Origin of the sequence: Streptomyces sp. (assembly GCF_035645055.1) — a bacterium.
Classification (GTDB): domain Bacteria; phylum Actinomycetota; class Actinomycetes; order Streptomycetales; family Streptomycetaceae; genus Streptomyces.
The window spans coordinates 1-56,009 of the sequence record NZ_DASQNH010000012.1 but is presented as its reverse complement, the minus strand read 5'-3'; the positions used below and the strand labels follow the sequence as shown (position 1 = coordinate 56,009).

53 protein-coding genes, 4 tRNA genes and 1 pseudogene (1 of these 58 running past the window's edge) are annotated in these 56,009 nt (G+C 71.4%); 39 read left to right on the top strand and 19 right to left on the bottom strand.

What is annotated here, in order from left to right; genetic code table 11:
- The 3 genes from VE614_RS03335 to VE614_RS03325 all read left to right on the top strand — a co-directional run.
- On the top strand, positions 1-933 hold the 3' portion of the coding sequence (locus VE614_RS03335; protein ID WP_324931638.1) for a DUF2092 domain-containing protein. It extends 297 nt beyond the left edge of the window; only the last 933 of its 1,230 coding nucleotides appear in the window; its start codon lies beyond the left edge, outside the window; the stop codon is at positions 931-933.
- A gap of 65 nt (positions 934-998) precedes the next feature.
- Positions 999-1,973: an ABC transporter ATP-binding protein gene (locus VE614_RS03330; RefSeq protein ID WP_324931635.1), complete on the top strand. Its 975-nt coding sequence runs from the start codon at positions 999-1,001 to the stop codon at positions 1,971-1,973.
- Positions 1,960-2,844, top strand: coding sequence for an ABC transporter permease (locus VE614_RS03325; protein ID WP_324931632.1), 885 nt, complete (start codon positions 1,960-1,962; stop codon positions 2,842-2,844). The genes VE614_RS03330 and VE614_RS03325 overlap by 14 nt, the downstream gene beginning before the upstream one ends.
- Positions 2,845-2,847: 3 nt before the next feature.
- On the opposite strand, the gene VE614_RS03320 is transcribed toward VE614_RS03325, so the two are convergent.
- Positions 2,848-3,426: a flavodoxin family protein gene (locus VE614_RS03320; RefSeq protein WP_324931629.1), complete on the bottom strand. Its 579-nt coding sequence runs from the start codon at positions 3,424-3,426 to the stop codon at positions 2,848-2,850.
- 340 nt (positions 3,427-3,766) lie between these two features.
- On the bottom strand, positions 3,767-4,237 hold the full coding sequence (locus VE614_RS03315) for a hypothetical protein (protein ID WP_324931625.1): 471 nt from the start codon (positions 4,235-4,237) through the stop codon (positions 3,767-3,769).
- Positions 4,238-4,416: 179 nt separating this feature from the next.
- On the opposite strand from VE614_RS03315, the gene VE614_RS03310 reads away from it, so the two are divergent.
- Positions 4,417-5,679 (top strand): tetratricopeptide repeat protein, encoded by a 1,263-nt coding sequence (locus tag VE614_RS03310; RefSeq protein ID WP_324931622.1) that lies wholly within the window; start codon positions 4,417-4,419, stop codon positions 5,677-5,679.
- Positions 5,680-5,698: 19 nt separating this feature from the next.
- Here VE614_RS03310 and VE614_RS03305 read toward each other — a convergent pair whose 3' ends face one another.
- From VE614_RS03305 to VE614_RS03280, 6 genes are all read right to left on the bottom strand, one after another.
- Positions 5,699-6,175: a VOC family protein gene (locus tag VE614_RS03305; protein ID WP_324931619.1), complete on the bottom strand. Its 477-nt coding sequence runs from the start codon at positions 6,173-6,175 to the stop codon at positions 5,699-5,701.
- A 54-nt stretch (positions 6,176-6,229) separates the two neighbouring features.
- Positions 6,230-8,503 (bottom strand): hypothetical protein, encoded by a 2,274-nt coding sequence (locus VE614_RS03300; RefSeq protein WP_324931616.1) that lies wholly within the window; start codon positions 8,501-8,503, stop codon positions 6,230-6,232.
- 182 nt (positions 8,504-8,685) lie between these two features.
- On the bottom strand, positions 8,686-9,378 hold the full coding sequence (locus VE614_RS03295; protein ID WP_324931613.1) for a DUF3800 domain-containing protein: 693 nt from the start codon (positions 9,376-9,378) through the stop codon (positions 8,686-8,688).
- A 352-nt stretch (positions 9,379-9,730) separates the two neighbouring features.
- Positions 9,731-10,171, bottom strand: coding sequence for a winged helix-turn-helix transcriptional regulator (locus VE614_RS03290; protein WP_414719496.1), 441 nt, complete (start codon positions 10,169-10,171; stop codon positions 9,731-9,733).
- Positions 10,172-10,266: 95 nt separating this feature from the next.
- Positions 10,267-11,319 (bottom strand): EamA family transporter RarD, encoded by a 1,053-nt coding sequence (gene rarD, locus VE614_RS03285; RefSeq protein ID WP_414719495.1) that lies wholly within the window; start codon positions 11,317-11,319, stop codon positions 10,267-10,269.
- 91 nt (positions 11,320-11,410) lie between these two features.
- Positions 11,411-12,265: an NAD(P)H-binding protein gene (locus VE614_RS03280; RefSeq protein WP_324931604.1), complete on the bottom strand. Its 855-nt coding sequence runs from the start codon at positions 12,263-12,265 to the stop codon at positions 11,411-11,413.
- 101 nt (positions 12,266-12,366) lie between these two features.
- Here VE614_RS03280 and VE614_RS03275 point away from each other — a divergent pair, with 101 nt between their 5' ends.
- Positions 12,367-12,738: a helix-turn-helix domain-containing protein gene (locus VE614_RS03275; protein WP_324931601.1), complete on the top strand. Its 372-nt coding sequence runs from the start codon at positions 12,367-12,369 to the stop codon at positions 12,736-12,738.
- Between the two features lie 72 nt (positions 12,739-12,810).
- Here the strand turns inward: VE614_RS03275 and VE614_RS03270 are convergent, their stop codons facing one another.
- The 5 genes from VE614_RS03270 to VE614_RS03250 form a co-directional block, all read right to left on the bottom strand.
- Positions 12,811-13,860, bottom strand: coding sequence for a 2-oxoacid:ferredoxin oxidoreductase subunit beta (locus VE614_RS03270; protein ID WP_324931597.1), 1,050 nt, complete (start codon positions 13,858-13,860; stop codon positions 12,811-12,813).
- Positions 13,853-15,781, bottom strand: a complete 1,929-nt coding sequence (locus VE614_RS03265) for a 2-oxoacid:acceptor oxidoreductase subunit alpha (protein WP_324931594.1) — start codon at positions 15,779-15,781, stop codon at positions 13,853-13,855. Before VE614_RS03265 ends, VE614_RS03270 begins: the two co-directional genes overlap by 8 nt.
- Positions 15,782-15,972: 191 nt before the next feature.
- Complete coding sequence (locus tag VE614_RS03260) at positions 15,973-16,644, bottom strand: response regulator transcription factor (RefSeq protein WP_324931692.1); 672 nt, start codon at positions 16,642-16,644, stop codon at positions 15,973-15,975.
- Between the two features lie 149 nt (positions 16,645-16,793).
- Positions 16,794-18,131 (bottom strand): sensor histidine kinase, encoded by a 1,338-nt coding sequence (locus VE614_RS03255; protein WP_324931592.1) that lies wholly within the window; start codon positions 18,129-18,131, stop codon positions 16,794-16,796.
- A gap of 209 nt (positions 18,132-18,340) precedes the next feature.
- Complete coding sequence (locus tag VE614_RS03250) at positions 18,341-19,564, bottom strand: sensor histidine kinase (RefSeq protein WP_324931589.1); 1,224 nt, start codon at positions 19,562-19,564, stop codon at positions 18,341-18,343.
- A 292-nt stretch (positions 19,565-19,856) separates the two neighbouring features.
- On the opposite strand from VE614_RS03250, the gene VE614_RS03245 reads away from it, so the two are divergent.
- From VE614_RS03245 to VE614_RS03190, 12 genes are all read left to right on the top strand, one after another.
- Positions 19,857-20,264 (top strand): NADH-quinone oxidoreductase subunit A, encoded by a 408-nt coding sequence (locus VE614_RS03245; protein WP_324931586.1) that lies wholly within the window; start codon positions 19,857-19,859, stop codon positions 20,262-20,264.
- The gene (locus VE614_RS03240) at positions 20,255-20,848 is read left to right on the top strand and encodes an NADH-quinone oxidoreductase subunit B family protein (RefSeq protein WP_324931583.1); all 594 of its coding nucleotides are present in this window, start codon (positions 20,255-20,257) and stop codon (positions 20,846-20,848) included. The genes VE614_RS03245 and VE614_RS03240 overlap by 10 nt, the downstream gene beginning before the upstream one ends.
- Positions 20,848-22,098: an NADH-quinone oxidoreductase subunit C gene (locus VE614_RS03235; RefSeq protein WP_324931580.1), complete on the top strand. Its 1,251-nt coding sequence runs from the start codon at positions 20,848-20,850 to the stop codon at positions 22,096-22,098. The genes VE614_RS03240 and VE614_RS03235 overlap by 1 nt, the downstream gene beginning before the upstream one ends.
- Positions 22,095-23,063 (top strand): complex I subunit 1 family protein, encoded by a 969-nt coding sequence (locus VE614_RS03230; RefSeq protein WP_324931577.1) that lies wholly within the window; start codon positions 22,095-22,097, stop codon positions 23,061-23,063. The genes VE614_RS03235 and VE614_RS03230 overlap by 4 nt, the downstream gene beginning before the upstream one ends.
- Before the next feature lie 2 nt (positions 23,064-23,065).
- On the top strand, positions 23,066-23,716 hold the full coding sequence (locus tag VE614_RS03225; RefSeq protein WP_324931575.1) for a 4Fe-4S binding protein: 651 nt from the start codon (positions 23,066-23,068) through the stop codon (positions 23,714-23,716).
- Positions 23,713-24,396 carry an NADH-quinone oxidoreductase subunit J gene (locus tag VE614_RS03220; protein ID WP_324931572.1) on the top strand — a complete coding sequence of 228 codons (684 nt, stop codon included), beginning with the start codon at positions 23,713-23,715 and terminating at the stop codon, positions 24,394-24,396. The genes VE614_RS03225 and VE614_RS03220 overlap by 4 nt, the downstream gene beginning before the upstream one ends.
- Positions 24,396-24,788 carry an NADH-quinone oxidoreductase subunit NuoK gene (gene nuoK, locus VE614_RS03215; RefSeq protein WP_324931569.1) on the top strand — a complete coding sequence of 131 codons (393 nt, stop codon included), beginning with the start codon at positions 24,396-24,398 and terminating at the stop codon, positions 24,786-24,788. The genes VE614_RS03220 and nuoK overlap by 1 nt, the downstream gene beginning before the upstream one ends.
- Positions 24,785-26,779, top strand: coding sequence for an NADH-quinone oxidoreductase subunit L (locus VE614_RS03210; RefSeq protein ID WP_324931567.1), 1,995 nt, complete (start codon positions 24,785-24,787; stop codon positions 26,777-26,779). Before nuoK ends, VE614_RS03210 begins: the two co-directional genes overlap by 4 nt.
- Before the next feature lie 6 nt (positions 26,780-26,785).
- Positions 26,786-28,360: an NADH-quinone oxidoreductase subunit M gene (locus VE614_RS03205; protein ID WP_324931565.1), complete on the top strand. Its 1,575-nt coding sequence runs from the start codon at positions 26,786-26,788 to the stop codon at positions 28,358-28,360.
- Positions 28,357-29,880, top strand: coding sequence for an NADH-quinone oxidoreductase subunit N (locus VE614_RS03200; protein WP_324931562.1), 1,524 nt, complete (start codon positions 28,357-28,359; stop codon positions 29,878-29,880). Before VE614_RS03205 ends, VE614_RS03200 begins: the two co-directional genes overlap by 4 nt.
- A 200-nt stretch (positions 29,881-30,080) precedes the next feature.
- Positions 30,081-30,944, top strand: coding sequence for a zinc metalloprotease HtpX (gene htpX / locus VE614_RS03195; RefSeq protein WP_324931559.1), 864 nt, complete (start codon positions 30,081-30,083; stop codon positions 30,942-30,944).
- Entirely contained in the window at positions 30,941-31,339 is a 399-nt protein-coding gene (locus VE614_RS03190) for a YccF domain-containing protein (RefSeq protein ID WP_324931557.1), read from the top strand. Before htpX ends, VE614_RS03190 begins: the two co-directional genes overlap by 4 nt.
- Before the next feature lie 7 nt (positions 31,340-31,346).
- Here the strand turns inward: VE614_RS03190 and VE614_RS03185 are convergent, their stop codons facing one another.
- Entirely contained in the window at positions 31,347-32,594 is a 1,248-nt protein-coding gene (locus VE614_RS03185) for an APC family permease (RefSeq protein WP_324931555.1), read from the bottom strand.
- A 95-nt stretch (positions 32,595-32,689) separates the two neighbouring features.
- Entirely contained in the window at positions 32,690-33,178 is a 489-nt protein-coding gene (locus tag VE614_RS03180; RefSeq protein ID WP_324931552.1) for a YajQ family cyclic di-GMP-binding protein, read from the bottom strand.
- A gap of 222 nt (positions 33,179-33,400) precedes the next feature.
- On the opposite strand from VE614_RS03180, the gene VE614_RS03175 reads away from it, so the two are divergent.
- Both VE614_RS03175 and VE614_RS03170 read left to right on the top strand, forming a co-directional pair.
- Positions 33,401-33,482, top strand: a tRNA-Tyr gene (locus VE614_RS03175).
- A gap of 76 nt (positions 33,483-33,558) precedes the next feature.
- Positions 33,559-33,771, top strand: coding sequence for a hypothetical protein (locus VE614_RS03170; RefSeq protein WP_324931549.1), 213 nt, complete (start codon positions 33,559-33,561; stop codon positions 33,769-33,771).
- Between the two features lie 22 nt (positions 33,772-33,793).
- Here VE614_RS03170 and VE614_RS03165 read toward each other — a convergent pair whose 3' ends face one another.
- On the bottom strand, positions 33,794-34,450 hold the full coding sequence (locus tag VE614_RS03165) for an SDR family oxidoreductase (protein WP_324931547.1): 657 nt from the start codon (positions 34,448-34,450) through the stop codon (positions 33,794-33,796).
- Positions 34,451-34,905: 455 nt separating this feature from the next.
- Complete coding sequence (locus VE614_RS03160) at positions 34,906-36,165, bottom strand: amidohydrolase family protein (RefSeq protein WP_324931544.1); 1,260 nt, start codon at positions 36,163-36,165, stop codon at positions 34,906-34,908.
- A gap of 236 nt (positions 36,166-36,401) precedes the next feature.
- On the opposite strand from VE614_RS03160, the gene VE614_RS03155 reads away from it, so the two are divergent.
- The 8 genes from VE614_RS03155 (at position 36,402) to VE614_RS03120 (ending at position 41,254) form a co-directional block, all read left to right on the top strand.
- Positions 36,402-36,474: transfer RNA gene (locus VE614_RS03155), tRNA-Thr, on the top strand.
- A 46-nt stretch (positions 36,475-36,520) separates the two neighbouring features.
- A tRNA-Met gene (locus tag VE614_RS03150) sits at positions 36,521-36,593 on the top strand.
- 88 nt (positions 36,594-36,681) lie between these two features.
- Positions 36,682-36,846: a 50S ribosomal protein L33 gene (rpmG, locus tag VE614_RS03145; RefSeq protein ID WP_003948671.1), complete on the top strand. Its 165-nt coding sequence runs from the start codon at positions 36,682-36,684 to the stop codon at positions 36,844-36,846.
- Positions 36,847-36,984: 138 nt separating this feature from the next.
- Positions 36,985-37,437, top strand: coding sequence for a MaoC family dehydratase N-terminal domain-containing protein (locus tag VE614_RS03140; protein WP_324931541.1), 453 nt, complete (start codon positions 36,985-36,987; stop codon positions 37,435-37,437).
- A gap of 5 nt (positions 37,438-37,442) precedes the next feature.
- The gene (locus tag VE614_RS03135; protein WP_324931689.1) at positions 37,443-37,871 is read left to right on the top strand and encodes a MaoC family dehydratase; all 429 of its coding nucleotides are present in this window, start codon (positions 37,443-37,445) and stop codon (positions 37,869-37,871) included.
- A gap of 107 nt (positions 37,872-37,978) precedes the next feature.
- Entirely contained in the window at positions 37,979-38,545 is a 567-nt protein-coding gene (locus VE614_RS03130) for a TetR/AcrR family transcriptional regulator (RefSeq protein ID WP_324931539.1), read from the top strand.
- 95 nt (positions 38,546-38,640) lie between these two features.
- A complete protein-coding gene (locus VE614_RS03125) occupies positions 38,641-40,083 on the top strand; it encodes an MFS transporter (RefSeq protein WP_324931537.1) in 1,443 nt (480 codons plus the stop codon).
- A 115-nt stretch (positions 40,084-40,198) separates the two neighbouring features.
- Positions 40,199-41,254: a UDP-N-acetylmuramate dehydrogenase gene (locus VE614_RS03120; RefSeq protein ID WP_324931535.1), complete on the top strand. Its 1,056-nt coding sequence runs from the start codon at positions 40,199-40,201 to the stop codon at positions 41,252-41,254.
- Positions 41,255-41,266: 12 nt separating this feature from the next.
- Here the strand turns inward: VE614_RS03120 and VE614_RS03115 are convergent, their stop codons facing one another.
- Positions 41,267-42,304, bottom strand: a complete 1,038-nt coding sequence (locus VE614_RS03115) for an adenosine deaminase (RefSeq protein WP_324931532.1) — start codon at positions 42,302-42,304, stop codon at positions 41,267-41,269.
- Positions 42,305-42,424: 120 nt separating this feature from the next.
- Positions 42,425-43,651, bottom strand: a complete 1,227-nt coding sequence (locus VE614_RS03110) for a pyridoxal phosphate-dependent aminotransferase (protein WP_324931530.1) — start codon at positions 43,649-43,651, stop codon at positions 42,425-42,427.
- Between the two features lie 281 nt (positions 43,652-43,932).
- Here VE614_RS03110 and VE614_RS03105 point away from each other — a divergent pair.
- The 12 genes and pseudogenes from VE614_RS03105 to VE614_RS03050 form a co-directional block, all read left to right on the top strand.
- Positions 43,933-44,005 (top strand) — tRNA-Trp (locus VE614_RS03105).
- A 104-nt stretch (positions 44,006-44,109) separates the two neighbouring features.
- The gene (gene secE, locus VE614_RS03100; protein ID WP_324931528.1) at positions 44,110-44,394 is read left to right on the top strand and encodes a preprotein translocase subunit SecE; all 285 of its coding nucleotides are present in this window, start codon (positions 44,110-44,112) and stop codon (positions 44,392-44,394) included.
- 77 nt (positions 44,395-44,471) lie between these two features.
- Positions 44,472-45,335, top strand: coding sequence for a transcription termination/antitermination protein NusG (gene nusG / locus VE614_RS03095; protein WP_324931525.1), 864 nt, complete (start codon positions 44,472-44,474; stop codon positions 45,333-45,335).
- Between the two features lie 29 nt (positions 45,336-45,364).
- Complete coding sequence (locus VE614_RS03090; protein ID WP_324931522.1) at positions 45,365-45,817, top strand: DUF3592 domain-containing protein; 453 nt, start codon at positions 45,365-45,367, stop codon at positions 45,815-45,817.
- Between the two features lie 132 nt (positions 45,818-45,949).
- On the top strand, positions 45,950-46,384 hold the full coding sequence (rplK, locus tag VE614_RS03085) for a 50S ribosomal protein L11 (protein ID WP_043503290.1): 435 nt from the start codon (positions 45,950-45,952) through the stop codon (positions 46,382-46,384).
- Positions 46,385-46,467: 83 nt separating this feature from the next.
- Positions 46,468-47,193: a 50S ribosomal protein L1 gene (rplA, locus tag VE614_RS03080; RefSeq protein ID WP_324931517.1), complete on the top strand. Its 726-nt coding sequence runs from the start codon at positions 46,468-46,470 to the stop codon at positions 47,191-47,193.
- 128 nt (positions 47,194-47,321) lie between these two features.
- On the top strand, positions 47,322-48,164 hold the full coding sequence (locus VE614_RS03075; RefSeq protein WP_324931514.1) for a hypothetical protein: 843 nt from the start codon (positions 47,322-47,324) through the stop codon (positions 48,162-48,164).
- Between the two features lie 99 nt (positions 48,165-48,263).
- The gene (locus VE614_RS03070) at positions 48,264-49,097 is read left to right on the top strand and encodes a DUF1396 domain-containing protein (protein WP_324931511.1); all 834 of its coding nucleotides are present in this window, start codon (positions 48,264-48,266) and stop codon (positions 49,095-49,097) included.
- A gap of 306 nt (positions 49,098-49,403) precedes the next feature.
- On the top strand, positions 49,404-49,934 hold the full coding sequence (gene rplJ, locus VE614_RS03065; protein ID WP_324931508.1) for a 50S ribosomal protein L10: 531 nt from the start codon (positions 49,404-49,406) through the stop codon (positions 49,932-49,934).
- A 119-nt stretch (positions 49,935-50,053) separates the two neighbouring features.
- Positions 50,054-50,443, top strand: coding sequence for a 50S ribosomal protein L7/L12 (gene rplL, locus VE614_RS03060; protein ID WP_324931506.1), 390 nt, complete (start codon positions 50,054-50,056; stop codon positions 50,441-50,443).
- Positions 50,444-50,998: 555 nt separating this feature from the next.
- The gene (rpoB, locus tag VE614_RS03055) at positions 50,999-54,481 is read left to right on the top strand and encodes a DNA-directed RNA polymerase subunit beta (protein WP_324931502.1); all 3,483 of its coding nucleotides are present in this window, start codon (positions 50,999-51,001) and stop codon (positions 54,479-54,481) included.
- A gap of 94 nt (positions 54,482-54,575) precedes the next feature.
- Positions 54,576-56,009 (top strand): annotated as a pseudogene (locus tag VE614_RS03050) (DNA-directed RNA polymerase subunit beta'); the annotation flags it as partial.

Here is a 56,009-nt window from a genome sequence, read left to right as displayed (position 1 = left end):
GGAGACGGCTCCGCCGCCGACCCCTCCGCCAAGCTCACCGAACTGGCGACCGGTACCCACACCCTGCGCGTCGCGGCCGACGGCCCCGACCGGCAGAAGCTGTCGGTGCTGGAGGACGCCGCCGAGTACAGCCTCATCCACAACGGCAAGGACGTCTGGGGCTACGACAGCGCCTCCAACGAGGTCTTCCACGGCACCGCGGGCGACGCCGGGCAGCACAGCGCGGAACCCCCCGCCACGCCCAAGGACTTCGCCGACCAGGCCCTGAAGGCGGTCGGCGACACCACGTCCGTCACCGTCGACGGAACCGCGCAGGTCGCCGGGCGGGACGCCTACAAGCTGCTCATCGAGCCCAGGCAGTCCGGGTCCACGGTCGGCGCGATCAGCATCGCGGTGGACGCGAAGACCGGCCTGCCGCTGAAGTTCACCCTCACCCCGGCGAGCGGCGGCGCCGCCGTCGTCGACGCGGGCTTCACCAAGATCAGCTACGCCAAGCCCGCCGCCGCCACGTTCGACTTCACCCCGCCCAAGGGCGCCAGGGTCACCGAGGAGAGCGAGAGCCAGGCCGGGCGGCAGGTCACTCCCCAGGAGGAAGAAGACCTGGCCAAGGGCCTCGAAGAGGGCTTCGGGAAGGACACCGGGGGCCCCGGGGGCTCCGAGGGGATGAAGGTGATCGGCGAGGGGTGGACCTCCGTCGCCGTGCTCGACACCGGCGGCGCGGGCATCCCCGGCGGCCTCCCCAGCGGCGACGCGGCCGGCGGCGACCTGGGCGGCTTCCTCGACTCCCTCGGCGACCGGGTGAAGGGCGACTTCGGCTCCGGCACGGTCTTCAAGACCCGCCTGATCAACGCCCTGATCACCGACGACGGCACGGTGTACGCCGGTGCCGTCACCAAGGAGGCGCTGGTGAAGGCCGCCGAGTCGGAGCGATAGGACCGGGACGGAGGCCGGCACCGGCACCGGCACCACGGAGCAGTTCGGCCTGAGTGAGGGAGTCCATGAGCGAACCGCCCGCCACGGCACCGGACGGGGACGGCGCGGGTGACGACGTCATCGTCACCCGCGCCCTCACCAAGCGCTACCGCGGCGGACAGCTCGCCGTCGACGCCCTGGACCTGACCGTCCCCGCGGGCAGTGTCTTCGGCTTCCTCGGCCCGAACGGATCGGGCAAGACCACCACGATCCGCATGCTGATGGGCCTGATCGAGCCGACCTCCGGTACGGCGCGGGTGCTCGGCAGGCCCATGCCCGGGGCCGCCCGCGCCGTACTGCCGCAGACCGGCGCCCTCATCGAGGGCCCGGCCCTGTACGGCTTCCTCTCCGGCCGCGACAACCTGCTGCGGTACGACGCCGCCGACCCCACCGCCGACCCGCGCACCCGGCGGACCCGGGTCGCCGCGGCGCTCGACCGGGTGGGGCTCACCGCGGCGGCCGGCAAGAAGGCCAAGGCGTACTCCCTGGGGATGAAGCAGCGCCTCGGCCTCGCCGCCGCCCTGCTCCAGCCCCGCAAGCTCCTCGTCCTCGACGAGCCGACCAACGGCCTCGACCCGCAGGGCATGCGGGAGATCCGCACCCTGGTGCGGGAACTGGCCGACGACGGCACCACCGTCTTCGTCTCCTCCCACCTGCTCGACGAGATCGAACAGGTCTGCACTCATGCCGCGGTCATGGCCAAGGGACGGCTGATCACCCAGGGCACGGTCACGGACCTCGCGGCCGGGCTGCGCGGCCGGCTGGTCGTGACCACCCCGGACACCGGGGACGCGGCCCGGGTGCTGAAGGAGAAAGGCGTCGCCGACGTCGTCGTGGCGGAGGAACGGGTCAGCGGGGAGGCCCCCGAGGGGGAACTCGCCGACCTCACCGCCGCGTTGGTGAAGGCAGGGGTCCGGGTGCGCGGCTTCGGCGTCGAGCGGGCCTCGCTGGAGGACGCGTTCATGGCGCTCACGGGGGAGGGGTTCGATGTCGCGGGCTGAGACCGGCACGCCGGTCGTGCGCACACCGAGTCACCTGTGGTCCCTCGGTCTCTTGGGCAGCGAGCTGGTCACCACCTTCCGGCGCTGGCGCACCCTCGCCCTGCTGGGCGTCCTGGCCGCGGTGCCCGTGCTGGTCGGGATCGCCGTGAAGATCGAGACCGGCGACGGCTCCCCGGCCGGCGGCGGGGGCGGCGGCGCGGGTCCGGCCTTCATCGCCCAGGTCACCAACAACGGCCTGTTCCTGGTCTTCACCGCGCTCGCCGCGACCCTGCCGTTCTTCCTGCCGATGGCGGTGGGCGTGGTGGCGGGCGACGCGATCGCCGGCGAGGCGAACGCGGGCACCCTGCGCTATCTGCTGGTCGCCCCGGCCGGCCGGACCCGGCTGCTGCTCACCAAGTACGCCACCACCATGGTGTTCTGCCTGGCCGCCACCCTGGTGGTCGCCCTGTCGGCGCTGGCGGTCGGGGCGCTGCTCTTCCCGCTCGGCGACCTCACCACCATCTCCGGCACCCGGATCGGCTTCACCGAGGGACTGGGCCGCGCGCTGCTGATCGCGCTCGCCGTCGCCGCCTCACTGACCGGCATCGCGGCGCTCGGGCTGTTCGTCTCGACGCTGACCAACAGCGGCATCGCCGCCATGGCGACGACCGTAGGCCTGCTCATCACGGTGCAGATCCTCGACCAGATACCCCAGCTGGACGCTCTGCACCCGTACCTCTTCTCCCACTACTGGCTGTCCTTCGCCGACCTGATGCGCGAGCCGGTCCTCTGGGACGACCTGAGACGGAACCTCGGCCTCCAGGCCCTGTACGCGGCCGTCTTCGGCTCCGCGGCGTGGGCGCGGTTCACGGCGAAGGACATCAACGCCTGAGCGTCACTCCCCGGACGGGAAGCGGGCGAGCGGGGCCTCCTGCGCGAAGAAGGTCTTGGCGCGGGCCAGCGCCTCGGTGTCGTGCAGCACGTCGCCCGGCCTGCTGCCGTTGCCGAGCAGCACACCGCCGAAGCGCATCCCCATGTACGCCGCCGAGTGGTTGAGCGTGCCGATCAGCGGACCGGCGACCACGGCCTCGGTGGCGAGGGCGGTGACGCCCCACAGGGCGCGCCCGGCCATCGCCGCCCGGAAGTCGACGCCCGGCGTGCGCAGCCAGGCCGACCAGTGGTCCAGATAGCGCTTGGTCGGCGTGGTCACCGAGTACCAGTACAGCGGTGAGGCGATCACCAGGTCCGTCGCGGCGAGGGTGGCCTCGCGCAGCAGGACGGCGTTCTCGTGCTCGGGCTGGGCGGCGTCGGTACCGTGCCGCCGGTCCTCGAAGTCCGGCAGCGGGTGCTCGGCGAGGCTGATCCAGCGCTGCTCGACGTCCTCGGGCAGCTGCTCGGCGGCCCGGCGGGCCAGCAGTTCGGTGTTGCCGTCACGGCGACTGCTGCCGAGCAGGAAAAGGAAGCGACGGGACAAGATTCCCCCTGGGATCCGCGGTGTACGACGACGAGCCGGTGCCCGGCATCCTATGCAGCCGCATGCAACAGCCGTTCATTCCACCACTCCCCGTCCCTGGCAGCCCTGCCGCGGGGGCCGCCCGTAACTCGGCCCCGGTGGTCGCTCGGCGGCCTTGCCGCAGTGGCCGCCTGGATCCCGCCATGATGGTGGCCTGGAGCCCGCCGTGGTGGTCGTCCGGCGAGCCGGTCTCGGTGGTCGCCCGGGCCCGCCCGCCGCAGCGGAGGCCCGGAACCCGCCGCTGTGCCGCCGGACGGCCCCGCCTCCGCGGCCGCCCCTGCCGGCTGCCGCGGCTCCGGTCTCAGCGGCCCGCCCCCGTCAGCCGCGCCAGCGCTTCCGTCCCCCGCGGCGGCCCCCCACCCAGGTCGCCCAGCCGCCAGTCGGAGACCCACGGCACCCGGTACACCCCGACGGCCGCCTCCACCTCCCCGATCCGCCGCGCGAGCGGACGCGGTAACCGGCCCGGCGCGTCCGCGACGAGCACGGCGCCCGCCAGACCCAGTCCTCGCGGTACCTCGCCGTCCCGGAAGTCCGCCAGGGCCCGGGCGACCGCGTCCAGGCCCGCCGCGTGCGTACGGCCCACCAGCAGCACCGCCGGCGGATCGGCGGGACCCGGCCAGTCACGTCCGCAGTCCTGACCGCCGTACACCGCCGCCAGGGTCGACACCCCCGACCCGCCGTGCGCGCCGACCCACGAGAAACGGCGGGGCGGCTCGCTCGCCACCGGCCCGCGGATCCAGATCTCCGGTCCCCGCTGCCCGCCCGTCCGCATGCCTGCTCCCTCCCTCGCCTCCCTCGATCCTGCCCTGCCGCCGAGGGCGTACGGTGACCGGGGGCCGGGCCTTGGGACGAGGCTGTGACACCCCGGTGACCGGAGAACCGAGGCGCAGCGGAGAGACTCGGCGATAGGGTCTGCCACCATCTTGCGGACGCGTTCAAGTGAGGGAACCGATGTCTCGACTCAGCCGCGAGAAGCAGCCGGAACCGCAGCGCCACGGCGCGTCTCCGGCGACGCCGATCGACGTCCGTGTCTTCGCCGGGGGCGGAAGCGGTCCGGGTTCCGGCGCGGTGACGGTCGGGGGGACACCGCTCGCCCCCGCGCCCGGCGAGGAACCGCAGCAGTGCGTCCTGAACCACCTCCACCGCATGGCCCTCGCCACCGGCCGCTCCGTCCTCGCCACGATTCGCGACGAGCGCATCGGCTACGTCGTCCCGCTCCGGGTCGATCCGGACGGCTCCAGCCACTTCACCGCCAACCCGTCCCCCACGGCTGTCCCCGCCGACGCCCCCACCGGCGACCCCGCCGCGGGCCGCACCGCCGAGCCCACCCCGGACGGCGCCACCCGGATCCTGCGGATCCCGCGCGGCACGGAGCCACAGGAGCGCCCCGCTCACGCCGCTCCCCACCCCCGGGACACGCACGAGCCGACACCGGACTCCGCGCCCACCTTCCGCCTGCGCGCCGTGCCCGAGCCGATCCCCCAGCCGCAGCCGATCCCGCAACCGCAGCCGATCACCGAGCCCCGGCCGATCCCGCAACCCCCGCACACCCCGGGCACGGTCATGCCGCCCACGGGCGCGTTCGGCCCGCCGCCGGTCATGGACGGCACGGCCCGGGTCACCGACGGCCCGGCGCAGTTCAAGGAGTCCGACCCCGACCCCAAGCCCACCCCGCCCCGTGGCTTCGACGCCGTGGCCGAAGCGGTGCTCGGCGATGACGTCCCCGAGCCCGCCGCCGTGCCGACCCCGCTCTCCGAGCCCCTGGCCCGCATCGGCGACGCCGTCAAGGAGGGGCGGATCGATGCCGCCTCCGCGCTCGCCGAGCAGGCCCTGGGAGACGGCGCGACGACGCTGGGCCCGGACCACCCGGAGGTGCTGCGCCTGGGAGAACTGGCCGCGTACGTCGCCTACTTGGCCGGTGACCCGCTCCGCGCCTTCCGGCTCTCGGTCGACCTGGTGCGTGCCCGCCGCCGTACCGGCGACGCGGAGGCCGCCTACGGCAACGTCCAGAGCGCGGCGACGGCCTGGCGCGCCGTACGCGACCCGCTGCTCGGCCAGGACCTCGGGCACGAGCTGCTCGCCCTGTGGACCGAACTGGCCGCCGAGCCCGGCCCGGCCGCCGAGGAGGCCGAGCAGCTGGAGTCGGCCCGCACCCGGATGACCCGTCTGGCGGAGCGCGCCCGCAAGGCGGCCGGGCAGCCGCCCGCGGAGTGACCCGCGGCGGCCGGTCCGGCTACTGCACGCAGAACTCGTTGCCCTCCGGGTCCGCCATCACCACCCATGAGCCGCCCTGCTCCGCCACCTCCCGCAGCACGCTCGCGCCCAGCGCTCGCAGTCGCTCCACCTCCGCGTCGCGGCGGCCCTCGCCCGGGTGCAGGTCCAGATGGATCCGGTTCTTGACGGTCTTCGGCTCGGGGACGCGCTGGAACAGCAGCCGCCGGCCCAGGCCGGTGCCGGTGTCCTCGTCGTACGGGTCGTCGGGGTGGCGTACGGCGATCAGGTCGCGGAAGGCGGGGCGGCCGTGGAAGTCCACGGTGGCCGCGGCGGGCAGCGCGCCGGCGTCCAGCAGGCGCCGGACCAGCGCGCTGTTGTCCTCCGCCAGGTAGCCCAGCGCGGCGGCCCAGAAGTCGGCCTGGCCGTGCGGGTCGTGGGCGTCGATGACGAGTTTCCAGTGCACGGGGGCGGGCGCGGACGCCGGTTCCTGTGTCATGCGTCATTTATAGGCGGGGGCACTGACAACGGCCCGTGGCCACCGCACCCGGGCTCAGAGACCGGCGTCCTCCGTCTCGTCGTCCTCCGGCTCCTCCGGCTCCTCCGACTCCTCAGCCTTCTTCGGGTTGTGCTGCTCGACGGTGGCGACGATCTCCACGGCGTTGTCCCGCAGCGCCGCCCACTCCTCCGCGTCCCCCAGCAGCGGCGGGAAGGTCCGGTGGGCGCCCAGCCCCTCCAGGTGCCGCAGCGACTCGATCGCCCCTTCGAGCTGTTTGGCCAGCTGCTTGCGCTGGTCCTCGATGAGCTGCGCGATGGACGGCGGCCGGGCCGGGCTCTGCGGCGGCTGCTGCGCCGGACCGGTTCGCTGGGCGGGCAGGACGGTGGGCGGCACCGGTGACGAGGGGGCCGGGGGCCCGCCCGCGGCACCCGACTGCCGCAGCATCAGCTCGATCTTCTCCTCCGCACGCTCCGCGTCCGACGCGTACACCACGTCCCACGTGGTCAGCGCGCGTTCGGCGCCGCCGTCGCGGGCGATGCGGTCGGGGGCGTCGAGGTCGATCGCGACGTGCTGGTAGGGCGGGGGGACGGCGCCGGGGCCGAGCCGGGGGCGGGCGCTGGTGTTGCCCGGCATGGTCGCGGACCGGAACCGCTGGGCCGCGTGGGCGAGGAGCCACAGCCCGGCCGCGTTGTCCCGCGCGGCCAGCCCGCCGATGACGACGGAGACATCCGCCCGGAACGGCACCTTGCCGACCTGCCGGACGGCCGCCACCGCCGATCCCACGTTCCGGGTGAGCAGCTTGTCGGCGATCAGGGCGATGCCCCCGGCGACGGCGAGGGTGCACCGGGCGCCGGCGTCCCCCTTGAGGGCCGGTTCGACCAGGCTGGTGAAGTCCTCGGTGGGCACCGGGTGCCAGCCGTCGGCGAGGACGTCGGCGCAGAGCACCCCGCCGTTGCTCCAGGCGTTGCGGGCCTGGGCGAGCGCGGAGCCCTTCTCGGAACGCCAGGGCAGGTCGATGACGGGGCCGAGGAGTCCGGCGTAGCCCTTGGTCGACATGCGGCGGTCGTTCTTGATGTCCTTGGCGCGCGCCTTCAGCTCCTCGTGCAGCGGCGGCCGGGTCAGCGCGTGCACCAGGTAGACGGCCCGCCACAGGGCGGTGCCGGGGATCCGCGGGTCGTCGAAGATTTCGGGGACGGCGGCCTCGGGCAGCCGTCCGGTGGCCAGCGCGTGCACGTCCTGGAGCAGCTTCTCCATGCCCCATTCGGCGGACCGGGTCTGGGCGACGAGCTTGAGCGCCCGGGTGGCGACCTCCACGTTCTGCGCGGCGTCGTCCCACGGTTTGAACTCGACGTGCACCGAGGCGAGGATCGAGCGCAGCGCGTCGTCGAACACGTCCTCGACGCGCAGCGCGCTCAGCTCGTGGGGCTCGATGCCGACGGCGATGTGCGTGGGCACGACATACGTCTGAGCGATCCGGATGGTCCGGTCGGTGACCGCGCCGGAGGCGCCCGCCGCGTCGATCGCCGCCGTGAACTCGTCGTGCAGGCGCCGGCGGTACTCCTCGCGGCCGAGCGCGAGCCGCTGGGTGAGCGGTTTGCGGGGCTCGTTCGCGGGCTGCCGGCGCTCGGTGAGCAGGGCGTCCGCGGCTTCCTCGGCGATCTCCTCGTTCTTCAGAGCGGCGCCGCCGAGCACCTTCCAGGCGCTCGCCAGCCGGGTGATCCCGTCCCGGGCCACCAGCGCGGTCACCGGCTCGTCGCCGTCCTCGAACTCGAAGACCGCCGGATGCACGATCAGCGCCCGGGTCACCCGGCGGGCCAGGATGGACTCCGCGTAGGAATTGCGGTGCAGAGTGATGTTGAGGGTGTGCTTGACGTGCTCCCACAGGTGGTTCCGGTCGCGGTAGCGGTAGCGCAGCAGGGCGAGCGGATGGTCGCCGTCGGCCTCGCCGATCACCTTCGGGTCGTCGACGTCCAGCTTCTCCTGGCTGGTGCGCGGCTGGATGCCGGGGAACAGCTCGCTCAGCCACACCCGGGAGTGCACGGACCGCAGGGTGGCGCCGTCGACGTGCTCCTCCAGCAACAGTCCGGATCCGTCGCTGGTGGGCGGGCGCAGCTGGTGGGCGACGAGCATGGGCGCGGTGCTGGCGCGGGCCACCGCGTGCCAGGCGTCCTCGGTGAGTCCGGCGTGCGGGTTGGCGGCGCCCGCGCGGACGAGTTTGGCCCGGTCGTCGACGGCGGAGGCGCCGGGCAGGGTACGCGGGAAGTCGGAGACGACGACCGTCTCCTTGCCCCACTCCACTGTGATCGGGCGGCTGGTGGGCTTCGGCATGGACCCTCCGTGGTGGGCGGTTGGTGTGGAAGACTGGACGTGCGGTTCTGGCCCGAGGCTCGGGTCCAGGTCCGGCCCGGCTGGACCCCGGCCGAGTGCTGGGGTCCAGCCCCTTGTCCGTTCGGGCCGCGTCCGGCCCCTGGCTCGTGCGGCGCGTCCGGCCCCTGAGGTGCGCGGCGGCGTCAGAGCGCGCGCGGGCCGTCGGCGCCGGGCAGCACGGTGCCGAACCAGTCCCACATGAAGCGCCGGTTCTCCTGTTTGGCGATGTTCTGGTATGCGGCGTAGGCCACCATGTCGGCGGCCTGGAGCAGATGGTTCTCGCGGGCGGGCCGGAACACGGGGTCGCCGATGATGCGGCGGCCGGCGTCGGGCAGGTTCCGGTGCGCGCGGCGCAGGGAGTGCTCGGTTCCGTCGCCGTCCACGATCAGTACGCCGTGGTGGCCGGTGGCCTCCAGTTCGGCCTGGATCTGCCGCAGCAGGGCGGCGTACAGGCCGGGCCGGTCGTGTGCGTAGTCGGTGGTCTCCCGGTACACGGCGCGGACACGTACGCCGGTGAAGCGGGCGACGGTGTGCAGGCCGCGCAGGATCACCTCGCGGGCGTGCCGGCGGTGCTGTTCGCGGTCGCTGCTGCGGGCCCGGTGGACGTACCGGCCGCGGGCGCCGGCCAGTTCATGGGAGTGCAGGGCGGCGGTGGCCGGTATCAACAGGCGCGCGTCGGCGGCGAGTTCGGCGCGGAAGCCGAGCCAGCCGGACAGGGCGTCGGCGCTGTGTGCGAGGTCGATGCCGAGGGCGGCGAAGGACACGAGCCGTCTGCCGTCGCCGGAATCGTCGACGTAGTAGAGCCGCAGCGGTGCCGCTGCTGCCGTGATGGTCATGGGGCGACCAACTCCGCGCGGAGACACACTCGGGCCGCGTCCGGCGCCATCGCCGGGCCCGTCCTGTCGGCGGTGGCCCGCCGGTGCAGGGCGTGGGGTACTCCTTCACCACGCGCCACGCCCCGTCCAGCCAACCGCAGCGGTCACCGCTCGACGGACGATCAGGCTTCGTGGGAAGCGCCACCCCCGCCAGCGGAAGCCGGTGCCGGGCTCGCGCCCGGCGAATGGCCTCCGGGACTGTTCCCGGCCCCATACGACGATGTGTCTGCACAGTGCGTTCACCGCAACGATAGCGCCCCGTGAGGCCTTGGTTGCGTCAATTGGCGGGAGTGCAACGGCAGTTCGGGTGGGATCAGGCGTCCACCGCCGTTGCCGTGCGGGTGTCGTAGGCGGCGCGGGCGGCGGCGATCTCCTGCTGGTGCTCCTCCGTCCAGCTCACCAGGGAGCGGATGGTGGCGTGCAGGGTGCCGCCGAGCGGGGTGAGCTCGTACTCGACGCGGGGCGGCACCACCGGGTGGACGGTGCGCCGGACCAGGCCGTCGCGCTCCAGCTGGCGCAGGGTGACGGTCAGCATGCGCTGGCTCACCCCGTCGATCTCGCGGCGCAGTTCGGTGAAGCGCAGCCGCCGGTTCTCCAGCAGGGCGATGACGAGCAGGGACCATTTGTCGGCGATCCGGTCGAGGATCTGCCGGACTTCGCAACCTTCCCGGGTGTCCCACTGGAAGGGGTCGTCGTGGTCGCCGTAGCCGGTGATCGCGCAGTGACTCGGGGGTGGGGACATGGCTGCTTCCATGTCGGTCGATACTGCATCAGGCCGACGGCGGTTACAAGAGGGAACCGGCCCTCGGTCCGGGAACCGGCCCCGGTCCCGTGACCGCCGCCTGCCGGTTACGGCTTGGTGCGAACCGGTCCCGCGGGCACGGTCTCGACGTTCCGTACGGCGTCGGCGTCGGCGTCGGCGTGGGCGTCGGTATCGGCCTGGGCGGTGCCGCGTGCCTCCGCCGTGGCCCTGAGGGCGCGGGCCGTGCGGCGGGCGGTGCGCAGGGCGTCCCAGGTGAGCAGGGAGAGCGCCAGCCAGACCAGGGCGAAGCCGGCCCAGCGCTCGGGCGGCATGGCCTCGGCGAAGTGGAGGACGCCGATCAGGAACTGGAACACCGGGGCCAGGTACTGGAGCAGGCCGATGGTGGACAGCGGCACGCGGATCGCGGCCGCGCCGAAGCAGACCAGCGGCAGCGCGGTGACGATGCCGGTCGCGGCGAGCAGTGCCGTGTGCCCCGGGCCCTCGGTGGTGAAGGTGGAGTCGCCCTGCGAGGTCAGCCAGAGCAGATAGCCGACGGCGGGCAGGAACTGGATGGCGGTCTCGGCGGCCAGCGACTCCAGGCCGCCGAGGTTGACCTTCTTCTTGATCAGGCCGTACGTGCCGAAGGAGAAGGCCAGGACGAGGGAGATCCACGGCGGGCGGCCGTAGCCGACGGCGAGGACGAGGACCGCCACGAGGCCGATGCCGACCGCGGCCCACTGCACGGGCCGCAGCCGTTCCTTCAGCAGCAGCACGCCCATGGCGATGGTGACGAGCGGGTTGATGAAGTAGCCGAGGGACGCCTCGACGACCCGGTCGTTGTTCACGGCCCAGATGTAGACGCCCCAGTTGACGGCGATGATGGCCGCGGCGCCCGCGATGAGCGCGAGCCGGCGTGGCTGCTTCAGCAGTTCGCCGGCCCACCGCCAGCGGCGCAGCACGAGCAGCACGGCGGCGACGACGACGAGGGACCACATCATCCGGTGGGCGAGGACCTCGGACGCCCCGGCGGGCTTGAGGAGGGGGAAGTAGAGGGGGAACAGCCCCCACATGCCGTACGCCGCGAAGCCGTTCAGCAGGCCTATGCGCTGCTCTGCCCTGGACTTGTCGGCCACGGTTCCTCCTTGGTGCGTCCGCCGCATCCGCCTCGACTGCACGAAGGTAGCGCCCGGCCCCCTCACCTGTCATGCCCGTATCGCCATACGGTCATGACAGATGCGCCGGGCCGCAGGTTCAGCCCGCGAGCGCGGCCGCGACGGCCTCGGCGAGCGGGGTGGTCGGGCGGCCGGTCAGGCGGGAGAGGTCGCCGGTGGTGATCTCCAGCTCGCCCTTCTCGATGGAGACGTCCACCCCGGCGAAGACCGCGGCGAGCGGCTCGGGCAGCCCGGCGCCGGTCAGGATGGCGGTGTACTCCGCCACGGAGACGGCGTTGTAGACGATCTCCCTGCCGGTCTGCCGGCTCAGCTCGGCCGCGTACTCCGCGAAGCCGAACGACGTGTCGCCGCCCAGCTCGTACGTCTGGTTCTCGTGCCCCTCGCCGGTCAGCACGGCGACCGCGGCGGCGGCGTAGTCGGCGCGGGAGGCGGCGGAGACGCGGCCGGCGCCCGCGGCCTGGACGACGGCGTCGTGGGCCAGTACCGGGGCCAGGTTCTCCGTGTAGTTCTCGAAGTACCAGCCGTTGCGCAGCAGCGTGTGGGGCACGCCGGAGGCCAGCAGGATCTCCTCGGTGGCGCGGTGGTCGTCGGCGAGCGCGGCGGTCAGACCGCCGGGGGCGCTGGTGTAGGCGAGCAGGGCGACACCGGCCGCCCCGGCGGCGTCGATGACCACCTTGTGCTGGGCGGGGCGGCCCTTGTCGAACTCGTTGCCGGAGATCAGCAGCACCTTGTCGCCGGCCGAGAGGAGACCGTCGAAGGTCTCGGGCGCGTTGTAGTCCGCGACCGCCAGCCGGACGCCGCGCGCCGCGAGACCGGCGGCCCTGGCCTCGTCCCGCACGACCGCGGTGATCTGTTCGGCGGGGACCTTCTCCAGCAGTTGCCCGACGACGTGACGGCCGAGCTTTCCGGTGGCTCCGGTGACGACGATGCTCATGTTGCGGACTCCCTCGTGGATGGCTTGTGGCTGCTTGCGTCACTAACCCTACGAGTGGCGCTAACTATTGGAAAGTACCCACCTTGAAGTAAGGTACTGGCATGGCGGTAAGTGAATGGCGGAGTGACGGCGAGGCGATGTGCCCCTACCGGCTGGTGCTGGAGCACGTCACCAGCCGCTGGGGCGTCCTGGTGCTCATCCGGCTCCTGGAGCGCCCGCACCGGTTCAGCGAGCTGCGCCGGGCCATCGGCCGGGTCAGCGAGAAGATGCTCACCCAGACCCTCCAGACCCTGGAGCGCGACGGCCTGGTCCACCGCGACGCCAAGCCGGTGATCCCGCCACGCGTCGACTACTCCCTCACCGAGCTGGGCCGCGAGGCCGCCGAGCAGGTCCGGGCACTGGCGGGGTGGACCGAGCGGCGGATGGCCGAGGTCGAGCGGGCGCGCCGGGCGTACGACGAGGCCCGGGCCTGAACCAGGACCGCGGGCATACGACGAGGCCCGGGCCTGGGCCCGGGCCTCTCAGGTCGCGTGCGCGTACGCGGCTCAGCCGACGACCGTCCAGGTGTCCCCGCCGGCCAGCAGCGCGGCCAGATCGCCCTTGCCGTTCTGCTCGATCGCCGCGTCCAGCTGGTCGGACATCTGCGCGTCGTAGACCGGCCGCTCCACCGCGCGGAAGACCCCGATCGGGGTGTTGTGCAGGGTGTCCGGGTCGGCCAGCCGGGACAGCGCGAACGCGGTGGTCGGGGAGGCGGCGTGCGCGTCGTGGACGAGCACGTCGGCCTCGTTCTCCGGGGTCACCGTGACCACCTTCAGATCGCCGGTGGCCGGGTCCCGTACGACCCCCTTGGCCAGCTCGCCGCCGAAGCGGATCGGCTGCCCGTGCTCCAGGCGGATCACCGCCTCCTCCGCCTGCTGCTTGTCCTTCAGGACGTCGAAGGCGCCGTCGTTGAAGATGTTGCAGTTCTGGTAGATCTCGATCAGGGCGGTGCCCGGGTGGGCGGCGGCCCGGCGCAGCACCTCGGTGAGGTGCTTGCGGTCCGAGTCGACCGTACGGGCCACGAAGGAGGCCTCCGCGCCCAGCGCCAGCGACACGGGGTTGAACGGCGCGTCCAGCGAGCCCATCGGCGTCGACTTGGTGATCTTGCCGACCTCGGACGTGGGGCTGTACTGGCCCTTCGTCAGGCCGTAGATCCGGTTGTTGAACAGCAGGATCTTGAGGTTGACGTTGCGGCGCAGGGCGTGGATCAGATGGTTGCCGCCGATGGACAGCGCGTCGCCGTCGCCGGTGACCACCCACACGCTCAGATCGCGCCTGCTCGAAGCGAGGCCCGTCGCGATCGCCGGGGCGCGGCCGTGGATCGAGTGCATCCCGTAGGTGTTCATGTAGTACGGGAAGCGGGACGAGCAGCCGATGCCGGAGACGAAGACGATGTTCTCGCGGGCCAGGCCCAGCTCGGGCATGAAGCCCTGCACGGCGGCGAGGATCGCGTAGTCACCGCACCCGGGGCACCAGCGCACTTCCTGGTCGGACTTGAAGTCCTTCATGGACTGCTTGGCCTCGGCCTTGGGGACCAGGTTCAGTGCCTCAGTCATCGATGGCCTCCTTCAGGGCGTGGGCCAGCTGTTCGGCCTTGAACGGCATACCGTTGACCTGGTTGTACGGGCGCGCGTCGACCAGGTACCTCGCCCGGATGAGGGTGGCGAGCTGGCCGAGGTTCATCTCGGGGACGACGACCTTGTCGTACGCCTTCAGCACGGTGCCCAGGTTGCGCGGGAACGGATTGAGGTGGCGCAGATGGGCCTGCGCGATCCGGCCGCCCTCCTTGCGGATCCGGCGCACCGCGGCGGTGATCGGGCCGTACGTCGACCCCCAGCCGAGGACGAGGGTGCGGGCTCCGTCCTGGTCGTCGACCTCCACGTCCGGCACGTCGATGCCGTCGACCTTGGCCTGGCGGGTGCGGACCATGAAGTCGTGGTTGGCCGGGTCGTAGGAGATGTTGCCCGTGCCGTCCTGCTTCTCGATGCCGCCGATCCGGTGTTCCAGACCCGGCGTGCCGGGGACCGCCCACGGCCGGGCCAGGGTCTGCGGGTCCCGCTTGTACGGCCAGAAGACCTCGCTGCCGTCTTCCATGGTGTGGTTGGGGCCCTGGGCGAACTGCACCTGGAGGTCCGGCAGCTCGTCCGGCTCCGGGATCCGCCACGGCTCGGAGCCGTTGGCCAGATAGCCGTCGGAGAGCAGGAAGACCGGGGTGCGGTACGTCAGCGCGATCCGCGCGGCCTCCAGGGCGGCGTCGAAGCAGTCCGCCGGGGTCCGCGGCGCGACCACCGGGACGGGCGCCTCGCCGTTGCGGCCGTACATCGCCTGGAGCAGATCGGCCTGCTCGGTCTTGGTGGGCAGACCGGTGGACGGGCCGCCGCGCTGGATGTCCACGATCAGCAGCGGCAGCTCCAGCGAGACGGCGAGCCCGATCGTCTCCGACTTCAGGGCCACACCGGGGCCGCTCGTCGTCGTCACCGCCAGCGATCCGCCGAAGGCGGCGCCCAGCGCGGCGCCGATGCCGGCGATCTCGTCCTCCGCCTGGAAGGTGCGCACACCGAAGTTCTTGTGCTTGCTCAGCTCGTGCAGGATGTCGGAGGCCGGGGTGATCGGGTACGAACCGAGGAACAGCGGCAGATCCGCCTGCCGGGAGGCGGCGATCAGGCCGTACGACAGGGCCAGGTTCCCGGAGATGTTGCGGTAGGTGCCCACCGGGAAGGCCTGCGCGGCCGGTGCCACCTCGTAGGAGACCGCGAAGTCCTCGGTGGTCTCGCCGAAGTTCCAGCCCGCGCGGAAGGCCGCGATGTTGGCCTCGGCGATGTCCGGCTTCTTCGCGAACTTGCTCCGCAGGAATTTCTCGGTGCCCTCGGTCGGCCGGTGGTACATCCACGACAGAAGGCCGAGCGCGAACATGTTCTTGCTGCGCTCCGCCTCCTTACGGGTGAGGTCGAAGTCCTTCAGGGCCTCCACGGTCAGCGTGGTCAGCGGCACCGGATGCAGGCTGTAGCCGTCCAGCGAGCCGTCCTCCAGCGGGCTGGTCGCGTACCCGACCTTCTGCATCGCCCGTTTGGTGAACTCGTCCGTGTTGACGATGATCTCCGCGCCGCGCGGCAGATCGCCCACGTTGGCCTTCAGCGCCGCCGGGTTCATCGCGACCAGCACGTTGGGCGCGTCACCCGGGGTCAGGATGTCGTGGTCGGCGAAGTGCAGCTGGAAGGAGGAGACACCCGGGAGGGTGCCGGCGGGCGCCCTGATCTCGGCCGGGAAGTTCGGCAGCGTCGACAGGTCGTTGCCGAAGGACGCGGTCTCCGAGGTGAAGCGGTCACCGGTGAGCTGCATGCCGTCACCCGAGTCCCCCGCGAACCTGATGATCACTCGGTCGAGCCGGCGGACGTCCTTGGTCCCCGCCGGTTTGCGCTGCTCTCCCACGACGGCTCCGTCGGCCTGCTCCGCTGGGCTACTGACCTGGCTCGTCACTGAACTGGACCTCCCTCGAGGCGGCTGTCGGGGAGCGGCCTTCCCGCAGGCGTTCCCAGGATCAACCCTACGACCGCAAAGGGTCCGTGCCTTCGGTAAAGCGCACGAAGACCATCGGCGCGTACAGCCCTACGACCCGTCCGGACGCTGCCTGCCACCTGACTGCCACCGCCCCCCACCAGGCGCGAGATTTAGGAATTCAGATACGTCAATACGGCGAGAACTCGCCGGTGATCGCCTTCGCTCGGGGACAGACCGAGCTTCAGGAAGATGTTGCTGACGTGCTTCTCCACCGCGCCGTCGCTCACCACGAGCTGCCGCGCGATGGCCGAGTTCGTCCGCCCCTCCGCCATCAGCCCCAGCACCTCCCGCTCCCTCGGGGTGAGCCCCGCGAGCACGTCCTGCTTACGGCTGCGGCCGAGCAGCTGGGCGACGACCTCCGGGTCCAGCGCGGTACCGCCCCGGGCCACCCGCACCACCGCGTCCACGAACTCGCGCACCTCGGCTACCCGGTCCTTCAGCAGGTAGCCGACCCCCCGGCTGGATCCGGCCAGCAGCTCGGTGGCGTAGCGCTCCTCCACGTACTGCGACAGCACCAGCACACCGAGCCCCGGATGCGCCTTGCGCAGCTGCACGGCCGCGCGCACGCCCTCGTCGGTGTGGGTCGGCGGCATCCGGACATCGGCGACGACGACATCGGGCAACGCGTCCTCGGCGGCCAGCTCGGCCATGGTCTTGATCAGCGCGTCGGCGTCCGCGACCCCGGCGACGACCTCGTGCCCACGGTCGGTCAGCAACCGGGTGAGCCCCTCCCGGAGCAACACCGAATCCTCAGCGATGACCACCCGCACCCTGTCCTCCACGCCTTTGGCCCCCAGCCGACCCGCCGCGATCGTGTACAGGACCAGCATCCCAGCAATCGGAGCCGCGGGCGGGCGAGGTGACAGGTTTAGGCAGGTCTTGCGGCAGGCCCGTCAGGCGGGGCGGGCGCGGCGCGGGCGCGGGGCGTCCGCTAGCCGCGCCAGGGCAGCTCGGCCGTGATCCGGGTGGGGCCGCCGGCCGGCGAGTCCACGACCAGGATTCCGTCCACCGCGTCGAGGCGTTCCGCGAGGCCCGCCAGCCCGGACCCGGCGGTCGCGTCGGCGCCGCCCACCCCGTCGTCCGCGACCTGGAGCATCAGCCGGTTCTCCGACCGCCACACGTCCACCGACGCCGACCGCGCCCGGCTGTGCTTGCTGATGTTCTGCAGCAGCTCGGAGACGGTGAAGTAGGCGATGCCCTCGATCGCCGGCGCCGGCCGCGACGCCAGATCGACCTCCACCCGCACCGGCACCGCGCAGCGCGCGGCGACCGCGGAGAGCGCCGCGTCCAGGCCGCGGTCGGTGAGGACCGCCGGGTGGATGCCGCGCGCCAGGTCCCGCAGCTCCTGGAGCGCGGTCTTCACCTCACCGTGCGCCTCGTCCACCATCCGCGCCGCCGCCCGCGGATCCTGCGCCAGCTTCTCCTTCGCCAGCCCCAGATCCATGGCGAGCGCGACCAGCCGGGCCTGGGCGCCGTCGTGCAGATCGCGTTCGATGCGCCGCAGATCGGCCGCGGCCGTGTCCACCACGACCCCCCGGCCGGACTCCAGCTCCACCACCCGCGACGCCAGCCGCGACGGCCCGAGCAGCCCGTGCACGAGCAGCCGGTCCACCGTGGTCAGCGCCCGTACGATCCACGGCGTGGCCAGCGTGAACAGCAGCCCCACCAGCGCGGTCACAGTGATCTCGAACGGGTTGTCGAGGTAGATCCGGTGGGTCTCGTCGCCGTACAGCTGAAGCCCGTCCTGCCCGCCGTACATCGGGAACACCCAGAACCACAGCGGATACGTCAGCAGCGCCCACCCGTACGCCCAGAAGGACACGGCGACACCGAACGAGAACACCGCCCACGGGAAGTGCAGCACCGCGTACAGCAGATGCCGCCAGGACGTGCCGCTCCGGAGGACCGCCACCATCCAGCCCATCAGGCCGTCCTTGCGCACCCGCAGCGGCTCGGGGTCGCCCACCCGCATGCCGAGCAGCGCCCGCGCCCGCGTCCGCTCCAGCGCTCCGAGCCCCCGGCACCCGGCGAGCCCGGCCGCCAGCACGGGAACGCCGAGGAAGGTCACCAGCAGCCCCGCGCCGAGGGAGACCATGGTGACGGCGTAGGCGAAGAGCAGTACGCCGATCGGCAGGCCGAGCAGCACATACGTGAACTCCCGCCAGCTGCGCGCCTCGAACGGCGCCCGGAGACCGGCGGGCAGTCGCACTCCGCGCGCTCCCCGGCCCTCCCGTCCGTACCCGTACTCCTGCCCGTACTCCGTGGCCATCGGCGTCGTCCCGTTCTGCTCGTCTCGGATCGCCCTGCGTGTGTCGTGTCTCCACCCTGCTGGGCGGCGGCCCCGGGAACCATGGAGTCCGTCGGCGTCTCGGCAGGGGGGTTTTCCCTACCCCCGGCGCCCGGCCCGCCCCGTCACGTCCGCGCCCCGTCGCGTCCGCGCACCCGGTACTCCGGTTCACTTCCGTGCCGTACTTCTGTTCACGTCCGTGCCGTCAGCCGGTCCCGCCACGGCAGCTCGGCCGTGACCAGGGTCGGCCCGCCGTCCGGCGAGTCGACGACGAACAGCCCGTCCACGGCGTCCAGTCGCTCCGAGAGCCCCCGCAGTCCGCTCCCCGCGTCCAGCCGCGCACCGCCGTGGCCGTCGTCCTGGACCTGGATGAGCAGCCGGTTCTCCGACCGCCACACCTCGACGGAGGCGGACGCCGCCCCGCTGTGCTTGCTGATGTTCTGCAGCAGCTCGGAGACGGTGAAATAGGCGATGCCCTCGATGGCCTCGGCGGGCCGCTCGTCCAGGTCGACGGTCACCTTCACGGGCACCGTGCAGCGGGAGGCGACCGCGGAGAGCGCCGCGTCCAGGCCGCGGTCGGTGAGGACCGCCGGGTGGATGCCGCGCGCCAGGTCCCGCAGCTCCTGGAGCGCCAGCTTCACCTCGCCGTGCGCCTCGTCGACCATCGCGGCCGCCGCGTCCGGATCCTCCAGCAGCTTCTCCTTCGCCAGCCCCAGCCCCATGGCGAGCGCGACCAGCCGGGCCTGGGCGCCGTCGTGCAGATCGCGTTCGATGCGCCGCAGATCTGCCGCGGCGGTGTCCACCACGACTCCCCGGTCGGACTCCAGTTCGGCGATACGCCGCTCCAGCTCGTCGGAGGGCGACAGCAGCCCGCGCACCATCGCCCGGTCGGCGTTGGCGAGGCCCCGCGCGATGAACGGCAGCACCGGCCACGCCACGAACAGCGAGGTCAGCGCGACGGTGAAGGTGAGGATGCCCCAGGGCAGCCGGATGAAGTCGTAGAGGATGGTCCGCCAGCCGACCGGGTCCTTCAGCGTCATCCACAGGTGCGCGAAGAAGCCTTCGCCGCTGCCCCGGCGGGCGCGCAGCGGCAGCGGGCTCGGCTCGTCGATCCGCACGCCGAGCAGCGCCCGGGCCCGCGCCCGCTCCAGCTTGCCGAGCTGCCGCGCGCCCAGCAGCCCGGCCGCGAGCAGCGGGAACCCGATCACCGTGACGGTCAGGAAGGCGCTGGTGAACAGCACCGTGGCCACGTAGACGAAGCCCAGCAGGGACATCGGCAGGTTGGCCAGGAGATGCGCGATCTCCTTCCAGGTGTGAACGTCGTAGGCGAGACGGGGCGGTGGCGGGCGGTGGTCGTCGCCTTCGCCGGGCGGCGCCGCCTTCGCCGGGCTCGCGGGCGGGAAGTGTTCGGTCATACCGGTTAGCGTGCCGGGCCGCGCCCGGTCGCGCCATGAGGTGCGCCGCCGGGCCCGGACGGGGGAAAACCCCACCCCCGCATCTCAACGTGTGACGGGCTGCTTACCGTCTCTTTAACAGGCCCTAGACTCGCCTGCGTACAGATCGTTCGGGATCGAACGCCGCTCGAACAGGGTGTGGAACGATCAGCGGGACGTTCAGTGTGACGTCCAGCGGATCTGTTCTAGGTTGTTCGAAGAACGTCGAGGTCAGGTCAGGTCAGGGACGAGGTCAGGGAGCGAGGGGACGGACGTGCGGGAACCGACCGTCGAACCGGCTGTGGTCGTCGCGGCGGACTACTTCCAGTCCTATTCCGTCGTCGGACTGCTGGTCGCCGTCGGCGTGCTCTTCGTCGCCGTGGCCTTCGGCGCGGGCCGCCTGCTGCGCCCCGTCGTGCCCACGCCGGAGAAGCTGCTGACGTACGAGTGCGGCGTCGACCCCGTCGGCGAGGGCTGGGCCCACACCCAGGTCCGCTACTACGTCTACGCCTTCCTGTACGTGATCTTCGCCGTCGACTCGATCTTCCTCTTCCCCTGGGCGACGGTCTTCGCCGACCCCGGCTACGGGGCCGCCACCCTCGTGGAGATGTTCATCTTCCTCGGCTTCCTCGCCGTGGGCCTGCTGTACGCATACAAGAAGGGCGTCCTGACATGGACGTGACCCCCGAGCCCGTTCTCCTGCCCGAGCCGAAGCGCCTCGGCGCCCTCGCGCGCCTCGCCCCCGAGCCGATGAAGGTGGTTCTGAACTGGGGCCGCCGCTACTCCCTCTGGGTCTTCAACTTCGGTCTCGCCTGCTGCGCCATCGAGTTCATCGCCGCGTCGATGGCCCGCCACGACTTCATCCGCCTCGGAGTGATCCCCTTCGCCCCCGGCCCCCGCCAGGCCGACCTCATGGTGGTCTCCGGCACGGTGACGGACAAGATGGCCCCCGCCGTCAAGCGCCTGTACGAGCAGATGCCCGAGCCGAAGTACGTCATCTCCTTCGGCGCGTGCAGCAACTGCGGCGGCCCCTACTGGGACTCCTACTCCGTCACCAAGGGCGTCGACCAGATCATCCCCGTCGACGTCTACGTCCCCGGCTGCCCGCCCCGCCCCGAGGCGCTGCTCCAGGGCATCCTCAAGCTCCAGGAGAAGATCGCCCGCGAGTCGCTGGGGGAGCGCTACGGCACCCAGCCGGCCCGCCCCTCCACCGCCGCCCTCCAGAGCGGGCTGGTCCGGCCCCCGGCCGCCGAGGGAGACGCGTGATGAGCACGGCCGGCTGGCTGCCCGCCCCCGCCGGGGAACTGTTCGGCGCGGAGGCCACGGCCGAGGAGTCGTACGAGGTCCTGACGGTCGACGTCCCGCCGGCGTCCTGGACCGCGGCCCTGCGCACCGCCCGCGACGAGCTGGGCTGCACCTACTTCGACTGGCTGAGCGCGGTCGACGAAGCGGGCACGGGCTTCCGGGTCTCGGCGCACGTCGTCGCGCTCGCCCCGGTACGCCGCCTGCTGCTGCGCACCACCGTGCCGCACGGCGCACCCGTGCTCGCCTCCGCCGTCGGCGTCTACGCGGGCGCCGCCTGGCACGAGCGGGAGACCCACGAGATGTTCGGCGTCTCCTTCGAGGGCCACCCCGCCCTGGACCACCTCCTCCTCCCCGAGAACTTCGAGGGTTACCCGCTGCGCAAGGACTTCGTCCTCGCCGCCCGCGTCGCCAAGGCCTGGCCGGGCGCCAAGGAGCCGGGGGAGTCGGAGCACGGCGGCCCCAAACGCCGCCAGATGCTGCCCCCGGGCGTCCCCGACCCCAACGAGTGGGGCCCCCTCAAGGGCCAGCTCCCGCCCGCCCCCGCCCGCCCGGCACGCGGCGCCGCCCGCCCGGCCGCCGCGGGCGACCGGCCGGTACGGCGCACCCGTACGGCGGGGGAGGGCTCGGCGAGCCAGACGGCGGCTGCGGCTGCCGGTGGGGCCGCGGCCGCCGGTGCCGAGGCGCCGGCCGGGCCGCGCCGCGCCCGGAGCGTGAGCCAGGGCTCGGCGTCCCAGCGCGCGGCGGCCGGGGAGACTCCGGAGACGACGACGGCGCCGGCCCGGGCCGAGACCGCCGGCGCCGGTGAGCCGACGGCCCCGGAGACCTCCGCGGCCCCGGCGAGGCGTGCCCGCAGCGCGTCGGACGGCTCGGACGGCCGGCGCGGCACCACGCCCCCCGGCGCCCGGCGTGCCCGCAGCGCGAGTGAGGGCTCGGCCTCCCAGCGCGCCGAGAGCCCGGCGCCCGAGACCCCGGCGGCCCGCCCCGCCGCGGCTCCCCGCAGCCCGGACGCCCCGTGGCACCACGCCCGCCCGGCGTTCGACGAGACGGAGCCGAAACCGGAACAGCCGGGGACGGAGCCGAAACCGGAACAGCCGGAGGCAGAGCCGCAGTCGGACACCTCCGACGTCACCCCTGACACCTCCTACGCCACCCCTGACACCCCCGACGCCACTCCAGAAACCCCCGAAGACCCCTCAGGAGGCCCGCGGTGAACGACGTGCTCGACGTCGCCCTGCGACTTCTGATCGTCTTCGGCGTCTTCCTCACCTTCCCGCTGCTGGTCGGCCAGACCGAGCACAAGGTGATGGCCCACATGCAGGGCCGCCTCGGCCCCATGTACGCCGGCGGCTTCCACGGCTGGGCCCAGCTCGTCGCGGACGGCGTGAAGTTCGCGCAGAAGGAGGACGTGGTCCCCGCGGGAGCGGACCGCCGTATCTTCCAGCTCGCCCCCGCCGTCGCCCTGCTGCCCTACCTGCTGGTGCTGCTCGCCATCCCGATCGGCCCCGGTGAGGGCGCCGTCGGCGAGGTGATCGACGCGGGTGTCTTCTTCGTGCTCGCCGTGATGGGCGTCGGAGTCCTCGGCTCCCTCATGGCCGGGTGGGCCAGTGCCAACAAGTTCTCCCTCCTCGGCGGTCTGCGCACCGCCGCCCAGCTGCTCGCCTACGAACTCCCGATGCTGCTCACCGCCGCCTCGGTGGCGATGGCGGCCGGCACGGTCTCCCTGCCGGGCATCCTCGACGCCTTCGAGTGGTGGTGGCTGCCCTGGCAGATCGTCGGCGCGATCGTGTTCTTCGTGGCGGGGCTGGCGGAACTCCAGCGCCCGCCCTTCGACATGCCCGTCGCCGACTCGGAGATCATCTTCGGCGCGTACACCGAGTACACCGGCCTGCGCTTCGCCCTCTTCCTCCTCGCCGAGTACGCCGGGATCGTCGTCCTGTGCGGCCTGACCACCGTCCTGTTCCTGGGCGGCTGGCACGGCCCCTGGGGCGCCGACGGCCTCGGCTGGGTCTGGACCCTGCTGAAGACGGCCGTCCTCGCCTTCATCGTGATCTGGCTCCGCGTCACCTATCCCCGGCTGCGTGAGGACCAGCTCCAGAAGCTCTCCTGGACCCTCCTCGTCCCCCTCTCCCTCGCCCAGATCGCCCTCACCGGCATCGTCAAGGTGGTGATCCAGTAGCTATGGCTCCCTTCCCCGGCTCCGGCCTGGCCAAGGGCCTGGCCGTCACCCTGCGGACGATGACGAGAAAGTCCGTCACCGAGCAGTATCCGGACGTCCAGCCCGACCTCCCGCCCCGCACCCGCGGCGTGATCGGCCTGTTCGAGGAGAACTGCACGGTCTGCATGCTCTGCGCCCGCGAGTGCCCGGACTGGTGCATCTACATCGACTCCCACAAGGAGACGGTCCCGGCGGCCACCCCGGGAGGGCGCGAGCGCAGCCGCAACGTCCTCGACCGCTTCGCCATCGACTTCTCGCTGTGCATGTACTGCGGTATCTGCATCGAGGTCTGTCCCTTCGACGCCCTGTTCTGGTCACCCGAGTTCGAGTACGCCGAGACCGACATCCGCGACCTCACCCACGAGCGGGACAAGCTCCGCGAGTGGATGTGGACCGTCCCGGCCCCGCCCGCCCTCGACCCGGGCGCGGAGGAGCCGAAGGAACTGGCCGCCGCCCGCAGGACGGCGGAGAAGCTGGCCGCCCAGCAGCAGCCCCCCGCCACCGAGCCGCACGCCGACGAACAGGCCCGCGCGGCCGAGCGGCCCACCCGCCCGCAGGGCGACTCCAAGCAGCAGACCGATCAGCCGAGGCCGAAGCAGGAGGGCACGGAATGACCCTCGCAGCCGAAACCCACGGCTTCCTCTCCCCGACGGGCGTCGAGATCGCCTTCCTCCTCGTCGGCCTGGTCACCTTCGGCGCCGCCCTCGTCACCGTCACCACCCGGCAGCTGGTGCACGCCGCCCTGTGGCTGGTGGTGACCCTCGGCGGCCTCGCCGTCGAGTACCTCCTGCTCACCGCCGAGTTCATCGCCTGGGTGCAGGTCCTCATCTACGTCGGTTCCGTCGTCGTCCTGCTCCTGTTCGGTCTGATGCTCACCAAGGCGCCCATCGGCCGCTCCCCGGACGCCGACTCCGGCAACCGCTGGGCCGCCCTGGCGGTGGCCGTCGCCGCGGCGGCGGCCCTGGTGTGGGTCGTCGTGGACGCCTTCCGCGCGACCTGGATCGATCTGGACGGCCCGGCCGCCGGCTCCACCAAGGTCACCGGCGAGAGCCTCTTCCAGAACTGGGTGCTGCCCTTCGAGGCCTTGTCCGTCCTCCTCCTCGCCGCCCTGGTCGGGGCGATCGTCCTGTCCCGCAAGGCGCAGGCGAACGCGACGGGGACCGGAGCGGCGGCGGACCAGGCGGGCCCGTCGGACCAGGCGGGCCCGTCGGACCAGGCGGGTCCGGCGGACCAGGCGCACCGGACAGGCACCGCGGCCACGGCCGCCGAAGCCGGCAAGGACGGTGTCCGCTGATGCACCTCGCCTATCCCGCCGTACTCTCCGCCCTCCTCTTCTGTACCGGCCTGTACGGCGTCCTCGCCCGCCGCAACGCGATCCTGGTCCTGATGTCGGTCGAGCTGATGCTCAACGCCGTCAACCTCAACCTGGTCGCCTTCGACGTCTGGCTCAGCAAGACCGCCGAGGAGACCCTGCACTCCGGCCAGGCGCTGACCCTGTTCACGATCGCCATCGCCGCCGCCGAGATCGGCATCGGCCTGGCGATCGTCCTCGCCGTCTACCGCAACCGCGGCACCTCCGACATCGACAAGCTCCGCGACACCGCCGAGGGCCACGAGAGCGAGGGCCACGAGGGCGACACTCCCGCGACCGAGACGGGCGCCGAGAAGGCTGAGGCCACCGCGTGACCACGACCACCCTCGCCGTACTCGTCCCCCTCCTGCCGTTCCTGGGCGCCGCCGCGGGCCTGGCGCTGGGCCGCACCGCCCCGGGCTTCGTCCGCCCGCTCGCGGTCCTGCCGACGCTCGCCGCGCTCGCTCTCGCCGTGGTCGTCGCCGTCCACCAGGGCGGCGACGAGGCCGTCGACGCCGCCACGGAGCTGACCCCCACCGGCTCGGTCCCCGTCGAGCTGGCCCTGCACATCGACGGCTTCGCCGCGCTCGTCGCCGTCCTGGTCGCCTTCGTGGCGACCTGTGTGCAGATCTACTCGACGGGCTATCTGCGCGAGGACCCGCGCTACCCCTCGTACGCCGCGCTCGTCTCCCTGTTCACCTCCGCGATGCTCCTTGTCGTGTACTCGGGCGACCTGATGGTGCTGCTGGTCGGCTGGGAAGTCATGGGCATCTGCTCCTACTTCCTGGTCGGCCACTACTGGGAGACCCCGGAGGCCCGCGCCGCCTCCCTCAAGGCCTTCCTGGTGACCAAGCTCGGTGACGTCCCCTTCCTGATCGGTCTGTTCGCGCTGGCCACGGACGCCGGGTCGTTCCGGATCACCCGCGTGCTGGGTGCCGTCGCCGACGGCGGCCTCGACCATCCGACGCTGATCGCCCTGCTGCTCCTGGCCGGCGTGGCGGGCAAGTCGGCGCAGTTCCCGCTGCACACCTGGCTCCCCGACGCGATGGCCGGCCCCACGCCGGTCTCCGCGCTGATCCACGCCGCGACGATGGTCGCCGCCGGTGTCTACTTCGTCGCCCGGCTCCTCCCGGTCTTCGAGGCCTCGCAGGCCGCGATGGTCGTCCTCGCCGTGATGGCCGCCGTCACCATGGCGGGCTCGGCGCTCGCCGCGCTCGCCCAGGACGACATCAAGCGCGTCCTCGCCTACTCGACGATCGGCCAGCTCGGCTACATGACCGGCGCCCTCGCCGTCGCCGACCGCGGCGCCGCCGTCTTCCACCTCCTGTCGCACGGCGCCTTCAAGGCGCTGCTGTTCCTCGCCGCCGGCGTGATCATCCACGCCACCGGCACCAACTCGCTGGCCGCCATGTCCCGCATGCGCGACCTGCGCGACCGCGTCCCCGACGCCTACTGGACGATGACCGTGGCGCTCCTCGCGCTCGCCGCGATCCCGCCGTTCAGCGGCTTCTTCTCCAAGGAGTCCGTCCTCGGCGCCGCCGAGCACGTCGCCACCGGCCACTCCGGGGACGCGCCCGCCGTGGCGGGCTGGATCGTCCTGGTCGCCGGCCTGCTCACCGCGCTGCTCACCGCCGCCTACGCGATGCGGCTGTGGCTGCTCGCCTTCCGCGGCCAGGGCGCCGAGGCCCCCGACCACGGCCGCCAGCCCGTCACCATGACCGTGGTGCTGTGGGTGCTCGCCGCCCCGTCCCTCGCCCTCGGCGGGTTCGCCTACCAGTCCTTCCCGGGCTGGTTCGACGGCGGCGACCTCGGCCCGACCCTGACCACCTCCGTGCTCGGCACGGGCGCGGCCCTGGTCGGCGGGATCGCCACCTACGCCGCATGGCGGCACACCACCGCGCTCGCCGGCCGCGTCCCGATGGGCGCCGTCGCCGCGCACCCGGAGGGCGACGCCGGGCAGGTCGAGGCCGAGGCGATCGCGACCCACGCGCCCGCCTACGGAGACGTCGCCCAGGCCCCCGACCCGGCCGACCCGGGACGGCTGCTGCTGGGCCCGCTGCACCGGCACGCGGCCGCCGGCTTCCACCTCGACGCCGTGTACTCGACCCTGTTCGTCCGACCGGTGCGGGCCGGCGCGCGCCTGGTGCGGTTCCTCGACCGCGAGGTCGTCGAGACCTACGTACAGGGGGCGGGCGCCCTACCCCGCTGGCTCGGCGTCGCCGTGCGGCGCGCCCAGACCGGCAATGTGCAGACCTATGTGAGCGCGCTGCTCGCCGGCACCGTCGTCCTGGTGGTCGCCGCCGTCCTCGTCGCCACGGGAGCGTGAGCAGGCGTGATCGATATCAGCGAGTCCGTGATGCAGTTCCTTCTGGCGTTCGTCGTGGTCGGCCCGCTCCTCGGCGCGGCCGCCGCTCTGCTGCCCGCCCCGCCCGGGCTGAAGGGGAAGTCGCCCGAGCAGGCCGTGCTGCGGCACGGCGTGACGGTGACCGGCGCCGTGCTCATCGCGGCGATCGTCCTGGCGTTCGGCTTCGACCACGACCAGCCGTCGAAGATGCAGGCCACGACGGACATCAGCTGGATCCCGGCGCTCGACGTGCGGATCCACCTCGGCATCGACGGCATCTCCCTCCCCCTTCTGGTGCTGACCGCGCTGCTGACCTTCCTGTGCGCGCTCTACAGCTACTTCAAGCTGCCCGCGGGCCCGTCCCCGAAGGCCTTCGTCGCCCTGCTGCTCGTCCTGGAGTCCGGCACCCTCGCCACCTTCGCCGTCCTCGACCTGCTGCTGTTCTTCCTCGCCTTCGAGATGGTCCTGATCCCGATGTACTTCCTCATCGCCCGCTGGGGCGGCGAGGGCCGGGCCGAGGCCGCCTGGAAGTTCATCCTCTACACGCTGCTCGGCTCCGTGGTCATGCTGCTCGGCCTGCTGCTGATCGGCCTGCGGGCGGGCACGTTCGACATGGTGGCACTCGCCACTGACAACGGCCGGTCGCTGAGTACGTCCGTGCAGGTCATCGCGGTTCTGGCGATAGGGATCGGGCTCGCGGTGAAGACCCCGATGTGGCCGCTGCACAGCTGGCTGCCCGACGCCCACACCGCCGCGCCGACGGTCGGCTCGGTGCTGCTGGCCGGCGTCCTGCTGAAGATGGGCACGTACGGGTTCGTCCGGATTCTTCTGCCGGTCGCTCCCGACGGCTTCCGCACCTTCGCGCCGTACCTCGCCGCCTTCGCCGTCGTCGGGATCATCTACGGGTCCCTGGCCTGCCTCGCCCTCGCCAAGCGCGGCGCCAAGGGCGATCTGAAGCGGCTGATCGCCTACTCCTCCGTCGGCCACATGGGCTTCGTCCTGCTCGGCGTCGCGACCATGACCCCGACCGGCGTGAACGGCGCGCTGTTCGCCAACATCGCCCACGGCCTCATCACCGGCCTGCTGTTCTTCCTGGTCGGCGCGTTGAAGGAGCGCACCGGCAGCACCGACCTGGACACCCTCGCAGAGGCGACGGGCGCCGCGCTGTACGGCAGGGCGCCCCGCCTGGGCGGCCTGCTCGCGTTCGGCGCGGTGGCCTCGCTCGGGCTGCCGGGCCTGGCCGGGTTCTGGGGCGAGATGCTGGCGCTGTTCGGCGCGTTCGACCCCGCCGACGGTCTCAGCCGCCCCGCCTTCCTCACCTTCATGGCCATCGGCGCGTTCGGCACCCTGCTCACCGCCGCCTACCTGCTGATCGTGGTCCGCCGGGTCTGCATGGGCGCCGTACCCCAGGACGCACCCCAGCTCGCCGACGTGCAGACGTACGAATTCGCGGCCTGGGCGCCGCTCGTCGCCCTCACCGTCGTCGCCGGACTCTGGCCGAAGACCCTCCTCGGACTCACCGACCCGGCCGTGCAGCAGCTCCTCGCAGGAGGCACCCGATGAGCTCCCTGGCCCAGCCGCTCGCCGCGTCGCTGATCCAGTCCGTCGACTGGCTCGCCATCGCGCCGCCCACCATCGCGGCCGTGGTCGCCCTCGTCGTCCTGGTCGCCGACCTGTTCGTCGACGACCGCCGCAGAACTCTCCTCGGCTGGATCTCCGTCGCGGGCCTCGCCGCCGCCACGCTGATGCTGCTGCCCCTCCTGGACGCCGACCGCGCCACCTTCTGCCTGACCGGCGACCCCGCCGTGTGCAGCTACACCGCGGACCGTTTCACCCTCGCCCTCCAGCTCCTCGTCCTCGGCGGAGCGCTGGTCACCGCTCTGCTGTCGGTCACCGGACTGAAGGACGCGCGCGGGGGACTCCCCGAGGGGGAGTTCTGGTTCCTGCTGCTGTCCTCCGCGGCCGGCGCCGCCCTGCTGCCCGCCTCCCGCGACCTGGCGACGCTGATCGTCGCCCTGGAGGTCGCCTCCCTGCCCGCCTTCGCCCTCGTCGGCCTGCGGCAGGGCGACCGCAGGTCCTCCGAGGCGGCGCTGAAGTTCTTCCTGTCGTCGGTCACCGCCACCGCGGTCAGCCTCATGGGCGTCAGCTTCGTCTACGCCGCCACCGGCAGCCTCTACCTCACCGAGATCGCCGAGCGGATCCAGGGCGTCGACGGCCAGCTCCAGACCCTCACCCAGACCGGCGTGGTCCTCACCCTGATCGGCTTCGCCTTCAAGACGGCCGCCGTGCCCTTCCACTTCTGGGTGCCCGACACCTATGTGGGCGCCCCGCTGCCGGTCGCCGCCTACCTGTCCGTGGTCGGCAAGGCGGTCGGCTTCTCCGGGCTGATCCTCGTCACCGTCGTCGCCCTCCCGTCGTACGCCGACGTCTGGGGCCCGGCGCTCGCCGTGCTCGCCGCCCTCACCATGACCGTCGGCAACGTCGGCGCCCTGCGGCAGCAGTCCACGCGCGCGTACAGCGCGGTCCGCCTGCTCGCCTGGTCCTCCGTCGGCCAGGCCGGCTACCTCCTGGTCCCGATCGCCGCGGCGGCCTGGTCCGACGACGCCGAGCGGTCCATCGGCTCCACCGTCGCCTACGCCCTCATGTACGGCGTGGTGAACCTCGGCGCCTTCGCGGTGGCCGCCCTGGTCGGGCGCACCAGGAACCTGAACCGCGTCGCCGACTACCGCGGCCTGTACGCCGCGAGCCCCCTGGCCGCCCTCCTGCTGGCCTTCTTCCTGCTCTGCCTGGCCGGCCTGCCGCCCGGCATCATCGGCCTCTTCGCCAAGGTCACCGTCTTCTCGGCGGCCGTCGACGCGGGCCTGGGCTGGCTCGCCGTGGTCATGGCCGTGAACGTCGTCATCGCGCTGTTCTACTACCTGCAGTGGACGGCCCTGCTCTTCCGCGCGCCCGAGGGGGAGCCCGCGCGGTACCGCGTGCCGGTGCCCGTCACCGCCGCGATCGCCGTCACCGCCGTCCTCGGCATCGCCCTGTCCGGCGCCCCGCAGCTCGTGCTGCGCTTCACCGACACCGGCCTGTTCTAGCACCGATCCGCCACGCGGGCCGTCCGGGCCGCCGTCACCCGGACGGCCCAGGCGCGCCCCCGCACGCACAAGGGAACTAGTGCTCCCCGCCTGGCGTTGACCAGTACGGGAGGGTCCACTGGACGTGACGACACGACTCCGGTGAGACGAGAGCACAGCAAGCAAAGGGTTCCCCTGCTGCACCACTTGGAGGGCGTACCGTGCACCGCCGGCACAACGGGCTCAGGACCGCAGTACTCCTCGGGGGACTGTCCGCACTCATCATCGTCATCGGCGGCTTCTTCGGCCGTACCGGGCTCGTCGTCGCCGTCCTGGTCGCGCTCGGCACCAACGCCTACGCGTACTGGAACAGCGACAAGCTGGCCCTGCGCGCGATGCGGGCCCGCCCGGTCAGCGAGTTCGAGGCGCCGGAGCTGTACCGCATGGTCCGCGAACTCTCCACCCAGGCCCGCCAGCCCATGCCGCGCCTGTACATCTCCCCGACGGAGGCGCCCAACGCCTTCGCGACCGGGCGCAACCCGCGCAACGCCGCCGTGTGCTGCACGGAGGGCATCCTGCGCCTGCTCGACGAGAGAGAGCTGCGCGGCGTCATCGGCCACGAGCTGAGCCATGTCTACAACCGCGACATCCTGATCTCGTCGGTCGCCGGCGCCCTCGCCTCGGTGATCATGTTCCTGGTCAACTTCGCCTGGCTGATCCCGATCGGCCGCTCGGACGACGACGACGGCCCCGGCCTCCTCGGCATGCTGCTGATCATGCTCCTGGGACCGCTCGCGGCCTCCCTCATCCAGCTGGCCATCAGCCGTTCCCGGGAGTACGAGGCGGACGCCTCCGGATCCCAGCTCACCGGCGACCCACTCGCCCTGGCCAGCGCCCTGCGCAAGCTGGAGACCGGCACCAAGCAGCTTCCCCTGCCCCCCGAGCCGCGTATCGAGACCGCGAGCCACATGATGATCGCCAACCCGTTCCGGCCCGGCCAGGGGATGTCCAGGATGTTCTCGACCCACCCGCCCATGGCGGAGCGCATCCGCCGCCTCGAACAGATGGCAGGTCCCCACCGGTGAAGACGATCCTGAACATCATCTGGCTGATCTTCAGCGGCGTGTGGCTGTTCCTCGGCTACGTGCTCGCGGGCGCGCTCCTGTGCCTCACGATCATCGGCATCCCGTTCGGCATAGCCGCCTTCCGCATCGGCGTCTACGCCCTGTGGCCCTTCGGATACACCACGGTCGAGCGCCGCGACGCGGGCTCCCCGTCCTGCGTCGGCAACGTCCTGTGGCTGGTCCTCGCGGGCTGGTGGCTGGCGCTCGCCCACATCGCCACGGGCATCGCGCTGTGCGTCACGATCATCGGCATCCCGTTCGGCATCGCCAACTTCAAGCTGATCCCCGTGTCGCTGGTGCCCCTGGGCCGCGAGATCGTCCCGACGGACCGCCCGTTCGCCCCGACCCGCTGGTAGGGCCGGACTACCTCCGCGCGGTGAGCCGTCGCCGTACGCCGTACGCGGCCACGCCCACCGCCAGCACCCCCGCGCCCACGGCCACCGACACCCCGGGCAGGGAGAACGCCAGCAGCGCGCAGCCCAGCAGTCCCACGGCCGGGACCAGCCGCGCGGCCGGCGCCCGGTCGAGCGTCCAGGCCGAGGCGTTGGCCACGGCGTAGTACGCGAGCACGCCGAAGGACGAGAAGCCGATCGCGCCCCGCACGTCCACCGTGGCGGCCAGCACCGCGACCACCGCGCCCACGGCCAGCTCCGCCCGGTGCGGTACCTGGAAGCGCGGATGGACGGCGGCCAGGACGCCCGGCAGATGCCGGTCCCGCGCCATGGCCAGCGTGGTCCGGGAGACACCGAGGATCAGGGCCAGCAACGAGCCCAGGGCCGCCACCGCGGCCCCCACCCGCACCACCGGCACCAGCCCCGGCACCCCGGCCGCACGGACCGCGTCGGCCAGCGGAGCGGTCGCGTCCGCCAGCCCGCCGGACCCCAGCACGGACAGCACGGCGACCGCCACGCACGCGTACACCGCGAGAGCGATCCCGAGCGCCACGGGGATCGCGCGCGGGATGGTGCGGGCGGGATCGCGGACCTCCTCACCGAGGGTGGCGATCCGCGCGTACCCCGCGAAGGCGAAGAACAGCAGCCCGGCCGCCTGGAGCACCCCGCCGGCACCCTCGGACACGCCGACGCCGAGCCGCCCGGCACCGGACTCGCCCGATCCCAGGCACACGACCGCCACGGCCGCGAGCACGGCGAGCACCACCGCCACGATCGCCCGGGTCAGCCAGGCCGACTTCTGCACCCCGCCGTAGTTCACGGCGGTCAGGGCCACCACAGCGGCCACCGCCACCGCGTGCGACTGATCCGGCCACACATAGGCGCCCACGGTCAGCGCCATCGCGGCACACGAGGCCGTCTTGCCGACCACGAACGCCCAGCCTGCCAGATAACCCCAGAAGGGCCCCAGCCGCTCCCGTCCGTACACGTACGTGCCGCCGGAGGCCGGATAGCGGGCCGCCAGGCGTGCCGAGGACATGGCGTTGCAGTAGGCGACGAGAGCGGCGACCGCGAGCGCCGGCAGCAGCCCCGAGCCGGCCGCGCGGGCCGCCGGGGCGAGCGCGGCGAAGATCCCGGCTCCCACCATCGAGCCGAGCCCGATGACGACGGCGTCGCCCACGCCGAGGGTGCGTCGCAGTTCGGAGGCGGATGCTGTCATGGCCGCACCCTACTGACCGGGCCGGTCGCCACCGCGCACAGGAGAAGGGCGGGCACCGAACGCCCGCCCTTCCGACACCTGCCGGTCTCCGCGACCTACCGGTAGTTCACGAACTGCAGCGCGAAGTCGAAGTCCTTGCCCTTCAGCAGGGCGATGACGGCCTGCAGGTCGTCACGGCTCTTGGAGCTGACCCGCAGCTCGTCGCCCTGGACCTGGGCCTTCACGCCCTTCGGGCCCTCGTCCCGGATGATCTTCGCGACCTTCTTGGCGTTGTCCTGGGAGATGCCCTCCTGGATCGACGCGAAGATCTTGTACTCCTTGCCGGAGAGCTGCGGCTCACCCGCGTCCAGCGCCTTCAGCGAGATCCCGCGCTTGATCAGCTTGGACTGGAAGACGTCGAGGACAGCCTTCACCCGGTCCTCGGAGTTCGCCTCCATCAGGATCTTGTCACCGGACCACGAGATCGAGGCCCCCACGCCCTTGAAGTCGTAGCGCTGCGAGATCTCCTTGGCGGCCTGGTTGAGGGCGTTGTCGACCTCCTGCCGCTCGACCTTCGAGACGATGTCGAAACTGGAGTCGGCCATGTCCTGTGGCTCCTTGTATCGGGTGCGAAACGGGTGCGTAGCGGCGTACGCGGGTCGACGGCCGGACCCGCGGGGGACCGGGCCGCATCCGGACAAGCCTAGCCACCCCCCGTGCCCCGGGTGCCGATCAATCGGGTGGCGAAGCACCCCTGCGCATCGGGTATTGTTTACGTCGTTGCCAGGGAGGACCGCCGAAAAGCGGTTCGAACGGGCAGCGACCCCGGCGGTGTGCCCGAGCGGCCAAAGGGAGCAGACTGTAAATCTGCCGGCTCAGCCTTCCCAGGTTCGAATCCTGGCGCCGCCACACTGGGGAAGACCCCCTCCCACTGCGGAAACGCAGCGGGAGGGGGTCTCTTCGTTTTCACCGGCACACTGATGCCATGTCATCCCGTCGCAGAACCTGCCCCGAGTGCCGCCGTGAGATCGCCGTCGTCGCCGGGCGGTTCGCCCGGCACGATCCGCCCGGCGCCCGCGAGAGCGGTCGGCTGGTGTCCTGTCCGGGGTCACGACGGCAGGCGCAACTCGGGGCGGTGCAGCCGTCGCTGGACGGCTATGTCGTGCCCGAGATCCCCGGACAGCTGCCGCTGTTCTGACCGGCCGGCCGCCGCGGTGCGCTCAGTTGCCGGCGATCGACTTCACCGCCACCGAGACCGGCGTCGAACCGCTCACCAGTTCCAGGGTCAGGCCGGCCGTCGCGGGGGTCTCCAGGAGTTCGGCCAGTACGGCGGCCACGTCGTCGCGCGGGATCGGGCCCCGACCGGTGTGCGCCTCCAGGCGGACCAGACCCGTACCGGCGTCGTCCGTGAGCGAACCGGGGCGCAGGATCGTCCAGTCCAGGGCGTCCAGGCCCTGGACGTACGCGTCCGCCTCGCCCTTGGCACGCAGGTACACGTCGAAGATCTCGTCGCCCTCGTGCCGGGGGTCCGCGCCCATCGAGGACACCACCAGGAACCGCCGTACGCGCGCGCGGACCGCCGCGTCCGCGAACAGCACCGCCGCGCCCTTGTCCACGGTGTTCTTGCGGGCCGCCCCGCTGCCGGGCCCGGCACCCGCCGCGAACACCGCCGCGTCCGCGCCCTGAAGATGTGCCGCGACCTCTTCGACCGTGGCCGACTCCAGGTCCAGCAACACCGGTTCGGCGCCCGCTTCCCGCAGGTCGTCGCCCTGCTCCTCGCGGCGGATGATGCCCGCCACCTCGTAGCCGCGCGTGGCGAGCAGCCGCTCCAGCCGCCGCGCGATCTGACCATGACCACCAGCGATGACAATGCGCATGTCTTCGACCGTACGCCCGGACGCTCGCCCTCGCCGCACGACCCGGCCGGGCCGGGAGAGCAGCTGGACGGGGCTGAGAGGGGCTGGACGGGGCTGCGAGGGGCTGGACGGGGCTGAGAGGGGCTCGCGGGGCTCGGGGGGCTCGGGGGTGGGCTCGGGTGACCGGAAAAGGCCCGGTGGCGGGCGAGGAGGCGCTGAGCGGGGCTGGAGGCGCTGAGCGGGGCTGGAGTGGGGCCGGAGCGCTAGCGAGCTTTAGTGGGGCCGAGGGCGCTGGGCGGGCCGAGGCCGGGCTGATCCCCCCGCCCGGAGGGGACCGATCCAGCCCAGCCCGGAGCGCAGGGGGCTGGAGCCGGCTCGCAGGGTCGGTGAGCCTGCCCCGAAGGGGACTGACGGGCGCTCAGCGCGCCGGGAGGCGTTCGGCGTTCCAGGGCTCCTCCCGTCCGCCCGGCCCCCACTCAGGAAGGCTTCCCCCGCCCCTGCCGCGGCAGCCCCAGTTCCTCCGCCGCGGCGGAGTCGCAGTACTCCCGTACCGCGCTGGTCCGCGCCACCACGCGCCCTCGGTGCACCACGATCCGGCTGTAGCCCAGGGAGAGCGCGCCGGCCAGCCGGTCTCCGCGTACCGCCAGCAGCTCCGCGGGGAAGCCGGCCTCCACGCGGACCGCGGGCAGGCCCAGTGCCGCGCGCGCGGACGTGCTGACGGCGGCGTAGGCGTCCTCGGGGGGCAGGCCGTGGCGGGAGGCGAGGAGGTAGGCCGCCTCCAGGGGGTCGCCCCGGCCGACGGGATTGGAGACGTCGCGCAGCGCGCCGCTCCCGGCCGCGACCCGGACGCCGGCGGCGCGCAGCAGCCGCACGGGCGCCGTGCCGCGGCGGTCCACGCCCCCGCAACCGCCCTGGGGCAGACACACCACCGTCACTCCGGCCGCCGCGAGGTGGTCCGCGGTCCGGGAGGCCACGTCGGCGGGCAGGCGCGTGAGCCCGGCGCACGGCCCGATCGTCACGCCGGGACGCAGGCCGCCCGCCATGGCGGCGAGCCGGGCCAGGCGCGCCGGATCGGTGGCGTCGGTGTGCAGGTCGACCGGGCAGCCGTGCTCGGCGGCGACCTCCAGGACGGCCTCCACATAGCCCGTGGGGTCGGGGTCCGTGTCGGGACAGCCGCCGACCACGGAGGCGCCCATCTTCACCGCGTCCCGCAGCATGGCGAGCCCGTCCGCCCCCGCCGCCCCGGTCAGCACCCGCGGCATCGCCACCGTCGCCAGCTCGGCGAGCCCCCGCAGCGACCGCCGCGCCGTGAGCACCGCGCCCAGCGCGCCCAGGCCCTGGACGTCCCCCACGCGCACGTGTGCCCGCAGCGCGGTCGCCCCGTGGCCGAGTTGCAGCAGGGCGGCCTCGGTGGCCCGGCGCTGGACGTCCAGCGGGTCGTGGGAGACCGGTCCGCCGGTGTCGGCGGACAGCGCGGTGTCCGCGTGCGCGTGCGGCTCGGCGGGGGCGGGCAGCAGCAGATAGCCGGCCAGGTCCACGCGCGCGCCGCGCGCGCGGGTGCCGCCGAGGCTGCCGGCCGTGCCGACCGCCTCGATCCGCCCGCCGCTCAGCCGCACGTCCACCGTGCGGCCGTCGGTCAGCCGCGCACCGCACAACAGCAGGGCCCCGTCGGTCCGTCCCGGGGAACCGGAGGGCGGCGGCGACGAGGGGGGCGGTTGCGGCTGGCTGTCGGGCATCGCGTTCCAGTGGACTCGGGGGCTGTGCCCGGGGCGGCACAAGATCACAGAGAGTGAGTCGAGCGTAGGACGGCCGCCCTGCCCCAGCGGGGAGGAGCGCAATAGTCGTACCGGTGTGGTCCCGCGGGCGGGAGGGCCTCGCGGGGCTGCCGGGAGACCCGTCGGACGGTCCCGGGCGGGGGCCGGGAAACGGATTTGGGCGAACGGCGGGCGACCGTGTAATGTCTTCATCGCTCGCCCCAATAGCTCAGTCGGCAGAGCGTCTCCATGGTAAGGAGAAGGTCAACGGTTCGATTCCGTTTTGGGGCTCTGGTGTGAGAGGTTCCCGCCGCAAGGCGGGGCCCGATCGCATCGCAGCGGTGTAGCTCAGTCGGTAGAGCAAGCGGCTCATAATCGCTGTGTCACCGGTTCAAGTCCGGTCACCGCTACTGACAGTAGCCGATTGCGGGGTCGGTCCTTCAGTCGGCTACTCTTCTATGCGTTAGTTGTCCCATCCGTTCGTCAAGGAGCACTCACGTGGCTGCCACCGACGTCCGCCCGAAGATCACGCTGGCCTGCGTGGAGTGCAAGGAGCGGAACTACATCACCAAGAAGAACCGGCGTAACAACCCGGACCGTCTTGAGATGAAGAAGCACTGCCCGCGTTGCAACGCGCACACCGCGCACCGCGAAACGCGATAAAAAAGGCTCGTTCGTGAGGCCGCCCCCGCAGTCCTGGGGGGCGGCCTCACGGCGTTTTCTCGGTCGCTCGAGACGTAATACCTGTAGAGGGCCGTCGTTCAACGGTCAACCACAGCAGACATCAGGAGGTGCCGAGCCATGGTGCTCGACCAGTCCTTCGTGGGGCGGACCTATCCGCCCACCGAGCCCTACGAGGTGGGCCGGGAGAAGATCCGGGAGTTCGCGGAGGCGGTGCGAGACGCCAACCCGGCCTACACGGACCCGGAGGCCGCCAAGGCGCTCGGTCACCCCGATGTGATCGCGCCGCCGACCTTTGTGTTCGCGATCACGTTCCAGGCCGCGCGACAGGTCGTCGCCGACCCGCAGCTGGGCCTGGACTACAGCCGCGTGGTGCACGGCGATCAGAAGTTCGCCTACCGGCGCCCGGTGCGCGCCGGCGACCGGCTGACGGTCACCTCGACCATCGAGGCGATCAAGTCGATGGCGGGCAACGACATTCTGGACGTCCGCGGTGAGGTCCACGACGAGGCCGGTGAGCACGTCGTGACCGCCTGGACCAAGCTCGTGGCCCGCGCGGCCGAGGAGGCGTGAGCAAGATGACCGCCCAGATCGCGTACGCCGACGTCGAGGTCGGCACCGAACTGCCCGCGCAGACCTTCCCCGTGACACGCGCCACTCTCGTGCAGTACGCGGGCGCCTCCGGTGACTTCAACCCGATCCACTGGAACGAGAAGTTCGCCAAGGAGGTCGGACTGCCGGACGTCATCGCGCACGGCATGTTCACCATGGCCGAGGCGATCCGTGTGGTCACCGACTGGGTCGGCGACCCGGGCGCGGTCGTCGAGTACGGCGTCCGCTTCACCAGGCCCGTCGTCGTCCCGAACGACGACCAGGGCGCGACCGTCGAGGTCGGCGGCAAGGTCGCCGCCAAGCTGGACGACAACACCGTCCGCGTCGACCTCACCGTGACCAGTGCCGGGCAGAAGGTGCTCGGCATGTCGCGCGCGGTGGTGCGTCTGGCCTGACCGCCGTGCGGTCGTCCGGGTAAGGGGCGCTCGCCCTCGCGGGCGCCCCTTACGCATGCCGCCGTCACCGCTTGACGGAGTTAGTGATTGGACACTAACTTATTCGCATGGCCAGGATGAGTGCAGAAGAGCGGCGCGAGAGCGTCATCCGGGCGGCGATGGCCGAGTTCGCGCGGAGCGGCTACCACGGCACCTCCACCGAGGTGATCGCCAAGCGGGTGGGTGTCTCGCAGCCGTACCTCTTCCGGCTCTTCCCCGGCAAGAAGGCGATCTTCCTCGCGGCGGCCCAGCGCTGTCTCGAGGACACGCGCCGGCTGTTCGAGGAGGCCGCGGGCGATCTGAGGGGCGAAGAGGCCCTGCATGCCATGGCCGAGGCGTACACCCGGCTGATCGCCGAGGAGCCGGAGCGGCTGCAGATGCAGTTGCAGACCTATCTCGCGGTGTCCTCCGCCGAGGCGGCCGGGGACCACGAGTTCGGTGAGATGGTCCGCCGTGGCTGGATGGAGCTGTGGGACACCGTGCATCTGCCCCTGGGGGCGGACGTCGGTGAGACCACCACCTTCCTGGCGTACGGGATGCTCATCAACGCCCTCGCGGCGATGGGCTTCCCGCCCGAGCACCGGGTGTGGAACGGACTCTACGACTCCGCCCGGGTCCCGGGGGTGTCCCGCTGAGGGCCGCCGCCACTGCGGCGCCCTTTCACGCCCGTAGAAGTTAGTCATCAATAACTAACTACCGTCGCAGCACATGCTCACGCTCTGGGGGAGCGATGTCACAGCAGACCGCATCACGCGGAGGGGTCCTCTGGGCCCTCCTGATCACCGGCGTCGCCGGATTCATGGCCGCCCTCGACAACCTCGTCGTCACCACCGCCCTGCCCTCGATCCGTGAGGACCTGGGCGGCGGGCTGCACGACCTGGAGTGGACGGTGAGCGCCTACACGCTCACCTTCGCCGTCCTCCTGATGTCCGGCGCGGCACTCGGGGACCGCTTCGGCCGCCGCCGCCTCTTCGTCGCCGGTCTCGTCGTCTTCACCGCCGCGTCCGCCGCGGCGGCCCTGGCGCCCGGCATCGACTCCCTGATCGCCGCCCGCGCGGTGCAGGGCGTCGGAGCGGCCGTCATGATGCCGCTGACGCTGACCCTGCTCACGGCCGCCGTCCCGGCCGGGAAGCGAGGGATGGCGTACGGCATCTGGGGCGCCGTCAACGGGCTCGCGGTCGCCTCCGGGCCGCTGATCGGCGGCACCCTCACCGAGCACATCTCCTGGCAGTGGATCTTCTGGCTGAACGTACCGCTCGGCATCGCCCTGATCCCGCTGGCCCGCCTGCGCCTCAAGGAGTCCTACGGCGCCGGCACCCCGCTCGACATTCCCGGCACCCTGCTGGCCAGCGGCGGACTCTTCGGCATCGTGTACGGGCTGGTGCGCGGCCCGGTCGACGGCTGGACCGGCGCGCCCGTGCTGGCCGCCCTGACCGCGGGCACCGTCCTGCTCGCCGGGTTCGTCGCGCACGGCATCCGCGCCCGCAACCCCATGCTGCCGATGCGGCTGTTCCGCTCCCGCGCCTTCGCCGGCATCAACGCGGCCGGTCTGCTGATGTTCCTGGGCATGTTCGGCTCGATCTTCCTGCTCAGCCAGTACATGCAGGGCGTGCTCGGTTACTCGCCCACCGAGGCCGGGCTGCGGATGCTGCCGTGGACCGCCATGCCGATGGTCGTCGCGCCGATCGCCGGCATCCTCTCCGACCGGATCGGCGGGCGCCCGATCGTCGCCGCGGGCCTCTTCCTTCAGGCGGCCGGCCTCGGCTACCTCGCCGCCGTGGCCACCGCCGACGCCTCCTACGCCTCCCAGCTGCCCGGACTGATCCTCGGCGGCGTCGGCATGGCCCTGTACTTCGCCCCCGCCTCCGCCCTGGTCATGTCCAGCGTGACCGTCAAGGAGCAGGGCATCGCCTCCGGCGCCAACAACGCGCTGCGCGAGGTGGGCGGCGCGCTCGGTATCGCGATCATGTCCTCCGTCTTCACGGCCCAGGGCGGCTACGAGTCCGCGCAGGCCTTCGTCGACGGACTGCGGCCCGCGCTGGTGGTCGGCGCCGCGGTGGTGGCCCTGGCGGCCGTGGCGGCGCTCGCCATCCCGCGCCGCCCCCGCACCGCCCCGGCCGCGTCCGCCGAGGCCCCCGCACCGGCCCCGGTCCTGGAGACCGCCGCCCGCTGAGCCCCGGCACGCGCACGCGTACGGCCCCGTCCACCGGCGGGGCCGTAGCCGCGCGTGCGGCGGGTGCCGGACACGCGCGCCGGAGCTGTCGGTGCCGTCTCGTAGTCTTGAGCCCGTGCAGGAACTCCACGACGCCCCCCTCGCCCCGCTGACCACCTTCCGGCTGGGCGGCCCCGCCACCCGCCTGGTCACCGCGGAGACCGACGCCGAGGTGATCGCCGCCGTCCGCGAGGCCGACGCCACCGGCACGCCCCTGCTGCTGATCGGCGGCGGATCCAACCTGGTCATCGGCGACAAGGGCTTCGACGGCACCGCCCTGCGCATCGCCACGCGCGGCGTCATCCTCGACGGCACGACCCTGGAACTGGCCGCGGGCGAGGTGTGGACCGACGCGGTCGCCCGCACCGTCGAGGCGGGCCTCGCGGGCATCGAATGCCTCGCCGGCATCCCCGGCTCGGCGGGCGCGACGCCGATCCAGAACGTGGGGGCGTACGGCCAGGAGGTCTCCTCCACGATCACCGAGGTGATCGCCTACGACCGCCGCGCGGGCGAGACGGTGACGCTGGCGAACGAGGAGTGCGCCTTCAGCTACCGCCACAGCCGCTTCAAGGCCGACCCGGAGCGGTATGTCGTGCTCCGGGTCCGCTTCCGTCTGGAGGACGCCGACGGGCTCTCCGCGCCGCTCAGGTACGCCGAGACGGCGCGCGCGCTCGGCGTCGGGCCCGGCGACCGGGTGCCCCTCGCGGACGCCCGCGAGACGGTGCTGAAGCTGCGGGCCGGCAAGGGCATGGTCCTCGACCCCGAGGACCACGACTCCTGGTCCGCCGGCTCCTTCTTCACCAATCCGATCCTCACGGACGCCGAGTTCGCCGCCTTCCGCGCGCGCGTGCGGGAGCGGCTGGGCGACGGCGTGGAGCCGCCCGCGTACCCGGCGGGGGCGGGCCGCACCAAGACCTCCGCCGCCTGGCTCATCGACAAGGCGGGCTTCACCAAGGGCTACGGCAGCGGACCCGCCCGCATCTCCACCAAGCACACCCTCGCCCTCACCAACCGCGGCGACGCGACCACGGAGGACCTGCTCGCCCTCGCGCGCGAGGTGGTCGCCGGGGTCCGCGAGGCCTTCGGGATCACGCTGGTCAACGAGCCGGTGACGGTGGGCGTCAGCCTCTGAGCGGACGTGGCGCTACGCGGGCGCGTGCAGCCACTTGTCGACGCCCGCCAGCAGCTCCGCCTTCACCCCCTCCGGGGCCACCGACGCCCGGATCGACTGCCGGGCCAGCTCGGCCAGCTCCGCGTCGCTGAAACCGTGGTGCTCACGGGCGATCTCGTACTGGGCCGCCAGCCGGGAGCCGAAGAGCAGCGGGTCGTCCGCGCCCAGCGCCAGCGGCACGCCCGCCTCGAACAGCGTGCGCAGCGGCACGTCCTCCGGCTTCTCGTAGACCCCGAGCGCCACGTTCGACGCCGGGCACACCTCGCAGGTCACCTGCCGGTCCGCCAGCCGCTTCAGCAGCCGGGGATCCTCCGCCGCCTGCACCCCGTGACCGATGCGGTTCGCGTGCAGGTCGTCGAGACAGTCCCGCACCGACGACGGCCCGGCCAGCTCGCCCCCGTGCGGCGCCGACAGCAGCCCGCCCTCCCGCGCGATCGCGAACGCCCGGTCGAAGTCGCGGGCCAGGCCGCGCCGCTCGTCGTTGGACAGCCCGAACCCGACCACACCCCGGTCCGCGTAGCGCACCGCCAGCCGGGCCAGCGTCCGCGCGTCCAACGGATGCTTCATCCGGTTCGCGGCGACCAGGACCCGCATCCCCAGGCCCGTCTCCCGCGCGGCGCTGTCCACCGCGTCCAGGATGACCTCCAGCGCCGGAATCAGCCCGCCCAGCCGAGGGGCGTACGACGTCGGGTCGACCTGGATCTCCAGCCAGCCGGAGCCGTCCTTCACATCCTCCTCGGCGGCCTCCCGGACCAGCCGCTGGATGTCCTCCGGCGTGCGCAGGCACGAGCGGGCCGCGTCGTACAGCCGCTGGAAGCGGAACCAGCCCCGCTCGTCGGTCGCGCGCAGGCTCGGCGGCTCCCCGCTCACCAGCGCCTCGCTCAGCGCATCCGGCAGTCGTACGCCGTACTTGTCGGCCAGCTCCAGCAGGGTGCCCGGCCGCATCGAACCGGTGAAGTGCAGGTGCAGATGGGCCTTCGGCAGCTCAGAGAGATCACGTACGCGCTCCATTCCCAGATCCTGCCGTACGTCACCGGCGTCCCGGTAGCCCGTTCCCCGAACGGGGGCTTGCTCGCACAAACGACAAGGGGCCTCCGGACATCCGGAGGCCCCCTGGTCGGTCGCGGAGCGTCAGTCGCGGGCCTCCGCCAGCAGCTTCTGAATCCGGGCGACACCCTCGACCAGGTCCTCGTCGCCCAGCGCGTACGACAGCCGCAGGTAGCCCGGCGTACCGAAGGCCTCGCCCGGCACCACCGCGACCTCGGCCTCGTCCAGGATCAGCGCGGCCAGCTCGACCGAGTCCTGGGGGCGCTTGCCGCGGATCTCCTTGCCGAGCAGCCCCTTCACGGACGGGTAGGCGTAGAACGCGCCCTCGGGCTCCGGGCAGACCACGCCGTCGATCTCGTTCAGCATCCGCACGATCGTCTTGCGGCGGCGGTCGAACGCCTCGCGCATCGCCGCGACCGCGTCCAGGTCACCCGAGACCGCGGCGAGCGCGGCGACCTGCGCCACGTTGGACACGTTCGAGGTGGCGTGCGACTGGAGGTTCGTCGCGGCCTTGACGACGTCCTTCGGGCCGATGATCCACCCGACCCGCCAGCCGGTCATCGCGTACGTCTTGGCGACACCGTTGACGACGATGCACTTGTCGCGCAGCTCCGGCAGGAGCGCGGGCAGCGAGGTGAACTTCGCGTCGCCGTAGACCAGGTGCTCGTAGATCTCGTCGGTCAGCACCCACAGGCCGTGCTCGACGGCCCAGCGGCCGATCGCCTCGGCCTCGGCCTCGCCGTACACCGCGCCGGTCGGGTTCGAGGGGGAGACGAAGAGGACGACCTTCGTCTTCTCGGTGCGGGCCGCCTCCAGCTGTTCCACTGAGACCCGGTAGCCGGTCGTCTCGTCCGCGACGACCTCCACCGGGACACCGCCGGCCAGCCGGATCGACTCCGGGTAGGTGGTCCAGTACGGCGCCGGGACGATGACCTCGTCGCCCGGGTCGAGGATCGCGGCGAACGCCTCGTAGATCGCCTGCTTGCCGCCGTTGGTGACGAGGACCTGCGACGGGTCGACCTCGTAGCCGGAGTCGCGCAGCGTCTTCTCGGCGATCGCGGCCTTCAGCTCGGGCAGGCCGCCGGCCGGGGTGTAGCGGTGGTACTTCGGGTTCTTGCAGGCCTCGACAGCCGCCTCGACGATGTAGTCCGGGGTCGGGAAGTCGGGCTCACCGGCGCCGAAGCCGATCACCGGACGTCCGGCGGCCTTCAGGGCCTTGGCCTTGGCGTCCACGGCGAGGGTGGCGGACTCGGAGATCGCGCCGACTCGGGCGGAGACCCGGCGCTCGGTGGGAGGGGTTGCAGCGCTCATGGGGCCATCGTTCCAGACCCGAAACGAGGGCGGCACACGGGTTTCACGGACTGAACATCACCGGGCAAACCTTTGAACACCCGTGCGGATCCACCCGGTGGCCTGGGTGATCTTCCGGTGATTTCGCGACGATCTTGTCCCGCCGTCGTCCCCCCGGTCCCTTTCTGTTCGACGCCCGGCCCCGGACCACGTACACTCTCACCTCGTTGGCCCTCGCAAGCCACGCACGTCCGGTGCACACCGAGCACTCGGCCGGATGCGGTACGTTGGGGGACAGACAAAGGGTCGTAGCTCAATTGGTAGAGCACCGGTCTCCAAAACCGGCGGTTGGGGGTTCAAGTCCCTCCGGCCCTGCTACACACACCGCCAGGATGTGTGCGCAGGTACGTACAGCAATGCACCGCCGTGCGGCTCAGACCGGGCGCGGCACGGCCACGACCCGGGATCAGGTGAGGATTATGACGGACGCCGTGGGCTCCCTCGACACGCCTGATGCCCGGGATGAGACTCCGGAGTCCAAGAAGACCCGCAAAGGCGGCAAGCGCGCGAAGAAGGGCCCGCTGAAGCGGCTCGCACTCTTCTATCGCCAGATCGTCGCGGAACTCCGCAAGGTCGTCTGGCCGTCGCGCGGCCAGCTGACGACGTACACGACCGTCGTGATCGTCTTCGTCGTCATCATGATCGGCCTGGTCACCGTGATTGACTATGGGCTCGACCACGCAGCCAAGTACGTCTTCGGCTGAGCCAAGAGCGAAGGGCGCCGTCACTGGCGCCCCTTTCGCGTGTTCCACCCGTATGTATCCAGGAAGAAGCAGCCACCGTGTCTGACCCGAACGTGAACGACGCCATCGAGCCGGATGCGTCCGTGGATGACGAGCTCGACATCGTCGAGGGCGCGGACGAGGACCTGGACGAGGTCGAGGCTGAGGACCTGGACGAGGCCGAGGCTGTCGACGCCGACGCGGAGGAGCCGGCCGAGGACGCCGCCCTCGAGGTGACCGACGAGGCCGAGACCGAGGACGCCGAGGCGGCCGAGGACGCCGAAGAGGCCGAAGCGGAGCCCGAGCTGGACCCGGTCGAGAAGCTCCGCCAGGAGCTGCGCGCCCTGCCCGGCGAGTGGTACGTGATCCACACCTACGCCGGTTACGAGAACCGCGTGAAGACCAACCTGGAGCAGCGCGCCGTCTCGCTGAACGTCGAGGACTACATCTTCCAGGCCGAGGTGCCGCAGGAAGAAGTCGTCCAGATCAAGAACGGCGACCGCAAGACGATCCGCCAGAACAAGCTCCCGGGTTACGTCCTGGTCCGCATGGACCTGACCAACGAGTCCTGGGGCGTCGTCCGCAACACCCCCGGCGTCACCGGCTTCGTGGGCAACGCCTACGACCCGTACCCGCTGACCCTGGACGAGATCGTCAAGATGCTCGCCCCGGAGGCCGAGGAGAAGGCCGCCCGCGAGGCCGCCGAGGCCGAGGGCAAGCCGGCGCCGCAGCGCAAGGTCGAGGTCCAGGTGCTGGACTTCGAGGTCGGCGACTCGGTCACCGTCACCGACGGCCCGTTCGCCACGCTCCAGGCCACCATCAACGAGATCAACCCTGACTCGAAGAAGGTCAAGGGCCTGGTGGAGATCTTCGGCCGCGAGACGCCGGTCGAGCTCTCCTTCGACCAGATCCAGAAGAACTGAGCGCCTCCACGTCCGAGGGCGCCCCGCCGGTGAGCACCGGGCCGGGGCGCCTTCGGCGCGTCCGCCCGGCCACCGTCGCCGCCGCGACCGCCCTCGCTCTGCTGGCACTGACGTACGCCGTGTCCCTCCCGGCCGCCTGGCAGCGCGTGGAGGCCCGGGGCGGCACGCCGTCCTCCGCCACCTTCCACGGCGGGGCCTGCCTCCTGGGCCGGTGCTCGGTGACGTTCTCCGTCGCCGGCGAGCGGGTGACGGCCGAGCTGCCCGTCGGGACCCGGGCCGGCGGACACGGCAGCGGGGACACGGTGGCCGTACGGTACGCGCCCGGTGAGCCGCGTCGGGTGGTGCTCGCGGACGACGCCGGGCGCGGGAGCGTGGCCCTGGTACTCGCCGTGCCGCTCGGGGCGACCCTCGCGGTGCTGGCGGCCGGCGCGGTGCGCAGAGCCCGCGGCGAGCGTCGCAACAGGCCCGCGCAAGCCTTCTGACCAGTGCGATTTCTGGTCCGGAGGAAGCAGGGGCTATCGTTGTGCGGTATGCCATCTGCCTGAATCATGCTCCAGCATCGATTCCCATGGGGCAGCTGGTACTCAACCTCTCAGTAAGGACCCGGAGAGAGCATGCCTCCCAAGAAGAAGAAGGTCACGGGGCTCATCAAGCTCCAGATCCAGGCCGGTGCCGCCAACCCGGCCCCGCCGGTCGGCCCCGCGCTGGGTCAGCACGGCGTCAACATCATGGAGTTCTGCAAGGCCTACAACGCCGCGACCGAGTCGCAGCGCGGTTGGGTCATCCCGGTGGAGATCACGGTCTACGAGGACCGTTCCTTCACCTTCATCACCAAGACCCCCCCGGCCGCCAAGATGATCCTCAAGGCCGCGGGCGTGGAGAAGGGCTCCGGCGAGCCGCACAAGACCAAGGTCGCGAAGCTCACCCGCGAGCAGGTCCGCGAGATCGCCACCACCAAGATGCCCGACCTCAACGCCAACGACCTGGACGCCGCCGAGAAGATCATCGCCGGCACCGCCCGTTCCATGGGCGTCACGGTCGAGGGCTGACCCTCACCCCCGTAGAACAGCAGAAGTGTGGAAGGGCCGGCTCGGCCCGGACCACGACTCCTAAGAAGCAACAGGAGCTTTAAGTGAGCAAGCGCAGCAAGTCTCTCCGCGCTGCGGACGCCAAGGTCGACCGGGAGAAGCTCTACGCTCCCCTCGAGGCCGTCCGTCTCGCCAAGGAGACCTCCACGACCAAGTTCGACGGCACCGTCGAGGTCGCCTTCCGCCTGGGTGTCGACCCGCGCAAGGCCGACCAGATGGTCCGTGGCACCGTGAACCTCCCGCACGGCACCGGTAAGACCGCCCGGGTCCTGGTCTTCGCGACCGGTGACCGTGCCGAGGCCGCGCGTGCCGCGGGCGCCGACATCGTCGGCGCCGACGAGCTGATCGACGAGGTGTCGAAGGGCCGTCTGGACTTCGACGCCGTCGTCGCCACCCCGGACCTCATGGGCAAGGTCGGCCGCCTCGGCCGCGTGCTCGGTCCCCGTGGTCTGATGCCGAACCCGAAGACCGGCACCGTGACCCCGGACGTCGCCAAGGCTGTCACCGAGATCAAGGGCGGCAAGATCGAGTTCCGTGTCGACAAGCACGCGAACCTGCACTTCATCATCGGCAAGACGTCGTTCGACGACACCAAGCTGGTGGAGAACTACGGCGCGGCCCTGGAGGAGATCCTCCGTCTGAAGCCGTCCGCCGCGAAGGGTCGCTACATCAAGAAGGCCGCCATCACCACCACGATGGGCCCCGGCATCCCGGTCGACCCGAACCGCACCCGCAACCTCCTCGTCGAGGAGGACCCGGCCGCGGTCTGAGCCTGAGGCTCACCTCACCGGTTCACGGGCCCCGCACCCCTTCCAGGGTGCGGGGCCCGTCCCTGTTCCCGGCCCGTTGTCAGTGCCCTGGGTTAGCGTTCTGGTGACGGGACGCGCAGGGGGGACGCATGACGAGGACGGGTGTGCGGACGAGGGCGCGGGGGCTGCCGCGGCGCGTGGCGCTCCTGGTCGCCGTGCTGGCCGTGCTGGCGGGGACGGCCGCCTGCACGACGGCCGGCGGCCCCGAGAAGCCCGCGGGGACGGCGCGTACGGCCGGGGCGCCGGCCGGGCTGCGGGAGGCGGCGCGGGCCACCGAGGCGGCCGGCTCCGCGCGGGTCGAGTCGGCCACGACCATCGGCTCGGCGATCTCCCTGTCCGCCCAGGGCGTGCTCGGCTGGGCGGACGGGGTCACCGGCACACTGACGCTCACCTGCACCGGCGGCACGCTGGCCGACACCCTGCGCCGGCTGGGGAGCACCACGATGCAGGCCCGCTATCTGCCCGACGCGTACTACGCGCGCATGGGTGACGCGTTCGCCGCGCAGGCGGGCGGCAGGCACTGGGTGAGATACGCGTACGACGACCTCGACAGCCTCGCGGGCGGCTCCGGGGCGCCGTTCGGGGACCATATGCGCGACTCCACCCCCGACCGGTCCCTGAGACTTCTGCTGGCCTCCGAGGACGTGCGCCGGGTCGGTTCCGAGCGGGTGCGCGGTGAGCGGACCACGCGCTACTCGGGCACGGTCGACGCGGGCGGCACGGGTGTCACCGAGCAGACCGTCGACGTCTGGATCGACGAGCGGGGCCTGCTGGTCAAGAAGGTGGAGAAGGGGCGCACGGCGTCCGGCGAGCTGATCCAGACCGCCTACTACGGCGATTACGGCGCCGAGGTCAGCGCCGAGCGGCCCCCGGCCTCGGACACCCGGGACTTCGCGGATCTCGTGGGGGCCTCGCCGGGAGGAGGCGCCTGAGCACCAATGGGCCGAAGGGAAATGCGAGGCCCCGTCCGCTCCCTCTCGGATAGGCTCGCGGCCTCTGTGTGTCAGCCATGCATCCCGTGGGGGGAATCCATGAAGTCGCCCAAGTCGTCCATATCCGCCGCCGCACTCGCCGCCCTGCTGCTCGCCGGTGGTGCCGTGAGCTGCGGCACCGAGCAGTCGCCCGAGATGTCGCCGGCGGCAGCCGTCGCCAAGGCCGCGAAGAACACGGAGGAGGTCTCCTCCCTCCGTTACCGCATGAAGGGCCAGGTTCCCCAGCAGGGCAGGATCGAGGCCGAGGCCGCCATGCGGATGAAGCCCTCGGTGGCCATGAGCATGAAGATGACGGCGCTCGACCAGGGCCAGGAGGGCACCGTCGAACTCCGGCTCGTCGACAAGGCGATGTACATCGGCGGCGGCGCGGCGATGGCCAAGGAGATGGACGGCAAGAGCTGGATGAAGTTCGACCTGTCCGCGCTCGGCGCCGGCAAGGAGCTGAACCAGCTCGGTGCCGCCGGCCAGGCGGACAGGAACCCGGCCCAGGAGACCGCCATCCTCACCGGTGCCAAGGACGTGAAGAAGGTCGGCACCGAGAAGGTCGACGGGGTCGAGACCACCCACTACTCGGGCACGGTCACCCTCGACGAGTTCCGCGACTCGCTGAAGGACGAGGACAAGGCCACCCGGGAGCGGCGCGAGAAGAGCCTCGACCAGTACGAGAAGATGGGTGTCGACAAGCTCACCATGGACATGTGGGTCGACGGCGAGGACCGCACCAAGCAGTTCCGGATGCGCGGCGACGCCGACGGCGGCCCGCTCGATGTCACCATCACCTTCCTCGACGTCAACGAGCCGGTGAAGATCGCCGCGCCGCCCGCCGCGGAGGTCGCCGACCTCGCGGAGATGATGGAGGAGAGCGGCGCCTGATCGAGGTGTCCGATCGCTCCGGGGGCCGGATTTGCTTGACGGCGACCCGGTCACGTACTCTCCTCCAGAAGCCAAAGACCGCTGGTCGTTGCCGTGCGCTCGCGAGAGGGCGCGGTGGCCGAAGGATCCGCTGAACTGCGGACGACCCGCGCAGGTGACAGTGGTAGTGCTCCCGGATCGGTTCCGCCCGTACGGAATTCGTCTGGTCGAGCTACGCCCCGTGCGCCTGCGCCGGGGCGTTTCGTTTTCCCCAGTCCTCCTTCGGGTCCGCGCGGTCCGAATCACCCGGAAGGAGGCCGAGGCTCTATGGCGAGGCCCGACAAGGCTGCCGCGGTTGCCGATCTGACGGACAAGTTCCGCAGCTCCAACGCCGCCGTGCTGACCGAGTACCGCGGTCTCACCGTGGCGCAGCTCAAGACGCTGCGTCGTTCGCTCGGTGAGAACGCCCAGTACGCCGTGGTGAAGAACACGCTGACCAAGATTGCGGCCAACGAGGCCGGGATCACGCTGGACGACCAGCTCTTCGCTGGTCCGACGGCCGTCGCCTTCGTCACCGGTGACCCGGTGGAGTCGGCGAAGGGTCTCCGTGACTTCGCCAAGGAGAACCCGAATCTCATCATCAAGGGCGGTGTCCTTGACGGCAAGGCGCTGTCCGCCGATGAGATCAAGAAGCTTGCGGACCTCGAGTCCCGCGAGGTTCTGCTGTCCAAGCTGGCCGGTGCGCTCAAGGGCAAGCAGTCCCAGGCTGCCTCTGTCTTCCAGGCGCTGCCGTCGAAGCTCGTCCGCACCGTGGACGCGCTTCGTGCCAAGCAGGACGAGCAGGGCGGTGCCGAGTAACTCGGCTCGCTTTCTGATCCTGGCCGCCTGAGCGCGGCGAGGGTCGCAGCGGGCCCGAACGTACGCCCGCCTCACCCAGTACATCCGGCACCTGCCGATTGAGTGGAAGGACCGCCATCATGGCGAAGCTCACCCAGGACGAGCTGCTTGCCCAGTTCGAGGAGATGACCCTCATCGAGCTCTCCGAGTTCGTGAAGGCCTTCGAGGAGAAGTTCGACGTCACCGCCGCCGCTGCCGCGCCGGTCGTCGTCGCCGGTGGTGCCGCTGGTGGCGCCGCCGCCGAGGCCCCGGAGGAGAAGGACGAGTTCGACGTCATCCTCACCGGCGCCGGCGACAAGAAGATCCAGGTCATCAAGGTCGTGCGTGAGCTGACCTCGCTGGGTCTGAAGGAGGCCAAGGACCTCGTCGACGGCACCCCGAAGCCGGTCCTCGAGAAGGTCAACAAGGAGGCCGCGGACAAGGCTGCCGAGGCCCTCAAGGGCGCCGGCGCCTCCGTCGAGGTCAAGTAACACCTCGCGGTTCGTACCGCACTCCCGCGACGCTGAGCACGGCCTCCTGAGGCTGTAACGCGAACGCACCGAAGAGCGATCATCCATCCGGGTGGTCGCTCTTCGGCGTTCCGGGGGGCGCGTCTCGGTTGCCTTGCGCCGCTCGTGACGGGGGGTAAGGTGATCTTCGTCGTGTCTCCGGAGGGCCTGGTTCCGGCCAGGGGGGCCTTGACGAACCGCACGCAGCGCGCAATTCTCAGGACGCGTCGTCACAACGGTCCGAATCCGAGGCATGGATCGACGACGAAGAGGGCAGTATCAACGTGCGTTGAGGGCAGGCATGGCGCAGGCGTTGAGAACAGACGGGTCTCCGAAATGCGGGACTGGACATCAGTGTGCCAAGTGGCTACACTGACCCTTTGCGCTGCCTGTTAGCTGTCCCCTGCCCGTCACCAGGGGTCTGCCCTCACCCGAGCCCGGCGACCAAATCTCCTCTGACCTGGGGATTTCCGTCTTACGCCTGGGAGAGGGGCCGGTACGCGCGTAGTGAGTCCGAGCCCTCGGAAGGACCCCCTCTTGGCCGCCTCGCGCAACGCCTCGACCGCGAATACGAACAACGCTGCCAGCACCGCCCCGCTGCGCATCTCCTTTGCAAAGATCAAGGAGCCCCTCGAGGTTCCGAACCTTCTCGCGCTCCAGACCGAGAGCTTCGACTGGCTGCTCGGCAACGACGCGTGGAAGGCTCGCGTCGAGGAGGCCCTCGAGAACGGTCAGGACGTCCCCACCAAGTCCGGTCTGGAGGAGATCTTCGAGGAGATCTCCCCGATCGAGGACTTCAGCGGGTCGATGTCGCTGACCTTCCGCGACCACCGCTTCGAGCCGCCGAAGAACTCGATCGACGAGTGCAAGGAGCGCGACTTCACGTACGCCGCCCCGCTCTTCGTCACGGCCGAGTTCACGAACAACGAGACCGGCGAGATCAAGTCCCAGACGGTCTTCATGGGCGACTTCCCGCTCATGACCAACAAGGGCACCTTCGTCATCAACGGCACCGAGCGTGTCGTGGTGTCGCAGCTGGTCCGTTCGCCGGGTGTCTACTTCGACTCCAGCATCGACAAGACGTCCGACAAGGACATCTTCTCCGCCAAGATCATCCCGTCCCGGGGTGCCTGGCTGGAGATGGAGATCGACAAGCGCGACATGGTCGGTGTCCGCATCGACCGCAAGCGCAAGCAGTCCGTGACCGTCCTCCTCAAGGCGCTCGGCTGGACGACCGAGCAGATCCTCGAGGAGTTCGGCGAGTACGAGTCCATGCGCGCCACCCTGGAGAAGGACCACACCCAGGGCCAGGACGACGCGCTGCTCGACATCTACCGCAAGCTGCGCCCGGGCGAGCCCCCCACCCGTGAGGCCGCGCAGACGCTGCTCGAGAACCTCTACTTCAACCCCAAGCGCTACGACCTCGCCAAGGTCGGCCGCTACAAGGTCAACAAGAAGCTGGGTACGGACACCCCGCTGGACGCGGGCATCCTGACCGTCGAGGACATCATCGCGACGATCAAGTACCTGGTGAAGCTGCACGCCGGCGAGACCGAGACCACCGGCGACAGCGGCGAGACGGTCGTCGTCGAGACGGACGACATCGACCACTTCGGCAACCGTCGTCTGCGCAGCGTCGGCGAGCTCATCCAGAACCAGGTCCGCACGGGTCTGGCGCGTATGGAGCGGGTCGTCCGCGAGCGGATGACGACTCAGGACGTCGAGGCGATCACGCCGCAGACCCTGATCAACATCCGGCCGGTCGTCGCCTCCATCAAGGAGTTCTTCGGCACCAGCCAGCTGTCCCAGTTCATGGACCAGAACAACCCGCTGTCCGGGCTGACGCACAAGCGTCGTCTGTCCGCGCTCGGCCCGGGTGGTCTGTCCCGTGAGCGGGCCGGCTTCGAGGTCCGTGACGTTCACCCGTCGCACTACGGCCGTATGTGCCCGATCGAGACCCCCGAAGGCCCGAACATCGGTCTGATCGGCTCGCTCGCCTCCTACGGTCGCGTCAACGCGTTCGGTTTCGTCGAGACCCCGTACCGCAAGGTCGTCGACGGTCAGGTCACCGACGAGGTCGACTACCTGACGGCCGACGAAGAGGACCGGTTCGTCATCGCGCAGGCCAATGCGCCGCTCACCGACGACCTGCGGTTCTCCGAGCGCGTGCTGGTCCGCCGCCGCGGCGGCGAGGTCGACTACGTCCCCGGTGACGAGGTCCACTACATGGACGTCTCGCCGCGCCAGATGGTGTCGGTCGCGACCGCCATGATCCCCTTCCTGGAGCACGACGACGCCAACCGCGCCCTCATGGGCGCGAACATGATGCGCCAGGCCGTTCCGCTCATCCAGGCGGAGGCCCCGCTCGTCGGCACCGGCATGGAGTACCGCTCCGCCGTCGACGCCGGCGACGTCGTCAAGGCCGAGAAGGCCGGTGTGGTCCAGGAGGTCTCCGCGGACTACATCACGACCGCCAACGACGACGGCACGTACATCACGTACCGCCTCGCCAAGTTCGCCCGTTCCAACCAGGGCACCTCGGTCAACCAGAAGGTCGTCGTCAACGAGGGCGACCGGGTCATCGAGGGCCAGGTCCTCGCCGACGGTCCGGCCACCCAGAACGGCGAGATGGCGCTCGGCAAGAACCTGCTGGTCGCGTTCATGCCGTGGGAGGGTCACAACTACGAGGACGCGATCATCCTGTCGCAGCGCCTCGTGCAGGACGACGTCCTCTCCTCGATCCACATCGAGGAGCACGAGGTCGACGCCCGTGACACCAAGCTGGGCCCCGAGGAGATCACCCGGGACATCCCTAACGTCTCCGAGGAGGTCCTCGCCGACCTCGACGAGCGCGGCATCATCCGCATCGGCGCCGAGGTCATCGCCGGTGACATCCTCGTCGGCAAGGTCACCCCGAAGGGTGAGACCGAGCTGACGCCGGAGGAGCGCCTGCTGCGCGCGATCTTCGGTGAGAAGGCCCGTGAGGTCCGTGACACCTCGCTGAAGGTGCCGCACGGCGAGACCGGCAAGGTCATCGGCGTGCGCGTCTTCGACCGCGAGGAGGGCGACGAGCTTCCCCCCGGTGTGAACCAGCTGGTGCGCGTGTACGTCGCGCAGAAGCGCAAGATCACCGACGGTGACAAGCTCGCCGGCCGGCACGGCAACAAGGGTGTCATCTCCAAGATCCTGCCGATCGAGGACATGCCGTTCCTGGAGGACGGCACCCCGGTCGACATCATCCTCAACCCGCTGGGTGTGCCGTCCCGAATGAACCCGGGACAGGTCCTGGAGATCCACCTCGGCTGGCTCGCCAGCCAGGGCTGGGACGTCTCCGGCCTGGCGGACGAGTGGGCGCAGCGTCTGCAGCGGATCGGCGCCGACGTCGTCGAGCCCCGCACCAACGTGGCCACCCCGGTCTTCGACGGTGCGCGTGAGGACGAGATCGTCGGTCTGCTGGAGAACACCCTGCCGAACCGCGACGGCGAGCGCATGGTGCTCCCCTCCGGCAAGGCGCGGCTGTTCGACGGCCGTAGCGGTGAGCCGTTCCCGGACCCGATCTCGGTCGGCTACATGTACATCCTCAAGCTGCACCACCTGGTCGACGACAAGCTGCACGCCCGTTCGACCGGCCCGTACTCGATGATCACCCAGCAGCCGCTGGGTGGTAAGGCCCAGTTCGGTGGCCAGCGCTTCGGTGAGATGGAGGTGTGGGCGCTGGAGGCTTACGGCGCCGCGTACGCCCTCCAGGAGCTGCTGACGATCAAGTCCGACGACGTGACCGGCCGCGTGAAGGTCTACGAGGCCATCGTCAAGGGCGAGAACATCCCTGAGCCCGGCATCCCCGAGTCCTTCAAGGTGCTCATCAAGGAGATGCAGTCCCTGTGCCTCAACGTGGAGGTGCTGTCCTCGGACGGCATGTCCATCGAGATGCGCGACACCGATGAGGACGTCTTCCGCGCTGCGGAGGAGCTCGGTATCGACCTGTCCCGGCGCGAGCCGAGCAGCGTCGAAGAGGTCTGACGGGAGTCCGGCGGCCTCCCACGAGGAGGCCGCCGGCCCCAGGACCCCCGTATCAGACCCAAAGACTTACAACCCTGAGAGGGATTGACGCATAGTGCTCGACGTCAACTTCTTCGATGAGCTCCGGATCGGCCTGGCCACCGCCGACGACATCCGTCAGTGGAGCCACGGCGAGGTCAAGAAGCCCGAGACCATCAACTACCGCACCCTCAAGCCCGAAAAGGACGGACTCTTCTGCGAGAAGATCTTCGGTCCGACCCGGGACTGGGAGTGCTACTGCGGCAAGTACAAGCGCGTCCGCTTCAAGGGCATCATCTGCGAGCGCTGTGGCGTCGAGGTCACCCGCGCCAAGGTGCGCCGTGAGCGGATGGGCCACATCGAGCTGGCCGCTCCCGTCACGCACATCTGGTACTTCAAGGGCGTTCCGTCGCGGCTGGGCTACCTGCTCGACCTCGCCCCGAAGGACCTGGAGAAGGTCATCTACTTCGCGGCGTACATGATCACGTACGTCGACGAGGAGCGCCGCACCCGCGACCTGCCCTCGCTGGAGGCCCACGTCTCCGTCGAGCGCCAGCAGATCGAGCAGCGCCGCGACGCCGACCTGGAGGCCCGCGCCAAGAAGCTCGAGACCGACCTGGCCGAGCTGGAGGCCGAGGGCGCCAAGGCCGACGTACGCCGCAAGGTGCGCGAGGGTGCCGAGCGTGAGATGAAGCAGCTGCGCGACCGCGCGCAGCGCGAGATCGACCGTCTCGACGAGGTGTGGAACCGGTTCAAGAACCTCAAGGTCCAGGACCTGGAGGGCGACGAGCTGCTCTACCGCGAGCTGCGGGACCGCTTCGGCACGTACTTCGACGGTTCGATGGGTGCCGCGGCGCTGCAGAAGCGCCTGGAGTCCTTCGACCTGGAGGAGGAGGCCGAGCGCCTCCGCGAGATCATCCGCACCGGCAAGGGCCAGAAGAAGACCCGTGCGCTCAAGCGCCTGAAGGTCGTCTCCGCGTTCCTGCAGACCAGCAACAGCCCCAAGGGCATGGTGCTGGACTGCGTGCCGGTCATCCCGCCGGACCTGCGTCCGATGGTGCAGCTGGACGGTGGCCGCTTCGCGACCTCCGACCTGAACGACCTGTACCGCCGTGTCATCAACCGGAACAACCGACTGAAGCGCCTTCTCGACCTCGGTGCGCCCGAGATCATCGTGAACAACGAGAAGCGCATGCTCCAGGAGGCCGTCGACGCGCTGTTCGACAACGGCCGCCGCGGTCGCCCGGTCACCGGTCCCGGTAACCGCCCACTGAAGTCCCTCAGCGACATGCTGAAGGGCAAGCAGGGTCGTTTCCGTCAGAACCTGCTCGGTAAGCGTGTGGACTACTCCGCGCGTTCCGTGATCGTTGTCGGTCCGCAGCTGAAGCTGCACCAGTGCGGTCTGCCGAAGGCGATGGCGCTGGAGCTCTTCAAGCCGTTCGTGATGAAGCGCCTGGTCGACCTGAACCACGCGCAGAACATCAAGTCGGCCAAGCGCATGGTCGAGCGC

Excerpts from the sequence above, each read along its gene's own strand:
- VE614_RS03225 (WP_324931575.1), top strand. The coding sequence starts at position 23,066 with ATGGCTCCCTTCCCCGGCTCCGGCCTGGCCAAGGGCCTGGCCGTCACC.
- VE614_RS03315 (WP_324931625.1), bottom strand. The coding sequence starts at position 4,237 with ATGCGGACGGGCGGGCAGCGGGGACCGGAGATCTGGATCCGCGGGCCG.
- VE614_RS03290 (WP_414719496.1), bottom strand. The coding sequence starts at position 10,171 with ATGGAAGCAGCCATGTCCCCACCCCCGAGTCACTGCGCGATCACCGGC.
- rplL (WP_324931506.1), top strand. The coding sequence starts at position 50,054 with ATGGCGAAGCTCACCCAGGACGAGCTGCTTGCCCAGTTCGAGGAGATG.
- VE614_RS03310 (WP_324931622.1), top strand. The coding sequence starts at position 4,417 with ATGTCTCGACTCAGCCGCGAGAAGCAGCCGGAACCGCAGCGCCACGGC.
- VE614_RS03280 (WP_324931604.1), bottom strand. The coding sequence starts at position 12,265 with ATGAGCATCGTCGTCACCGGAGCCACCGGAAAGCTCGGCCGTCACGTC.
- VE614_RS03330 (WP_324931635.1), top strand. The coding sequence starts at position 999 with ATGAGCGAACCGCCCGCCACGGCACCGGACGGGGACGGCGCGGGTGAC.
- VE614_RS03220 (WP_324931572.1), top strand. The coding sequence starts at position 23,713 with ATGACCCTCGCAGCCGAAACCCACGGCTTCCTCTCCCCGACGGGCGTC.
- rplK (WP_043503290.1), top strand. The coding sequence starts at position 45,950 with ATGCCTCCCAAGAAGAAGAAGGTCACGGGGCTCATCAAGCTCCAGATC.
- VE614_RS03160 (WP_324931544.1), bottom strand. The coding sequence starts at position 36,165 with ATGCCCGACAGCCAGCCGCAACCGCCCCCCTCGTCGCCGCCGCCCTCC.
- VE614_RS03270 (WP_324931597.1), bottom strand. The coding sequence starts at position 13,860 with ATGACTGAGGCACTGAACCTGGTCCCCAAGGCCGAGGCCAAGCAGTCC.
- VE614_RS03110 (WP_324931530.1), bottom strand. The coding sequence starts at position 43,651 with ATGAGCGCTGCAACCCCTCCCACCGAGCGCCGGGTCTCCGCCCGAGTC.
- VE614_RS03165 (WP_324931547.1), bottom strand. The coding sequence starts at position 34,450 with ATGCGCATTGTCATCGCTGGTGGTCATGGTCAGATCGCGCGGCGGCTG.
- rplJ (WP_324931508.1), top strand. The coding sequence starts at position 49,404 with ATGGCGAGGCCCGACAAGGCTGCCGCGGTTGCCGATCTGACGGACAAG.
- VE614_RS03125 (WP_324931537.1), top strand. The coding sequence starts at position 38,641 with ATGTCACAGCAGACCGCATCACGCGGAGGGGTCCTCTGGGCCCTCCTG.
- VE614_RS03140 (WP_324931541.1), top strand. The coding sequence starts at position 36,985 with ATGGTGCTCGACCAGTCCTTCGTGGGGCGGACCTATCCGCCCACCGAG.
- VE614_RS03275 (WP_324931601.1), top strand. The coding sequence starts at position 12,367 with ATGGCGGTAAGTGAATGGCGGAGTGACGGCGAGGCGATGTGCCCCTAC.
- VE614_RS03180 (WP_324931552.1), bottom strand. The coding sequence starts at position 33,178 with ATGGCCGACTCCAGTTTCGACATCGTCTCGAAGGTCGAGCGGCAGGAG.
- VE614_RS03295 (WP_324931613.1), bottom strand. The coding sequence starts at position 9,378 with ATGACCATCACGGCAGCAGCGGCACCGCTGCGGCTCTACTACGTCGAC.
- VE614_RS03075 (WP_324931514.1), top strand. The coding sequence starts at position 47,322 with ATGACGAGGACGGGTGTGCGGACGAGGGCGCGGGGGCTGCCGCGGCGC.
- secE (WP_324931528.1), top strand. The coding sequence starts at position 44,110 with ATGACGGACGCCGTGGGCTCCCTCGACACGCCTGATGCCCGGGATGAG.
- VE614_RS03130 (WP_324931539.1), top strand. The coding sequence starts at position 37,979 with ATGGCCAGGATGAGTGCAGAAGAGCGGCGCGAGAGCGTCATCCGGGCG.
- VE614_RS03070 (WP_324931511.1), top strand. The coding sequence starts at position 48,264 with ATGAAGTCGCCCAAGTCGTCCATATCCGCCGCCGCACTCGCCGCCCTG.
- nuoK (WP_324931569.1), top strand. The coding sequence starts at position 24,396 with ATGCACCTCGCCTATCCCGCCGTACTCTCCGCCCTCCTCTTCTGTACC.
- VE614_RS03255 (WP_324931592.1), bottom strand. The coding sequence starts at position 18,131 with ATGGCCACGGAGTACGGGCAGGAGTACGGGTACGGACGGGAGGGCCGG.
- rarD (WP_414719495.1), bottom strand. The coding sequence starts at position 11,319 with ATGCGGCGGACGCACCAAGGAGGAACCGTGGCCGACAAGTCCAGGGCA.
- VE614_RS03135 (WP_324931689.1), top strand. The coding sequence starts at position 37,443 with ATGACCGCCCAGATCGCGTACGCCGACGTCGAGGTCGGCACCGAACTG.
- VE614_RS03170 (WP_324931549.1), top strand. The coding sequence starts at position 33,559 with ATGTCATCCCGTCGCAGAACCTGCCCCGAGTGCCGCCGTGAGATCGCC.
- VE614_RS03300 (WP_324931616.1), bottom strand. The coding sequence starts at position 8,503 with ATGCCGAAGCCCACCAGCCGCCCGATCACAGTGGAGTGGGGCAAGGAG.
- VE614_RS03325 (WP_324931632.1), top strand. The coding sequence starts at position 1,960 with ATGTCGCGGGCTGAGACCGGCACGCCGGTCGTGCGCACACCGAGTCAC.
- VE614_RS03235 (WP_324931580.1), top strand. The coding sequence starts at position 20,848 with ATGAGCACGGCCGGCTGGCTGCCCGCCCCCGCCGGGGAACTGTTCGGC.
- VE614_RS03185 (WP_324931555.1), bottom strand. The coding sequence starts at position 32,594 with ATGACAGCATCCGCCTCCGAACTGCGACGCACCCTCGGCGTGGGCGAC.
- VE614_RS03240 (WP_324931583.1), top strand. The coding sequence starts at position 20,255 with ATGGACGTGACCCCCGAGCCCGTTCTCCTGCCCGAGCCGAAGCGCCTC.
- VE614_RS03305 (WP_324931619.1), bottom strand. The coding sequence starts at position 6,175 with ATGACACAGGAACCGGCGTCCGCGCCCGCCCCCGTGCACTGGAAACTC.
- VE614_RS03250 (WP_324931589.1), bottom strand. The coding sequence starts at position 19,564 with ATGACCGAACACTTCCCGCCCGCGAGCCCGGCGAAGGCGGCGCCGCCC.
- VE614_RS03200 (WP_324931562.1), top strand. The coding sequence starts at position 28,357 with ATGAGCTCCCTGGCCCAGCCGCTCGCCGCGTCGCTGATCCAGTCCGTC.
- VE614_RS03115 (WP_324931532.1), bottom strand. The coding sequence starts at position 42,304 with ATGGAGCGCGTACGTGATCTCTCTGAGCTGCCGAAGGCCCATCTGCAC.